Source organism: Prosthecobacter sp. (genome assembly GCF_044222565.1).
Taxonomy (GTDB): Bacteria; Verrucomicrobiota; Verrucomicrobiia; order Verrucomicrobiales; family Verrucomicrobiaceae; genus Prosthecobacter.
Map to the genome: position 1 here is coordinate 1 of NZ_JBGANA010000024.1, position 57,671 is coordinate 57,671.

The following is a 57,671-nucleotide window of genomic DNA, read 5'->3' on the forward strand; positions in this document are numbered from 1 at the left end:
GCGACCTGCAAAACTGGGAGGCCAGCGGTGCCGCACCTCAGATCCTCAGCGACGACGGCACCATGCAGAACCTCAGCACCGAGTTCCCCGTCCTTTCCAACGGCCAGCCCAGCAGGTTCTTCCGCACCCGCCTCCCGTAACAGAGCGTTGCCCGGTCGCGCCTGGACTCGATGACATCATCTTGCGCTTTCCCTCCGGAACATTCGCGGGAAGAGTAGCCTCTCATGTCATCAGGCATTCCATGCCAAATACCGGTGCTTTTCTTGATCCATCGCCGGCTCGGGCCAACCACCCGCGTCATGGCGGCGATAAAGCAGGCACGCCCCGAGGTTCTCCTGGTGGCTGCTGACGGTCCGCGAGAAGATCCCCGCTGCACGCAGGTTCGAGACCATGTGCTGGCCGCCATTGACTGGCCCTGCAGGGTGCAGACACGTTTTCTGGACGAGCTCCAAGGCTGCCGTAAAGCCGTTTCATCTGCGCTGGACTGGGCCTTTGGCCTACATGAACAGTTGATCATCCTCGAGGACGACTGCCTGCCTCATCCGAGTTTCTTCGTATTCTGTGCTGCAATGCTGGACCGGTTTAAAAACAGCCCGGAAGTCATGCAGATCTGTGGCAGCAATCTCACCGGCATGCGGTCTCCCGGGCACAGCTACTGCTTCTCACGGTTCGGCCCCATCTGGGGCTGGGCCTCCTGGCGTCGCGCTTGGCAGGCATACGATGTCGCCATGAAAGAGTGGCCTGCGGTGCGTGATTCCCCGCTTCTCCGTCAGTGCTGTCCCGAACCCTGTGAAGCAGCCTGGCGCCGCGAGGTTCTCGGCGCTGTTTATCGCGGTGAAGTGGATACCTGGGACTACCAGTGGGCCTTTGCCAAATTGCGACTCGGCGGGCTGAACATCGTTCCCTCCGTCAATCTCATTTCAAACATCGGCTTCGGGCCGGATGCCACCCATACCTTGAATTCAGCTGACCCCCGCGCTGGACTCGCCGTTCAGGATCTGCCTTCGCCCTTGCAGCATCCTGCCACCATCACTGCATGGCAGGAGGCGGATCGAGCCTATCTCACTCAGGTGGTGGGGTTGCCTGCAAAAGCCATTTCACTCCAGGGAATGCGCCGCTGGGTGCGATCTCTTTTCAAGCGATGAAGCGGCTTTGTTTCATATCCACCGTGAATCACAATGTCGGGGACGACTTTGTGCGCATCGGGATCATCAGCCTGCTGCAAGCAGTGCTTGGGGAATTCGAAACTACCGTCATCCACAAACATTTCCCGGCAGGCGTGCGCGGCAGGCTTTGGCAGCAAGTGGACCGCATGACCCGCGGCATCTCGAAGCGATTCGACTGGCGCGGCCGATTGGCACGCATGGCGGATTTCCTGCCCCTCAATGCCGCAGAGGACAAGATTCTCAACTGCGATCTGCTGGTGCAGTCGGGTGCTCCCATGTACTGGAAGAATCGTTGGTCCACCTGCGCACAGACAGAATGGTTTGCCCCGCTCGTCGAGAAGCGCTGGCGGCAGATCTCGCAGCGCGTGCCGCTTCTCAATCTCGGTGCTGGCTCCTGTCAGGCTTGGGGCAGTGACGGCGCTGAGATCGTTTCAGATCCAGAATGTCGATCCTTCATTGATCGCTTCACCCGCTGGAGTTCTTTGACCACCGTGCGGGACAAGCTCGCGCAGAACATCGTTCGCGAGTGCGGGCACGAGGTTCCTTTGCTGCCATGTCCCGCCATCTTTTCTCCTGGAGCGTTAAACATTCAAGGTCAGCCCGGTCAGTACATTGCGCTCAATTACATGCCTTATGGCGGCCATTACGATCTCGCTGAGACTGGGGCCGAGGCTCGTCAAAAATGGGAAAATGTCTTTTGCAAAACTGCCCGTGATCTGGCGCGGCGTCAGGCGTGCATGCTGATCTGCCATGACCGCGCGGAATTGCAGCTTGCCGAGTGTTTGCTGCCTGACATCCCTCGGTTCCACAGCGAGGTCTGGCAGGACTATTTGCACGCCTACTCGCGTTGCTCCTCGGCAGTGGTGAATCGCGTGCACGGAGCCGTGGTCGCCGCCGTCATGGGCAAGCAGGTGCTGCTCACCGGAAATGACACCCGGCTGCTCATGGCCGCGGAAATCCCGGGTGTCACTGTGCATCCTGTGCAGGAGGTTTGGGACTCGTTTGAAGAACGTGTGGCCGACATGCTGCGCAGGCCCCTCAAGGAGCAACCGACGGCTTTTCTCGAAACCACCAGGTCGCGTTACATTGAACTCCTGCGCCCCATTCTGTCTGCATGACTCGCTGGTTCCGCCCCCTATGCTACTGGCTGATTCTGGCCCTTCTGCACCTCACGCCGCGGGGCAGGGGGCGATACTATCGACTGGTCGTTCTGAAACTCGACCGCCTTGGAGATGCCGTGCTTTCGCTCGGTGCGGTGCGTCTGCTGGTCAAAGAATTCGGCACCGATAATACCCTGCTCATCGTCTCAACCGTCGCTGAACCCTTTTTTCGACGCGAATTCCCAGCGGTGGACCTGCTGGTGCTGCCGCCCTTTTGTCAGAACTTTTGGCCCGATTTTGTGCAAACCATGGTCCGCCATGCCGCGCAGTTGCGTGCCATCACCGCCGACCATCTCGTCTGCCTCCGCCATCAGCCCTCGGACTATCTTCATGCCATCGCAGCCCTGATGAACGCCCGCCAGATCCATGCATCGGAGTGGATCCTGCCTGGAGAGCGAGTCAGCCTCAACTATCGTCGTGCCCAGCGCGTTGCCTACCCCGTCGAATCCACGGAGGGCTGTCTGGAACTCGAAGCTCACCGTCGCGTGGTTCAAAGCGTCCTGCGACGGCCTGTGGACTTCCACGAAATGCTTCCGGTTCTGCCTTCCAGCCCAGCTGAATCAAACTCCATATTGCTGGTCTGCCCGCTGGCAGGTAATACCATTCGCCAGTATCCAGCCGCCAGCCTTGCCGCCGCCATCGCATCGTTTCTAATGTCCACTCCGGCCGTTCGCGTCACTTTTTGCCTCCCGCCCGGGATCAGTCACACTCTTTACGAGCAGGCCTTGCAGGGCGCAGGCCTCGCCCACGTGGACTGGGTTCACCCGTCTAGTCTGGAAGAACTCATTCAAGCCATCCGTTCTGCGCGCATGGTTCTCGCGCCCGACTCAGCACCCGCGCATCTCGCCACGGCTCTGGACAAACCCGGTGTCTTTTTGCTTGGCGGTGGTCAGCACGGCATGTTTGCTCCCTGGAAGCGCAGCCCGCGCCAAGTCTGGCTGGATCATGCCATGGACTGCTATCACTGCCAGTGGCGCTGCATCCATCCTGAGCCGTACTGCATCACGCACATTCAGGCCTCTGCCGTGGCGGCCGTCCTGAGGTCCGTTCATGCGGCCGCGGGTCTGCCATGATCTTTGACAGCAAAAAAGCAGTCCGCATAGCTCGCATTTGTCGTCAGCATGATCGGCTTTTCATAATGCTCTTCGAGCATCTTCATCACGGCCGTGAAATTTTCATGCCGAACCTCCACGCAGATCGCCCGCGGGACAAACCGCGACAAATCCAGCCCTCGCAGCGCATCGGCTTCAAATCCTTCCACATCCAGGCTTAAAAGGTCAAAATCCCATGGAGTGCCAGTTTCTACCAGAACGTCCGTCAAAGTTCGCACAGGTGCCTCGACGAACTGCTCCAGCGGCGGCAGGCCCTGTCCCTGCAGTCCGCTGCTCGCACGCGCATGCTCCGTGGCATCATCCGCCAGCGCGCCACGCACCATTGTCATAAGGCCTGCGTGGCGCAGTTTCACCGTGCTGCCGGCATTTTCGGGAGCGCCGAGTGCACAGCAGACCACATTCGACTCCCTTCGGCGTTTTTTGCAGCGTTGCGCGAGTGGTGGCAGCGGCTCAACAAGCACTCCGCGCCAGCCCTTCATTTTCGCGAAGTAATACGTGTTGCTCTGTTGAAACCCATCATAGGCTCCCGCCTCCACATACCATCCGCCACGCCTCGGCAGCAGGCGTTCGAGCTGAAGGTCCAGTCCATTCAGCGAAGGCCGCGATAGCCAGCCGATGCGGCACCACTCCAGCATCGGCCGGATCAGATTGAAAAGACGGTCGCGCCGCGAATAGATGGAGCGGTAGGGCAGGGGCTCTTGTTTCACGCCCGTTGCTCCAGGTTGCCATACAGTTCCGCTGCCCAGGGACCGCCGGCATGCGGCACCGCGCACTTCTGCCGCATGAAGACAGACGTGCACCAGGTGTAATCATTGACGGGACCAAAGCCGTGAAAGTCGATCTGCATCATCCCTTGCGCACGCAGCCAGTCACACGTGGGCGCATTCCAGTCCGAGTTGTCCAGCATCAGCAGGCCGTGCTCCACTAGATAGGGCAGCGCCGCCCTGGCGCATTCAGGACGGAGAAAGCCATCGATCACGATCACCTCAAACACGCGCCCCTCTTGCAGCGGTGTCTCCACATAGCTGGGCCCCTCCACCGGACCGATCAGCCGCAGATTTTCCGGAGCGCGGCTGCGGATCATCTCAGCCCACGAAGCCCGGCCTTCCACCGTGGTCACCGTTTTGGCACGGGCCGCCCACCATAGGGAGCTTTGGCCTCCGCCGTACTCCAGCACGTTTGCCTGGGAAAAATCCAGCCGCGAAAGATAATCCAGCGCAGGGAAGGTGATCCATGGCACCGGCTTTCCAAGACCGTCCACAGGCACTCCGGTGCGAATGCTCTGCCACAGAGCCCGTTTTGCAAACAAGGTTCGCACGATGCGAATCGCTTTGCCAGCGCGTGGGAAAAACTTATGGATCGCACGCTCAATGAGGGTCATCTGACTTATTAATCTCTGCTTGCCACACTTCTGGCAAGCTTCTATTTGAAGTTAGAATGGAGTTCGCATCCGACCACGCAGTCACAGCCGCAAATGTGTGGATTGTCCTGCCTGTGCACAACCGTCGCGAAACCACCGCCCGCTGTCTCACACACCTGCGCACCCTGGGTGTCCTCTCCTGGGCGCAGGTGCTGGTGGTGGATGACGGCTCCACCGATGGCACACGCACCATGCTGGAGCAGGACTTTCCAGGCGTGCACACACTCCCCGGAGACGGCCAGCTCTGGTGGTGCGGGGCCATACGCCTTGGCATGCAGGCCGCCATTCAGCAGGGAGCCGGCTGTGTCGTCTGGTTGAACGATGACACTCTGCCCCAGAGCGGAGCCTTGGAGATGCTTGTCGCGCTCGCCATGAAGTGTTCTGCTATTTGCGGCGGCGTCGCGCGCACCACTCCCGAGACCTTTGTATACGCTGGCGGTGTCATGCACAAACGCTGGCCTCAACGGCTGAGAGAGGTGCCCGGTCCCGAAGCCGCACCTGTTTCGCTAGAGTGGTTGCATGGCAATACCGTCGCCATTCCTGCCGCTGTCTGGCGCCGGATCGGACTGCCGGAAGCTCGCTGGATGAAACAGACTTTCTCCGATATCGAGTACACCCTGCGCGCCCATCGCATTGGGATTCCGGTGCTGCTCGTTCCAGCCGCGCAAAGCGTTGCTCAGTTCAATGACTCCGCCACCTACTGGTCCTGGGCGGATGCCCGCCTTTCATGGTGGGACGTCCTCAGCGGCTTTGGCCGTTTGAAGGTCTGGTGGTATCTGCCGGGACTCGTTTACTTTAAACTGACCACAGGGGGTGTTTTGGGCGGTTTTGACTGCATATGGTTATGCGTAAAGGCCCTGCTGCTGGGCATCTACAAATGTAATGCAATCCGCTGGTTGACACAAAACCTCAAAAGGACCAATGGCTTGTTTCGATCTGAATGAGTGACGTGCCAACCAACTGCCGCAACCTCCACCAATGGGTGGTTTTCGGTCCTGATTGGGGCAGACACCCGTCCACCTGCCAGCACCTCTTCAATGAACTGCTCGGAGCCCACTCAGTCATCTGGGTGGAGACCGTGGGCCTTCGCCCGCCCACGCTGACCCTGCGCGACCTTTCTCGCAGCTGGCAGAAACTGGTGGACTACATTTCAGGCAGGCGAAATCGAACCGCTGCCACGCGGCCGGGTCTCACCGTTCTGTGTCCTTTGACACTGCCATTCCCCCAGTCCCGACTCGCACGAAAGTTCAATCAATGGCAGATCCGCCGTAGCGTCACTCGCGCATGCCGCCGCCTGGGTTTTAAAGACCACACCCTCGTTGTTACTGCGCCAAGCCACTGCGATGTTGTCGGCACGCTGGGGGAGGGGATGAGCATCTTCTACTGTCCCGACAACTATGCACTCTGGCCCGGCATGAACGCTCAAATAGTGCGGCAGATGGAGGAGGAACTGACCCGGCGTGTGGATGCCATTGTGGCGGTCTCAGAGCAGCTGGCACAGCGCTTCAAATCCAGTGGCAAACCACTGCAGGTCCTGACTCAGGGCGTGAATGCGGCCCACTTCGCGCGTTCAATGCCCGCCCAAAATGCCGGGCATTTTGAAATCGTTTATTTTGGCATGATCGATCAACGCCTGGACGTGGATCTTTTGGTCCAGCTTGCTAAGCGGCTGCCTCAGGCACGCTTCCGCATGATCGGCCCCGCCTTGATCGACACTCGCAGGCTCCGCTCCCTTCCCAACATGAAACTCGAGCCGCAGATGCCGTTTGCGGACCTTCCTGCAGCATTGGTCTCGGCCAGCCTGTTCATCATGCCGTTTGTCGTGAATGAGCTTTCAAAAAGCTGCAGCCCCTTGAAGATTAAAGAATATCTGGCCTGCGGACGCCCGGTGGTGGCCATGGCTGTTCCCGAAACCGAACGTCTCAAGGCGTTTGTAAATGTGGCCTTCGACCACACTTCATTTGTTGATGCCGTCGTCGCTGCGTTCGAGGGGCGCCTGCCTTTCGATTCTCAAGCCGTGAAAGAGATGATTGCCAGGGAAGGGTGGGCCGATAAGGCGCAGGAGTTCGTCAAGTTTGTAGAATCGCGGTGCCCCGCCCTTTGACTTACTTTCAAGTTCGACTTGTCTTGGATTCAAAACTGAGCAGCAGACGCTGCGGCTTCCATTAGATGTTGCCAGCTCCGCGATTGTTTTTTGACCAATAAGTCTGCTGTCCGGGCTGGACTATGGCATCCCTCGCCCAAGTTCAGAACCGGTCAGAGGGGGACTGCTGTGCCATCACCGGACCGCGGAATATTCTTAGGCTCTTGCAAATCTGCCACCTGCCACTCCCCGCTCAAGGGGCGGTGGCCCTATTTGGGGCCAAACATCTCAAAGATCGCTCTGGAAGCGCGGCCAAGTGAGAATGTCAGCGCAACACCATTGCGCGAGGCGCCGGCTGTGCCCATCGCTGGGCTGCATGGTGCAAGCGAACCAACTCCTCCTGTACGAAGAGAACCCCAACAGCAAGCTAAACAGCTCGTCTGTTGGGGTTCGGAGTGAATTCAGTAAATGAAAGTCAGATTACTTGCCAGAGACAGTCGTCCAAGTCGGAGTGCGGTCGATCTTCGGCTTTGGCACCTTGACCTGTCCAACAGTGATCAACTGGCGGTCCCAAACGGCAGGCTCACCAAACCACTTGGAGATGCCCTTCTTGTTCGAGTCGTCAAGTTCATAGGTGACGATGAACGCTCCGCCAGGATTGGTGGGGCGAACGCCTTCGACAAAGATACGCTCAGGTGGCACAGTGGCAGACCAGAGCCACTCGACGCGGCGACGGGAAGGATCTGCGGAATCCAGCAGCAGCTGCCTGCGAGTGCTGTCCATCCAAACCAAAATACGTCCACACGTGGCAGTCTCCTGCTCGAAGTTCTGGAAGCGGCCCTTCTTGTCTCCAAGATTGACACCCTTGATTTCGAGACCGGTCACCAGTTTGTAGAAGTCCATTCTCACCTTCGGCTCTCCGACCTGGCGCTGACGATAGGCGTTCGGCTGGCAGGTCATGATCAGCTTGGTCATTTCACCAGCTCCCACAGTCAGGCCGTAAGGGTTGCGCTTGGGCTCATTGCCCATGGCGGCATCTGCCTCATTGATCTGCCCGCTGAAGTTGACATCGCCCTCGATTTTCACTCGGCCGATGGGATTGGTTTGCACATTGTATCCAGGTGCACCCCAGCCGCTGTAGCCCCCGTAGCCGCCTACCCAGCTTGATCCCCAGCCACCGCCGGAGAATCCAATCGGACCCATCGGACCCCATTGAGCTGATGCATTTTGGACACCAATACCTGCAACAAGGAATAGAAGGACGTGGAAAAAACGGGATTGTTTCATAATAGGATTTTGCTCTGCTGCTTTACTAAAATCACCTTTATTATGCACTAATACAGACGGGTGCCAATTTATTTTCGCATTTTGTTTGTCAAAATTGCAGGTCTGACTGCATCTCGGGCAGCCACGATTCAGCTAGAAGCTGTCCAAGGCACTAAAAGATTTCGTGCTATACCACGGTTTCCTTGAAAAACACAAAGGATTTCCTCACTTATGTCGCCGATTGGAGAGAGCGGCCTCGAGCCACGCTCACTCCTGCTTCTATGTAAGTAAGACCAACTGGCGCGGGCAGGTAAACCGCGCCTGTCACACCGGCCTTCTTTTGTCGGAGGCGTAAAACGTCAGTATGTCTCTCATAGGGGCTGTGTCGTCGATGGCATTTCCCAGTGACCAATGGGCTTGCTCTAAATGCTTCGCTTTCTATTTGGAGCGCATTTCCGGAACCATTCAGGGCATTCTCCCCGGCCGCGGCTCAAAAGCGGAGATCACTGCATGAAGTTCGTCTGTGCCATCCTTCGGTGCTGAGGTTTGCTGCTCAGTCATGCTTCGAAAAGCATCAAGAACACCACATGATTTTCAACCGAATTGAAATCTACCATAACCCGAAGTTCCCTCGGTTTATATCCCGCCGCCATATTAAAAGTATGGACTGGGTCCCCCGGTTTCGCTGCCCGCATTTCCGAAGAAGGATCGCTGGTTCGCATCCTCTATTCTTCCAAATTAGCAGCTTGCAGATGTTCCGGCACATGTAATAGATCGTTAAATTTTCTCTGAACGATGCCGTCACTCACCACGAAATCCCAACTCAGCGGCGGCATGCTGGATTGGGATCGCGAATTGCGGCGGTTTATTGACGCCGGTGGAAACACCACCCATAGCTTTGGCTTGGGCAGGCTCATCGGACGGATGTTTGCGCTGATTTACCTGCATCCCCGTCCCATCAGCCTGGAGGAGATCGCGGAGCAGTTGCAGATCAGCAAGGCGAGCGCCAGCACCACGGTTCGCCAGCTCGAGAAGTGGCACGCCGTCACCCGGATTGAGATGGAGGGGGACAGACGTGACTTCTATAAAGTTGAAACACGCTTCAGCCTCATCATGAAGAAGGGGCTGCTCCCCAATTTGCAAAAGAAACTCCGCTCGGCCGGAGGGCAGATTGACCGCGTCCTCGCAGCGGAGCCTTCCAAAAAGAAGACTGGTCGCACCAGTGCCGCGCCATCATTCAGTGCGGCGGAAACTCAGGAAATTCACAAAAGACTGATAGCGGCACGCAGCCTGCATCAGAAGCTCGACAGAATACTCTCCAGCAACCTGCTGGACTATTTCTTGTAGGCTTTAAGCAACCACTCACACGCATCACCCGATGGGCGAAGCGACCAATCCTTTAAAAAATGCAAACGGTCCCGCGACCGAGGGCGGCAGCTTGCTCGCAAACGGAGGCGGCAACATCACATGGTCCCATTTGGATGTGTCTCGGGAGGATCGGTGGCGCCTTCTGGGCCAGCGTGGCGGACTCGTCTGGTTCACTGGCCTGTCTGGCTCTGGCAAATCGACTTTGGCGACGAGTCTTGACGTCAGTCTCCACAGGCTGCGCCGTGCCAGTTTTGTTTTGGATGGAGACAACTTGCGCCATGGATTGTGCCGCGATCTCGGCTTCAGCTCCGCTGATCGCACGGAAAACATCCGCCGCGCGGGTGAAGTGGGCTGCCTCATGGCTGAAGCAGGGCTCATTGTCATCTGCTCGCTCATTTCTCCCTTTGCCGCTGACCGGCAGCTTGTTCGTGAAGCTTGTGCCAAACAGGGCGTGAACTTTCTCGAAGTTTTTGTCAATGCGCCGCTCGCGGTTTGCGAAAACCGCGATCCAAAGGGACTCTACCGCAAGGCGAGGGAGGGGAAAATTCAGGGCTTTACCGGAATTGATTCCCCATACGAGCCGCCTCAAAACCCCGATCTCGAATTGCGCACGGATCTGTACTCCTTGGAGGTCTGTCAGGACTCGCTGGCAAAATGCGTCCTCTCCAAAATGTCAGTGACCTAAAAAAATGAAGTCCATTCACTTCACCCGGATGCTCCTACGCGTCGGTCTGGTAAATCTCTCGCTGTGCTAATACGATGAAATCGACAGGCAGCGAAACAGATATTCTCATCCGCGCAGGCCAGCACGAGCTGCACTACTGGCGTGATATCTGGCGATATCGCGAACTCTTGTACTTCCTTGCGTGGAGGGACATCCTCGTGCGCTACAAGCAGACCATTGCCGGCAGTGCGTGGGCGCTTTTACGTCCCTTGTTGAACACGATTGTGTTCACGGTTCTCTTCAGCAGGCTGGGGAAATTTCCCTCCGATGGCGTGCCCTATCCGGTGCTGGTTTTGGCCGGAATGGTGCCATGGCAGTTGTTTAGCGGCGCGGTTCTGGGGGCCACGCAAAGTCTCGTCACCAACTCAAATCTGATCTCGAAGGTTTACTTCCCCCGCCTCATCATTCCATGCAGCACCCTGGGGGTCGCCTTGGTGGATTTCTTGTTCACTTTTGCACTCATGGTTTTGGTGGCGGCATGGTATGGGGTCATGCCCACCGTGCGCCTGCTGGCGCTGCCCCTGCTTGCCCTGTATGCACTTCTGGCCTCCCTTGGGCCGAGCGTCCTCATCGCGGCGTTGATGGTGAAATTCCGCGACTTCAAGCACGTGGTTCCCTTCCTGGTGCAAATTGGCACATTCGTCTGCCCTGTCGGTTACAGCTCCAGTTCCATTCCCGAAGAATGGCGTCTGCTGTATTCCTGCAACCCCATGGTTGGCGTGATCGATGGATTTCGCTGGGCCGTCCATGGCGGCACCCCGCTGCATTTGCCGGGCTTCCTGATTTCCGTGGGCATCACCGTGCTTCTGACTGTTGTGGGATTGTGGTACTTCCGTCGCACTGAGAGAACTTTTGCAGATGTGATATGAGCAACGATGTGGTCATCAGTGTGGAGGGGCTTGGCAAGTGTTACCAGATCGCCCATCTTGAAAAAGGTGCGGCGGGAAGGCCCAACACTCTAAGTGAGCGCATTCAGCATGCGGCCGCCTGGCCTATGCGTGCGTTGAAGCGCAGGCAGGATGTCAAACGCAGCACGGAGGAGTTCTGGGCCTTGAAGGATGTCGGCTTCGAAGTGAAACAAGGCGAAGTCCTTGGCATCATTGGCCGCAACGGCGCGGGTAAAAGCACGCTGCTCAAAGTCCTCTCGCGCATCACCGAACCGACGCGTGGTGAGGTGCGTCTTCGTGGCAGGCTGGCTTCTTTGCTCGAAGTCGGCACGGGCTTTCATCCCGAACTGACCGGTCGCGAGAACATTTTTCTCAATGGGGCGATCCTTGGGATGAGCCGACAGGAGATCCGCGCCAGATTCGATGAAATCGTCGAATTCGCCGCGGTTGCGAAATTCCTTGATACACCGGTGAAACATTACAGCAGCGGAATGTATGTCCGTCTTGCCTTTGCTGTCGCCGCGCACCTCCGCACCGACATCCTCATCATCGATGAGGTGCTGGCCGTCGGTGACATGGAGTTCCAAAAGAAGTGCCTTGGGAAAATGGGCGAGGTGACGAAAGATGGCCGCACGGTGCTGTTTGTAAGCCACAACATGCAGGCTGTCTCCACCCTGACGACTCGCTGCCTCCTGATGCAGAAGGGAAGTTGTGTGTTTCAGGGATCGAGCCGTGAAGCCATATCGGCCTATTTGGAAGGCGGTGCTTCGGCCGGCACTTCGTATTTGCCGGACAAGGAACCCAAGAGCGTGGCCTATGTCAGCAAAGCGGAGGTTCTGACGTCTGAGCCTGGCGGCACGCACGCCTGGGGGCAGCCGCTCCGTTTTATTTTCGAGATCACCGCCAGGGCACCCCTGCAGAACGCATCGTTTTCGTTTCACATTTTGGACCCGCTTCAGCAGCCGGTGGTCCATTCCTGGGTGTTTGATTCGGAGCAGCCCATGCTTCGTTCTCCCGGAGTCTTCCGCCTGGAATGCACACTGCCCGCTCCGCGGCTTTACATGGGGCAGTACACCATCAAAACTTATCTGGCCGACGCTCTTTCCAAATCGATGACCGAATCGGTGGAAGGCATCTGCTCCTTCCAGATCGTGATGCATGGCAAACATCGCGAATGGGCCTGGCAGGAAGGCGCCTGCAAATACTTGGAAGACTGGGATTGGAAAGTGAAAACCCCGACTGCATCATGAAAGAGCTAGCCAGAAACATCATCAAGACACTGCGGAAAAAGCCATCCAAAGATTCAGGGATGGACCCGCGACTGAAAAAAGTTCGCAAGAACACGATGTGTCCCAGGGACGCGTTGGAGTCGATTTTGCGCATCAGTCAGACTGTGCGCGATTCCGGAATCCCCGGCGACATCGTGGAGTGCGGTGTCTGCAACGGAGGCACGGCTGCTCTTTTTGGCAGCGTTATCGGTTTGGGGAATCGCAAGCTCTGGCTCTACGACTCTTTCGAAGGCATGCCTGCGACGACAGAAGCAGACGGCGCCGAAGCCGCGGAGTGGGTTGGCAAGTGCGTCGGTTCGGAGGAGACGGTGAAAAACATCCTTTCCGATTGCAGTGTTCCAAAGGAATCGACCGTCATTCGCAAAGGCTGGTTTGAAGACACCTTCAAGCAGGCATTGCCTGAAAAAGTGGCATTGCTCCATGTCGATGCCGACTGGCATTCCAGCGTCACGCTTTGTCTGGACACCTTCTATGACCGCGTTGTCCCAGGAGGCTACATCATTCTGGACGACTTCGGTTACTGGGAGGGCTGTCGAGAGGCATTCTATGATTTCTGCGCCCGTCGTGGCATCAAACCTTTGCTGGAGCGGTCGGGGATCTATCAGGCTCACTGGATCAAAGGTGAGATGCATCACCGTCCCGCCTCGAACTCATGACCGCATCATCCATCGCTCACCAGTGCCCGCTTACCGGAGTTGCTGGCAAGGCGCTCAGGACGCGCCAGCCAGATGAACTGTTTGGTGCATACTCGACATACTGTCGGTTCCCATTGACCGAGGCACTGCGTGAAAAATACTTTCGGGAGCCAGTCACCGAATATTATGCCGCAGAATCCGGGCTTCGCTGGTACTCGCCCAGCCGGTTGGGAGATTCAGATTTCTACGAACGTCTTTCGACTTTCCCGGACTACTACAATCCTGCTTCCTGGGACAAACTGGAGGCACTTCGCATGGTGCGTGAATCGCGCCCTTCATCGGTTGTCGATGTCGGCTGTGGAGATGGGTGGCTGGTCCGTGAGATTCAGGCCTCCGGAGTCAAGGCAATGGGCACTGATTTGAATGAAGAAGCCATCGCCAAAGGACGGGCGGAAGGATTGGATGTGCATCTCCCCGATTCTCCAGAGATCAAGGGCCGCCACGCAGAAGTGATGATCTCCCTTCAAACCTTGGAACATGTCCATGAACCCGTTGCCTGGCTGCAGGCTCAGGTTCAGCAGTTTCAGCCTAAAACGCTCATCCTCGCCGTTCCTGCTCATGACACCATGCTCGGGCGCAGCACCGAGCCGTTGTGCTGGCCCCCTCACCATTTCACCCTTTGGTCTGCAACGGCCATGAAAGTGCTGGCGCAAAAAATCGGTTATCAGCTCCACAGCGTGGACTACGAGCCAAACTCCTGGCGTCGTTTCAACGGCACGTTGAATCGTGAAGGCCGTCGTAATCTGGATGGCACGATGCGCTTCCCCAAAAGCCGCACCGGGGCGCTCCTCTATGAACTGATGTGCCTCCTCCGGAAGCCGTGGGCTCGCCGTGCACATTCGCTCATCGCAGTTCTCCATCGCTCTTGACCTTCTATGCCAGCCCCAGTTGCCACCCTCATTAGCGCCGATCCCTACCTGCGCGAGCGTTTGGAACCCGCTCCTGGCGACTCGATGTATCTGCATCTGAGCGACCTCAGGCTGGCCATGACATCGGTGGCGGATCATCGGACGCTGGATCTGCTTGATTTCGGCTGCGGTGGATCGCCTTACCGCAGCTTGTTTCCAAACGCCCGGTACAAGCGCGCGGATCTCCCCGGCACCGAAGCCATCGACTACGAGATCAAGCCCGGCAATGCATTTGAACCTCTGCCTGTCGAGTCCGCATCATTCGATCTGGTGCTCTCCAGTCAGGTTCTGGAGCATGTGCCAGATCCCGATTCCTACCTGCGCGAAGCTCGCCGGCTGCTGCGCCCCGGCGGCAGGATGGTGATCACCACCCATGGCATCTTCGAAGACCATGGCTGCCCCTATGATTTCCAGCGGTGGACCGATGCCGGCTTGGCCCGTGACCTTGCCCGAAATCACTTTGAAATAGGCGAAGTCTGGAAACTTACGACGGGCACTCGCGCAGCCATGTTTCTGCTTGAGCAGGCTTTCCCAAAAGTCCGGGCACGCACCTTGTTCGGTGCGTGTCTCTGGCCTCTTCGCTATGCAATGTTAAAGCGTCGCGCCTGGTGGCACCGCGGCTGCGACACCGCCTTCTCCGCCAATCGCTTTGTGAAGACGGATCTGGCAAAGCATCGCCTGTATATCGGTCTGGGGTTTGTCGTTCGCGCAGTCTGACACGGCGCGGTGGAAGACGAATAGACAGCATCATGTCAAAACTTTCACATGTGGGATTCGTTACCCTGCACCGTGCCGGCATCGGCGGCTCGGAAATGCTGTGGAGCCTTGCTGCCCGGCATCTGAAAAAAGCCGGATTGGAGATCACCGTTTTTCATCATGTGAAGCCGGGCGCTGCGCATGGGGAGAAGTTGTGGTCTGACATCGCTGCTTCAGTGAATTGCCTGCCTTCGCCCAAAAGCCAGGTGCGCCGTATTCTCGAAGCCGGCAGACGCATGGTCGCAGGGAACCCTGAGTCTAAATTCCGCGCGGCTCTCCGAGCAAGAAAGCCTGATCTGCTCATCATCAATTGCGGAGGACACCTGTCGGGTCTCGAGTACGCAGAGGCCTGTCGCGAACTCGGACAGCCTTACGGCCTCATCGTCCAGCTCGCCAACGACGTTGAATGGCCCTCCGACTCCGTTCGCGAGAGCTATAAGGGCATGTATTTCGATTCCGCTCTGACCGTCTTTGTTTCACGGCATAACCTCGAAATGGTGGAGACCATGGTCGGGCGGCGGTTGACAAATGCGGTCATCATTCGCAATCCCTGCCTGCTCGCGGAAAATCACCACTCGCTTCCATGGCCCTCATCCATGGCGCCCGTACGCATGGCGTTGCCAGCTCGGTTGGATATCCACGACAAAGGCCATGATGTGCTGCTGAAAGTGCTCGCCCAGCCCGAGTGGCAGGGCAGGGACCTCCAGCTGAATCTCTACGGACAGGGCCGCCACGAGCAGGGAGTTCGCGACCTGGTTCAGCTCCTCGGCTTGCAAAGCCGCGTGAACTTCTGCGGTCACGTTTCAGACCTCTCCGAAATCTGGCGCACCAATCACCTCCTTGTCATGCCTTCGCGGGCAGAAGGACTCCCGCTGGCGCTGATAGAAGCCATGCACGCCGGGAGACCTTCCGTCGTGACTGACGTGGGCGGAAACTGCGAACTCGTCACCGAAGGCGAGACCGGTTTCATCGCCGAGGCTCCGGTGCCCGCAAGTTTTTCAGTGGCCCTGGAGCGAGCCTGGCAGGCGCAGAAGCAATGGCAGGAAATGGGACAGAAGGCCTGCAGCAAAGTCGCAGCCATCTGGCAGCGGGATCCCGCGGAAGAACTCGCTGAAAAGATCGCCGCGGCGTTCGTGGTAATATCGTCGCGTTAAAAAAAAATCGGCATGGCTGTGCATCGAGACTCATGGTTGGATGTCCTTCGCGGGCTGGCCGTGCTGTTCGTGATCCTCGCCCACATCGAGTTTCGAGGAAGTTCCGTTCCGGCCCAGGTCAGCGCCGCATTCGAAGGTTTCGCGATCATCGGCGGTCGTGCGGGGGTTGATCTGTTTTTCGTCCTCAGCGGCTTTTTGGTATCCGGACTCCTGTTCAAAGAATGGGAGCAGACAGGAACTGTCAGACCCGGCAGATTCCTCATTCGCCGCGGCTTCAAAATCTACCCGGCCTTTTGGGTTGCACTGGCATTCATTGTTTCGGTGCGGATTTGGAAGGGCCACGGAGTGCCGGTGGACCGTTTGATCGGAGAACTCTTGTTTCTGCAAAACTACGTCGGCCGGCTGAGCGATCCGCATTGGACGCTGGCGGTGGAGGAGCACTTTTACCTCTTGCTCGCCGCCTTGTTCATGTGGCACTCACGTCATCGGCCCGGAAGGGAGCATGCGGCGGACGGGGCCTGGGTGGTCAAACTTTTCGTGTTTCTTGCAGTCGGCTGTCTTTTGGCTCGGACTCTGGCCTTCTACATGTATCCGGGGTGGAATGAGCCCGTCTTGATGATGACTCACGCTCGCATCGACGGTCTCTTCCTTGGTGTGCTCCTCGCCATGGGATGCAGAAATCACGGCTGGCATGCCCGCTTGCAGGCAAAGCTTGGACTGCCAGCCTGCTTTCTTCTCGCAGTATTCGCATGGTGGCTCGTTTATGCTGGTCTCAAAGCAGATCAGCCATGGGCCTCGTTCGCAGGCATGGACCTCACCGGTGGGGCGGCTGCGCTTCTGCTTCTTGCGGGTGTAGGCCGCCCAGAATTGGGGAGTTTCTTTGCCTTCCGCTGGCTGTCTGGCGTCGGGCGGCACTCTTACAGCATCTATCTCTGGCACATGCCCTGGCTGAGATTTTTGCAGCCATATCTCGAAAAACTAATCCCCGGGCAGAAGCGTTGGTGGATCACGGCTGTGCTGGGTGTCGCTGGCTCTCTGGCTCTGGGCAGGTTGATGGCAGCAGTGGTTGAAGGCCCTGCGCTCAAGCTGCGTGACCGTTGGTTCCCCGCTCCGGCAAAACCGTCACTGACGGTCGCTCCAGCCGTTTGATGTTCTAATTTTACTATGACAACAAAACCTCAGTCCTTCTTCCCAAATTCATGGTGGAGGCGCCTGTTGCAAAGCTTTCGCTGGCAGTCAGGACGAAAATCTGAAACCGCCTTTTGGGACCGCTATCTGAAGACGCGTGGCTTGCGCTGGCAGGCCGAATTTGAGCAGCGCATGAGCCCCGAACTCGAGCTCGATGCAGAGCTTGCCGCATTGTTGTCTCCTGTCCTCGCCGCAGGTGCGCAGCCCAAGATCGTGGATGTCGGCGCAGGGCCCTTGTCAGTCGTTGGCAAGCGTGTGAACGGAACGCCCGTGCAACTCACCGCACTCGATCCTCTCGCCGCTGAATACGATGTGTTGCTGCAAAAGCACGGCTTGCAGCCTCCGGTTCGCACCCAGCCTGGGAAGGGTGAGGAACTGGCGGCACTCTTGCCCCCCGCCTCGTTTGATTTGGCTCACGCACGCAACTGTCTCGACCATGGCCTGGACCCCTATCTCGCCGTCATGCAGATGCTCAGTGTGGTAAAGCCGGGTGGGCATGTTTACCTGAAGCATCGTCCCAACGAAGGCATCAATGAAAACTGGCATGGCTTGCATCAGTGGAATTTTTCCATCTCTGCGGGTGGAGATTTTATCATCAGTTCCCGGACCTCCGAGATGAATGTGAATCAGGCTCTCGCAGGAGTTGCAGACGTTCGTTGCGAACTGCGCAAGGAAGGCGACGACGAATGGCTGGTGGTCATCATTCAAAAGAAAGCGGCATGAGTCCCTTGGGTCAGCGGTAAGAAGTCTCTTTGATCATGTCCACCCCTCGCGTCACCTGGATCATGCCGGTTCTCAACGGCATGCCATTTCTGCCCGCCGCTCTTGAGTCGCTGCGTCAGCAGACCTTTCAGGATCAGCAGGTCTACGTCTGGGACAATGGCTCCACGGATGGCACCCTCGAAGTCTTGCGCGAATGGATTCCTGCGCGCATTCCCGGCAAAGTGTTTGTGGGTCAGCCGCTCTCTTTGGGCATGTCCCTCAAACGCCTGCTGGAAGAGGCGCCTTCATCCCTCGTTGCGCGCATGGACGCAGACGACATCTGCCTGCCACATCGCCTGGCCACTCAGGTCGCCCATTTGGACAAACATCCCGGACTCACAGTCATCGGTTCGGAGAGAATCAGCATCGATTTGCAGGACCGTGAGATTCCCCGGCGTTCGGCTTTCCCGCCAGATTACTTCGACATTCTGCATGCCACCCTGCGTGCGCCCCGAGTTCTTCACCCGTCAGTTTTAATGCGCCGTGACCAAGTGCTGGAGATTGGTGGATATCAGGACCTCTCCACCCCGGACTCCCCCTACTGGTGCGAGGATTACGACCTTTGGCTGCGCATCCTCAGCAAACATAAAGTCGAGGCTCTTCCCGAGCCGCTGATCCGCTACCGCTACAATCCGGACAGCCTGACAGAAACCGAGATGCGCTTGAACCGCTCCGCAAATGCGAAGCGGCGCGCGTGGCTGATCAATTGCAAAGCCTTCGCAGGCATCCACTCCTCTTCCGTGGCGGGGCGCTTGTGGGATCGTCGGCTCTTCCTGTCCATGCCGGTGATTCTCGGCATCGCACGTCACTTTCAGAGCAGGGACGGCCTGAAGGTGAGCGAGAGGCTCAAGATGCCTTCGTTTGTCAGGATCGCCCAGTCTTACCTTCGGCGCGAAGATTTGATCTCACGCATCTGGTTGCGTGGGCTTAGCAAAAAATTCACCGCGACTAACAACGAATGAGCATGATGAGCCGGTTCAAAATTTGGCTGGAGCGGCAGCGCTTTCTGCCCTCACGTGCTGGTATCTTCGTCAATCGTGACTTCATCATCCGGCGTGGCCTCATGCGCGAAGTCGGGCGCTTTGCAAAGCAGTTTAAAGGTCGCATCCTCGATTTCGGTTGCGGTGAAAAACCATACGAAAGTCTTTTCAGTGTGGAGAAGTATGTTGGCGTGGACATTGAGGTGAGCGGCCACTCCTCGGAGAAGAAGAAGGCGGACTTTTACTTTCGCGACACCACGCTTCCCTTTGCCGATGCGGAGTTTGATGGCGCTCTCTCCACGGAAGTTTTTCAGTCGGTGCCTGACCCTGGAGCCATGCTGAGGGAGCTTGCTCGCGTGCTGAAACCCGGGGCCCCCTTGCTGATCACTTATCCCTACGGCTGGGAGGAAGTGGAAATGCCCTACGACATGGCCCGCTACACATCAGTGGGTCTGAACCGTTTCCTCAATGCCGCGGGTTTCGATGTGGAGGAAGTCGTGAAGACGCCCACATACATTGAGACGCTCACTCAGCTTTTCACCCTCTGGCTGAGCCGCACGGTGCTGCCTTGGGGGCGGCGCGCCGTCCGCATCGTTTCCACCACACTCTTTGTCGCCCCGATCAATCTCTTCGGCATCATGCTGGGACGTGTGCTGCCGAATGATCCCCGCTACTTCCACAATGTCATCTTGCTGGCGCGCAAGCGTCAGGTGCTGAACCCGCCATCATGAGGCTGCTCGGAAAGCTTCGGTCGTTGCTCGAGTCTGCACGGCAGAAACGGCTGGAGCACGGCAGTTCATTGAAGGTCGTCTTTTTCCATGCGCTTTATGAAGGATCGCAGTCTCCCGCGGCGCTCGATCCGCTGCTGGCTCATTCCACGGACCAGCTCGCCGCATGCATCGATCGCATAAGGGCTGAGGGCAGGGAGTTTCTGCATCCCGGAGACCTCGGAAAACAGCTGCCAAAAAAAGGACGCTTCGCCCTTCTGACCTTCGACGATGGATATGCCAACAATCGTCTCGCCTTGCCCATCCTCCGCAGCAAAGCAGTCTCTGCGGTCTTTTTCATCACCAGCCGCCCCGTGGAGACCCAGCAAAGCTACTGGTGGGACGTCCTCCACCGCGAGAGCGCCAGACGAAATGTTTCCCCGGAGGAGCTCTCCGCGACCCGAAAACTTTTGAAGCTGAAGACGCCCGATGGCATTCAGCAGGAATTGACCAGCCGCTTTGGTGCTCAGTGCTGGAAACCTCATGGCGATGCAGATCGCCCCTTGGATCTCGCTGAACTCGCGAAGTTCTCCGCCGAGCCTGAAGTGGTCATCGGCAATCATACCAGAGACCACGCTCTTTTGGCCCAGTGCGGAGAGGCCGAACTCGAAGAGCAGCTCGAAAGCTGTCAGGATACCCTTGCGCAAGTCGTCGGCCAAAGACCGACGCTGCTGGCCTATCCGAATGGGCGATGGAACGACGCTGTGCTCCTCGCGGCCCGGCGCGCTGGCATTCAGGCTGCCTTCACCACTCGGAGCGCCCTGGCCCCTCTGCCACTGCCCTCCAGTCAGCATCTGCTCATACCCCGGCTCGCTCCATGAGCCACGTTGATTATGGCCATTAATTCAATCAGTGCCGAGCTTCTCCTCAGTTGCCGCAAACTCCAGCCTCAAGCATCCGATTTCCTGATGCTTGGCAGGCAGTGGTTGCGGCTTTCGGTCAATCAGGCCGCAAGGCTGTCGCTGGAGCATAAGATCAACCTCGAAGATCTGGCCGATCCCAAATTCAGCGACACCGTCTATGCTGAGCCTTTGCTGACCAGAATCGGATTCCAGCGCGTGGAGTCTCTGGACGCCACGGCTTATCAGGGCGCCGGCCTCGTTCATGACCTCAATCTTCCATTGCCCGCTGATAAGCAGGAGCAATGGGACTGGGTCTTTGATGGTGGCTCCCTCGAGCACGTCTTTGATTTTCCCGCCGCCATTCGCAACTGTTCTGCACTGCTGCGTCCGGGCGGTCTCTTCATCACCATGTGCCCGGTGAACAATTGGATGGGCCATGGCTTCTACCAGTTCAGCCCCGAGTTGTTCTTCCGCGCGTTTGCTGCCGAGCATGGTTTCCAGGTGAAGTTTGCCGCACTCGCCTCCCACGGCCCCCCTGAGACTTTTTACTCCTTGCGTGATCCGGCTGAAACCGGAAAGCGTGTTCAGTTCAATCCGCCCGGCCGCCTCAGTCTGCTGTTTGTGGCGCAAAAGAGTGCAGGCGCAAACATCACCGAGGTGCAGCAGAGCGACTATTCCGAACGCTGGGCGCAGAACGATGAAACCGGCAGCGTGAAATCCTCCAGGCAGGGATCACGTCTTGCTGCAGTTGTGCCGGCCCCTCTTCGAAAAATGCTCAGCCAGTGGCGTATCAAACAGCGTCGCCTGCGCGAGAACACCCGCGGCATTGACCAGCATAAAACCTTGGCTGCCGCGTGGGCTGCGAAAAAATGAGTTCCGCCCGCAAGCTCCGCATCCTCTTTTTCAGCAGCCATTATGGCATCGGCGCTGCCGAAAGTCTCTGGCTGCAAACCGCCGCCTGCATGGCGCGTGCTGGCCATGATGTGAGCGCGGCCGTCTGCTGGCGTCGTTGGGATCCCGCCCGGGTGAGCGAGTTGCTTCAGCTCGGCGTCCCAGTTTGGCGGCTCGCCCGTTCGTTTGCCATGCAGCGTTTCGTACGTCCGCTTTTCGCCAGGGGCAGGGCGGAGAGATGGATCGTGCGTCAGCTTACATCCGGCGCTGACCGGCCTGATCTGGTGCTTGTTTCTCAGGGAAATGATCACTCCTGCCTGCCTTGGCTGGAAGCCTTTCAGGAAGCTCGGCTGCCCACCACCGTGGTCACCCATGGCATTATTTCCAGCGACTGGCCCAATGACAGCCAGGCCGAACGCTTGCGTCATGTCTTCAGCCGGGTGGCCGCCAGTTTTTGGGTTTCGAAAGGCAACCAAACAGACTTTGAGGTCCAGATTGGCCAGCATCTTCCCCAGGGCCGTTTGGTGTGGAATCCCATCAAAGTGAAGCGCGGTCCATTGCCCTGGCCTGGCACACAAAAGGGCTGGCGGCTGGCCTGCGTGGCGCGCATTCAGACCCGGCCAAAGGGGCATGATCTGCTCATCCAGGCGCTCGCTGCTCCTCAGTGGCGTGATCGCGATCTGACCCTCTCCATCTTTGGGGAAGGGGAGAACAGGCAGGGCTTGGAGCGGCTTGCCTCCATGCTGGGCATTGCTGACAAGGTTCGATTTCCCGGCCACGTGGAGAACGTCGAGGACATCTGGCGTGATCACCACATGATCGCCCAGCCTTCACGCAATGAGGGCATGCCTCTGTCTCTTGTTGAAGCCTTGATGTGCGCGCGTCCGGCTCTTGCCACCGATGTCGCCGGGCATGCCGAAGTCGTCCGCGATGGTGTGGACGGCTTCATTGCCGAAGCTCCTTCCGTCCGACATATCAATGAGGCGCTGGAACGCGCCTGGCAGCTCCGTCAGCAGTGGCAGCAGATGGGAGAAAGTGCCGCGAAGAATCTTCTTCAAATGATCCCGCAGGATCCCGTCGCTGCTTTTGCCGAAGATCTCTGCAAGCTGGTCAGCCCGCGTGGACCAGACATCGGTACAGCGCCGCGTAGCGATCCAGGGTGAGATTGAGGTCAAAATGCTCACACGCTCTCGCAAGGGCGCTCGCTCCCATGCGGGAGAGGCGGACTTCATCCCCCTGAAATTGCAGCAACTCCTGCTCCAGTCCTTCGACCGACCGTTCAACGATTTGATAGTGCACGCCGTTCTCTCCCAGTTCGTCTTCCGGAAACCCTTGGAACCGTGTCAGCAGGCAGGGCAGTCCGGAGGACATGCCTTCCAGGACCACATTCGGCACACCTTCCTTGGATGAGGGCAGAATCAAAAGGTCCGACGCACGCATCCAAAGTTCAATCTCAGAAGTGTGTTCGTGGTGCATCAGTGTCTCGCTGGCAATCAATGGGGCCATCAAACGACGCAGATTTTCTTGAAAAACTCCAAGTTCTTCACGCTGGTCATTCTTCACCACCGTCGGGCGGTCAAACGCCCCGAGCATGACGAGCACTCCCTGGGTGCCGCTCTTCTGCATGCGGCTCCACGCTTCTACCAGCAGGTGCGCTCCTTTTCGTTCGGTCATGGTTCCCACAAACAGCACCACCCAGGCTGTTTCAGGGAGGTTAAGTCGCCGTCTCAATTCAACCTTTTCGCCAGCGTCCGCGGCAGGACGGAATCGCGAGAGATCCACTCCATGTCCGATCTGATGCACTCTGGAGGTCGCCACACCGGCTTTAACGAGCCATTGCCGCATGGATTCCGAGCCTACGACCGCGGCTGCGAACGGTCGAAAAAGCTGCCGCAAACGCCAGGCGCTCAGCCATCGCCGGAGCATTCCGGCCTTCGTGGATTCCACTTCATTCATCGTGCCCAGGTAAACCACCGGAATGCCCTGGCCCGCCATCCGGCTGATATTTTTGACTGTGTGGGAGCCAAGCAGATTGGTTTGCAGCACCCGCCTCCCGGCAGGCAGTCTACGCAGGCAGGATTCAGCCTGCACGAAAAGACTGACGTCGTCTTCTTGCGGAGTGCCAGTTCTTTCCACACGGGTGATCTCCGTGCCGTCCTCCAGCCGCTCTGTCTTCGGCAGCCCCTCTCGCCAGAAACAGATCACATGCATCCTCACCCCGCGGACTGCCAGGCCCGGAGCGTAACGCCGCATTCGTTCGGCAGCCCCTGCCAGAGTGGGCCAAAATTGGCGCATCAAAAGGCAGACGTGAATAGTTTCTTCTGGCATAGAATCTTCTATCAGGCACCCAACTAAAACCTGCCAGCAAATTTTTGACGCTGCGGTTATCTCAACTATGTCCACCCTTTCTGCATCTGTCGGCCAATGGTATTGGAAAGTCCTTTCCTCCTACAAGGTCAACAAAGTCCGCACCTGGTGTCATGGAGTTTTGCAACCGTGCAAAGATCCTCGCATTGTGTGGGTCTTCGGCTGCCAGCGCTCAGGGACCACGATGCTGCGCAACTTCATCGGTTTTGATCCGCGCGTGAATGATCAGGGGGAAGGGGATCCGCCTTTCTTCCAGCAGCTGCCGGTGGAAAACTTGCAGTACCTTCGTCTGCATCCTGATGCGGAGGTCGCCCGTTTGCTTGCCGCGCAGCGCAGCCAGGTGGTCCTCCTCAAGCCTCTGCATGACAGCCAGCGCGCCTCGTCTCTTCTCAATGCATTTCCGAGGTCCAAGGGGATCTGGATTTTTCGCCACTATCGTGAAGTGATCCTCTCCCACCTCACCTATTACAAAGGGCGTTACGAGGCCTTTCCTTATCTGCGTGATCTGTTTGAGATGAATCAGGAGTCGTGGAAGGCGGAGGGATTGGGGGGCGAAATGCGGAGCTTCATTCTAGAAAACAAGGCCCTGGCCACCACCCCCACTGCGGCCTTTGCCTTGTTTTGGCTGGCCCGCAACTCGCTGCTGTTTGACCAGGACCATCCCGACTTGATCGCCGTCAATTATCATTCCCTCGTCGAGCAGCCCGCCAGATCGCTTGAACTGCTCGGCAGGCACATTGCGCTTGACCTGAATGACGCCTACGCCCGGTTTCCTCAGCGCGTTGACCGTGAAAAGCCTCTGCCCGATGCCATTCCCGATCCAATCTTGGATGCCTGTGAAAAAATGTGGCAACGGTTGAAAAGCCGGTCCGCCATCTAGTGCGTTATGGCGGCTATTTTAAATGGTGCTGCAATATCGAATTGCTGTCGCCTTCAATACATAAGGGAACATTGAATAATTCACCATCTACCTCAGCAGGCCAAAAGCCGCGATTTCAACTGCTTCACTTGCTCCGGGCGCTCGCCACGCTGCTGATCGTCCTGCATCATGTGAACATGATGGCGGGCAAAAACTACGGTGTGACCCTGTTGCCGAAAGTTTTCGACAGGTCAGATTTTCGAGTCGACTTTTTGTTCGTCCTGAGCGGCTTCATCATCACCTGGCTTTATGCGGACAAGTGCGGCGGGGGGGGCGGCGTGCTGTTTCTGCAAAAGCGGCTGACGCGTGTCTATCCCCTTCTTTTCACGCTGACATCCCTCAAGCTCTTGTTTTTGCTGCTGGTGCCCGCAGGGCGCTGGCTGAATGAAACCATCTCCCTGAAATTGGTCCTGACCTCTTATCTCATGCTGCCCACGGACGGCTACCCGCTGATTTTGGGCGCATGGATTTTGCCTTTTGAAGTCTGCTTCTATGTTCTTTTTGCCATCGCCATATCAACGAATGCAAGGGTGGTGCTCATCGTTTGCATGCTGTGGTCTTTGGAGATCATCGGGTTTCATCTCGGCGGATTTGCGGAATCCTATTCGGTTGCCCCATTCTTCATGAGCATGCGCCACGTTCAGATCATGGGAGGGGTTGTCACCGCGCTTTGGTTGCGGCGGCATCCCTCGGGCAGGTGGATGCTTCCCTTCCTGCTGCTGTCCTCCCTGCTTTTCACCCTTGGTTTTGTCTATGGAGAAGAGATGCAGGAATACAGCAAGCTGGTTCGCCGGACTTGGTGGCTCCTCACATTCGGCACTTTGATTGCAGGCTGCGTCCTATTGGAAAAAAAATTCTCAAAGCCCTATCGGTTGTGGGGCTGGTTGAACAGTCTTGGCGATTCGTCGTACTCCATCTTTCTCACCCACAGTCCGTTGTTGCTGCTTGGCCTGCAGGGATTGCATCGCATGCATGTCTTGTCCGGACCGATGCAGAACGCATGGATCCTTGGCGTGGCTTTCTTTGCGACGTTGCTAGGAGTTTTGTGCCATTACTGGCTGGAAAAGCCGCTGATCGAATGGGTGAAACTCGCGGGGCGTCGCGCCCATTGATCCCTTTCGGCAGTAGAACTTCTCTCCCTGCCAGCCTCAGTTGCTGAAGACATAAACACGCTGCACACCGACCATTCATGAGCCAGTCTCCCACCCGTCAAAATATCTCTTTGGGGCGCCTTTTCCTGCCCGCAAGTCTCAGGCAGCGTTTCGAGTTGGAACGCTATCATGTCTGCGAATTCGTGCGGCGCGAAGCCATCCCCGCGTTGCACTCCGGCATGCAGGTGCTGGACGCTGGCTCGGGACGTTTGAAAGAGCAGGTCATGCGCGAGGAACTCCTGGCCTCCGGGGCCACGCTCCACACGCTCGACTTTTGCGCAGGTCCTGGAGTGGATTTCGTTGGAGACGTTTCCGATCTTCCCTTCAAGGAGGGAAGTTACGACGCGGTCATCTGCACCCAGGTCTTGGAGCACGTGAAGTCACCCCCAAAAACCGTCTCGGAGCTTGTTCGTGTTCTGAAGCCGGGCGGCATGCTCTACCTCACCGCGCCTCAGTCCGCGCCGCTGCACAATCTCCCATGGCACTTTTTCAACCCCACAAAACTCGGCATCCAGATGCTCCTCGAAGACTTGGGGATGGAAGTGGTCAAGATCAAGCCGCAAGGGTGCCACTTCAGCCAGCTTGCCACAGTGCTTCATTTCACGGTGCCAGTGCTCCAGCAGTCCAGCCTGCCAAAGATTGTGAAGTTTCCGGCCGAACTGGCGGCACGTTTCCTGTTCGGATTCGTTGCCAAGCTGGTGTTGATCCCCTTGGATAAATTTGACACCCAGTGTAAAAATGCAGGCGGGTGGTGCTTCGCCGCACGCAAACCCCAGAGTTCGCCCAGCACGCCTTCTTCATGAGCCGGTTGCTCAGATTTCTGCCCGAACGACTGCAGGATGACTTGATGCACAGCCGCACATTGCGCGGCGTTTGTGCTCGCGGTGCGGCGGCCGTTGCCGGCATTGTCCTAGGTCCGCAGCGGCAGCTGCGCTGGTTCACCCGCGCTCTGGAAATGAGCGGGTCGCTCGAGTTCCATCAAAAGATCGCCTCGCGTCTCCAGCAGCGTGGCGTCTTTGAGAAACGAACTCCATGGGTGGAAACCGTAAGGTCCAGTGGTCGCTATCGGGAGCATTTTGGGCGGCGCTCAACACTGAATCGCAGTGTCATCCTTAAGGCACCCGGTGCCGATGGCGAAAAAGGATTGCTGCTGATGACCTTCGAGTACAACTGGGCCCGTTTGTGTCTCGGTTTGAACGAAGAAGAACTGGCCTGGATGGCCGCCAACTTTAACTTTGTGTTCTCCGCCAGTTGGTCGCCGACTGACTACGCGGTCTTGGGTTTGGTCGTTGCCTCTTTCCCTGGAACTCTCTTCGTTCAAAGCTGCAACTACGGCGAACGCCAGCTCATCGAAGCTTTCCATCCCCGGCTGCGCTGCCTTGAAACTTTGCCCTGCGATTGGATCAGCCCCGGCTCCCACCTTCCAAAGCCCTTCGCTGAACGGTCCATTGACCTCCTCATGGTGGCCAACTGGGGCCGGTTCAAGCGCCATTGGGAGTTCTTTGAAATCCTCGCGCAGCTGCCCGCGGATCTTAAGGTTCATCTCATCGGACAGCCCGCCGAAGGTCGTGACAGCAATTTCATCCGTCAGCTTGCCAGACAAAAAGGAGTGCCTCAGCAGCTCACCATTCACGAACGTCTTCCCATCCAGGAAGTGGCGGCATTGCAGGCGGATGCACGAGTGTCCGTCATTATGAGCCGAAGGGAGGGCTGCTGCGTGGCCGCGGTCGAATCACTCATGGCAGGCTGCGCCCTTGCCATGCGCGATGACGCGCACGTGGGCCCCGTCGAGTACATCAATCCTCAGACCGGCGCCCGCTTGCGGCCGGGGCATCTCGCCGAAGATCTGCAAAACCTCCTCCAGCGCGCTCAACAGACCGAACCACGCCAGTGGTGCTTGCAGAACGCATCCGGCGACACTTCGTGGCAAAAACTGAACCGCCTCATTCGTGAGCATGAACTCGCCAGTTCTCGTCCTTGGACCCAGGACCTCGCCGTCCCCAGCTGGCGTCCTCACCCGACCTTCCGCCATGCCGAAGAGCAGCAGCGCCTTCGCCCCATCTACCACGAGCTCCACTTGAAATTCCCGAAGGTATTCGCCGAAGACTTGGCGGAGAACAGCTGGAAATAACCCTTTCATCCTCATCGCACATCCATGTCATCCTCTAACATGTCCAACAAACTCGATTTAACACCTGCCACCTGCCCGGTTTGCAGCAACTCCGTCAGTGCAGGATTCTCCGTTGAAGGCGTTGGGACATTTCACCAGTGCGGTAAATGCGGCTTCATTTTCGTCCCCGAAACCAAAAGCGAAGATGCGAACCTGTATGATGAAACCTTCGGCTCCACGAACATTCATCCCACCTATCGCAAGACCGCCAATGGCTACATGATCAAGAATGAGGAGAAACTGAAGGCTCTGCTCAAAAGGTTTCAGCCCTGGCACAAAACAGGGCGCATTCTGGATATTGGCTGCAGCGCGGCCTTCTTCATGCACCTGGCCCAAAAAAATGGCTGGCAGGCCGACGGCGTCGAGATCGCTCCTTGGGCGGCCGAATTCTCAAACAAGGAGCTGGGTGTCCGCGTTTTTTGCGGCATGCTGGAGCAGGCTGCCTTTCCTGATAACACCTTTGATGTCGCCTTCAGCAGTCACGTGCTGGAACACATCTCGGATCCAAAAAGCCTGCTTCTTGAGATGAAGCGCGTGCTGCGTCCTGGCGGCTTGCATGTATCTGTCGTTCCCACTCAGTTCGCCTCTCCAAGCTGGCGCTTGCAAAAACGCTTCATTGGCGATCCTCCGCCAAAGCACGTTTCCTTTTTCGACAAGAGCAGCTTCACCCGCCTCGTTGAGGACGTCGGCATGGAAGTCGTCAGTGTGGAGTACAACGTCGAGCTCACTCGCCTCTATGAACTCACGCTCGACCGTGAGGCCATGAAAAAGCGCTGGCAGGACAAGCTCGCCGTAGCGCAGCAGGCCTCCCCCGCGCGCCCCCAAAGGCTGCCCGGTTGGGCGAAGGCCTTCGCCAAGAGCGGAGTTAATTTCGTCGGAAATGCCTTGGGTGCCGGAGATGAGCTTCTTTGCCTTGCGGTGAAGAAGTAAGAGTTGAACTCGCCGTTTTCTTTCCACGCCAAAATGCCGCCACCTGAGTCCACAGCTTCTCGCTCGCCGATACGCATCCTCGAAGTGGTGGATACCCTGGACGCAGGCGGCATGGAGAAGCAGTTGGTGGCGTTGATGAACAAACTAGGGGCAGGCGAATTCGAATTCGAAGTTTGTTGCCTGAGACATCCCGGAGTCCACGCCTCCAGCCTCGATCCTGCTCACGCCGTTCACTCCATTGGTAAGCCGGAAGGCTTCCGGTTGGACGTGGCGCTAAAGCTTCACAGGCTGATCCGGCGCGGCTTTGATCTGGTGCACACCCACAACATGGGTCCCCTCATCTATGCGTCGATCGCCACCCTCGGCGGAACTCTCTGCCCCATCTTCCACGGCGAGCACGCCCAGTTCACTCCTTCGGACGCAAAACCAGGGAAGGTCTTTCAGCGTCAGTGGTTGTATCGCTCCTGCAGGGCCATTCACACCGTCTCATCGCAGCAGTGCGATGAACTGCGTGCCATGCACATCAAGCATCCCGCCATGTTCCCGCTGATCAATGGCGTGAACATAAAAAACTTCCGGCCCGCTGCGGACGCATCCGAAAAAGCAGCCCTCCGCTCCGCTCACGGCGTTCCTTGGCCAGACGGCAAAGTGCTGGGCATTGTCGGACGTTTCGGTTCTTTCAAACGTCATCTCGAACTGATCGAAGCCTTCGAGCAGATTGCGGAAGCGCATCCTGACTGCCGGCTCGTGGTCGTGGGCGATGGCGGCCCAAACAAATCCCAGGTGTTGGAAAAGATGCGCGCCTCCGCCTTCGCCTCCCGAATGTTTTGGTCCGGTCATCAGCAGGACGTCGCTCCGTTTGTCCGAATGCTTGATCTGCTCGTGGTTGCCTCCAGCAACGAAGGCCTCTCAAACGTCACCCTGGAGGCTTTGGCCTCCGGCGTTCCCGTGCTCAGCAATACAGTTTGCGGTGCCGATGAGCTCATTCAGCACGGCCAGGGCGGCTGGGTGAAGGATCTGTCCACCGTCAGCCGCCTGGCCGGAGCCCTGCGAGATTGTGTCAGCCTTTCAACGAGCGAGCTTTATTCCGTCGGTGTCCGCGGAAGGCTGCGGGCTGAAACCCTGTTCTCTTGGGACGCAATGGCCCAGAGGTATGCCGATCGTTTCCGGCGGCTGACGCACCGAGCGTAGCTCGTGACTGGCTCCTCATCAGTTGGGCTCCACAGTTGCCGGTAAAGCTGGCACCGGGAGCTTCGTTCGGCGTTTGCCAAAAAGCGCTCGAGGCGCTGCGGGAAAACTGGCGGTTGGCACCGGACCGGGAACTTAACGCGGCAGCCGTGCCGTCGTCCGACGGATCCGGCTTTCGGCGGTGAATCCGGCCCGTCTCATTACCCGATGCGGTGACTTCGGTCGGATCCCGGGCCTGAATCTCAGCCCCCGTCAGCTACTCGTGGAAAGGCCCCCGCAACCTCAAAATCCCATCGGGTTTTCCCCCACCTCTCCGGAAAAGTGTCGTGGCAGGGTTCCCCCTCTTCAGTGTGGTGCGGCCACCCTATTGGTGGAAAAGCTAATATGGCACTAGGAACACATCTATGAACATTTTTGCGGTGATCATGTATGAAATTGGCGCAAAAGTAGCTTGCATCGGCTTTGTAGTTTGGCATGTGTGCGGTATGTGCTCTTTTTCCGTTCGGACGCTAACCCAATGTCTTTAGTTCAATTTGTTGACTGCTTATCTAAAGTGACAGAGCCTCGATCCTAAACACGCCATGAAGCGCTTGTTTCTCAATATCCTACACGCATCCCCCCAAAACACCTCTGACTTGGTGCTTTTGTTGGTTGTAGCTGTTTGGGTTGTCATCTGGGTCCTTTTGGCCGCGGATGTCGCCAAACACAGCGAAGGCTTCTTTTGGAAAGTTGGTTGGCTCGTATTTTGCTCCATTCCAATTTTAGGAGGATGCCTATACTCGATTCGTGAACTAGTTAGAGCGGATTGGTCATCGGCATTTTCCATCCGGCGCCATGATGCGGCTGCTAAAACTGCAAAATCTGCAAAAAATCATAAATAAACGATCCTTTCGTTTGGTAACTTTATTTCGCGCGACTAAGCAAAAGTGCCTAAATTATTCTTCAAAGATGAGGCTACAAACATTGATCTATTCTTGGGTTTCGATTACCTGCCTGTCTTTCTCGGTAGCGAGTGCTCAGCAGCAAGCCGGTAAGCCGGGCCCTTTGTACGGTGGAGATTACGATTATACTAGGAACGGCTTCTACCGAAGCAGCACCGATCCTGCTGTAAACGCAATTTTCGACACTCTCGGCACTGTTTCGGGAGCGGTTTACGACACTCAAAACGTCCTCAACCATGCGACTTCCTTCGCCTTGTGGAGGAGTGAGGATTCCAACAATTCAACCGCTGTGTCCGGTGGCATCGGCTTGCAGCTTCGGGGCCCGTTTCAAACCCAGGCTCTCCTTGGCCCCCAGTCGGCTCGCAGCCGGTGGATGTGCTACAAATTCGGTCCCTTCTACATCGACAACATCTCCGCCAATGCAGGGATGATGTACTCTGACTACCAGGGCTTGTCCCCATATGGCGGGTTCAGCGGTGTGCAGGGGTCGGACAATTGGGCGGCTATTGTTGGCCTGAGTGCCCGCGTCTCGTTCAATATCAGCAATCGCTTTGCATTCACTGCAAGCCCCTACGTCTACTGGTTGCCGCTGACGGGGCAGGTGGGCTGGGCCGTTGGTTTTCCTGGTTACGCTTTGTTCGGTGGGCAGATCGCTCCCCGGGCGCTTTTTGAAACCGCTTATCGCCTCCCGATTGAGGACGGGGTTGAGCTTGCTTTCACAGACCGTTTCTCCGCAATCTTCCTGCAGTCCAATCTGCTGAATGAATCGATGCTTTACCAGCTCAATTTCATGGACACCACACCACTTGATCGCGCCGGGCGCTATCAGTTTGGAGTGGGGGCCGTGCCGTTCGATTCGACGGGAAATCCCAATTTCTCGCTCAACAGCAATCCTCTCAGCGCCGACCGCTTCCTCTATCAAAACCAATTCGGGGCCGCATTGCGCGCCAGGCTCGCGGAGAACGTTTACTCAAACACTTATTTCAACCGTTACGACTGGTGGAATAAGAATTTTGAGCACATAAATGCTTGGGACACTATCGGGACCATTCTGTTGAGGCAGGGGCCTTTCATCTCGCCTTACGCGATGTATGAGGCGAACATTCAGGAGCAGACCAAGCTTGAATACCATCAGGCCCTGATTGGCGCGAACGTGAACCTGAACGCGAACACTCTTGTTTATGCTCAGGGCGGGTGGCTCTGGTCGCACAGCGCCGCCGCTGCGGTGAATAAATCCTCGGACACCTGGATTGCTCAGGGTGGCATGAGGCAGCGTATCGGACCTTACACCGTTCATGGGATCGATGCCGGTAAAATGCCCTTCCAGGGTGGCTTTGGCGGCGCCCGTTATGTCAGCACTTTCGTTCGCTACTACGTGAGCCAGCAGCTCGGTGCACGCATCTCGTCAAATTTCTACGTGGAAAAGGCGGATCTCACTGCCATCGGGCAGGACAAGGGAGACAGGCAGTTCCTGACGGCTGGTGTGATGACCCGTGTGGCGCTCTCGGACCGTTCAAATTTGGGACTCCTCGTCACCTATGACGATGTTGACCTTCCTCAGCTCAACCGTGGCTGGAAGATGTGGACCTATCGTGCCATCTACATGCGGCAGTTTTCGGACTCCGTGCAGGGCCAGATCGCATACCAATATCAGCAGGCTGGAGCAGGTCGCTCTCCGTTGGATCATTTCCAGGAGCATTTCCTGTTCATCGGCGCCACAAAGCGCTTCTAACAGGTTGAAAATTAGGACTTGTTCGGCCCGTTCTGCTGTTGCGGACACCCACGTTCGCGTTATTCTAAAAACCACTTTATGATTTCCCCGTACCGTCGCGCGCAGTTGCGTTCTTTGATCCTATGTCGTGCCTCTGTTTTGTTCGCCCTCACTGCTGTTTTTGTCACTTCCTGCAACACGGGCAGAAATGGGCTGCCGAATGATGGGGATCTGCAGGCGACACGTCCTTCACAGGGCATCGGCTCCCGGGGATATCAGACCAGTGTCGGGGACGCCCTTGATGTCTTTATTCTGGAAGATTCATCGTTCAACGGCATGTATGTCGTGCGCCCCAGTGGCGACATCATTCTGCCTAAAGCGGGACGCATCCAGGTGGTCAACATGACCTTGGAGCAGGTCGAAGCCTCGGTTCGCAATGTGTTGCAGAAGAACCAGCTAACCAAGGCGACGGTCATCGTCGATCCCGTCCGCCGCGGTCCTGCGGAAGGGGATAACAGTGCGGGTGTGGCAGGTCTGACCGTGTACCTGTCAGGCAGCGTCATGAAAAAAGGCCGCTGTGTCATTCCCTTCGTTGGCAATGGGCGCGTTACCGCTTATCAGGCCATCACGGATGCAGGCGGCTTTGCTGCTTTTGCCAACAAGCAGAAAAGCTATGTGCTGAGAAGGGATCCCACTGGCATGACCCAGCGCATTCCTGTGAATTTTGTGACCATCGAACGTGGTCAGGACAGGGATGTCATCCTGCAGGATGGTGACACGATTGTTGTCCCTCAGAAGGTGTTCGGCTTCTAAGTCGGTCCCCATGTGTTTGTCATTCTGAAATTAGAATTCCTGCGCGGAGATACTCATGGCAACGACTAAAAAGTTTCTATTCACATTTCAGGACATCGTTCAATACGCGTCCAGGTACGTGAAGTACTGGAAAGTGGCTACCCTGTTGTTTCTTCTCGGACTGGTCGTTTCATTGGTCTATTACACCTACGGTCAGCCGACATTCTACTCCCGTTCGTTGGTGACGTTTACCAACCTCACGCTTCCCGTGAAATCTGAAACTTCAGATGCTCAGGGGCGTGGCCGGTATGCGCAGATTGAGTTTCAGATCATCACGGCCCTGAACTCCCGTTGGCTTTTGGAACGCACCGCTGAGCGCCTGGGCATCGTCAAGACGGCAGGGCAGTACGAATACATTCGCGAGCAGTTTGTCTCCAAGGTCGAAGTAACTTTGCTGCCCGGAGACATGGTGCAGATTGAAATCTACGCCTACCAGCCCAGGTGGGTGCGTGAATGGCCTGAGGCCATGCTCGAAGCCTACCGGGAATCCACGGTGCAGGCCAGGGCTTCCCATCGTGAAGCGGCGTTCAAGGCATATTCGGCGGAAATGGTCAAGATCAAGGAACGCATCAACGCCTCCACAGTGGCACGGTCAAAATTCGAGGAGGATCATCAGTTGATCGAACAGTACGTGGAGCACAACAGCCTCGAAGCCGTGCCCAGCGAGATGCTCACCGCGCGCACCAGGCTGGACAATATGGCCCAGGTGCTGAAGCTCTTGGAAAATCCTTCCATGTCCATCATGGACCGTCTTGCCGTGATCAAGCGTTTTCGTGGCACCCCTGTCCCCGTTGGCAGCATCGTCCGTAGCAGCCCTTTCGGAGACAGCCTTATCGCCAAATCTTCCCCGGATTCAGTGTCGCCGGCCGCTGGTATGACGTCCAACGTTCAACAGCCGAGTGTGGGTTCTGGAAATGACCGCAAGTCTCAGATCATCGTGTTGCCTTCGATGGTTGAGGAGACCGAGCCTTGGGAGGAGTCCGAACGTGAGCTTCGTCACGCACTGCTGGAAAAAGATCAGCTTTCGAAAACTCTGCTTCCTGGCCATGAAAAGATGCGCGCTCTCGATCTGCGCATTCAGAAATTGGAGGACTCCATCGCCGGGGAGTTGAAGACTGCCGTGAACTCATTTCACTTGGAGTATCAGCAGTTGAAAGACCGCTACAGTGAACTCATCACCAAAATGCCGGACTACCGCCGAGTATTAACGGACTTTGATCGCTACAAGCAGGACTTCTCGTTGATGTCGGAAACTCCCAATTTCTGGGAGGCCGCTTACAAGGATCTGCAGCAGAGGCTCTCCACGATGGAGCACACCGGCGTTGACATGAGGGTGGAGTTCGATTTTCAAGGCTTCACCTTGATGCGGGACGATGTGCCTTTCAGTCCTAACAAATACAAGCTTCTCACCTACGCCCTCCTGCTTGGTGTCGGATCTGCTGGGGCAGGATGCATCGGCTTGGAGCGGCTGCGTTCCACCACCTCGCTTGTGGTCGAGACTGAAACCCTGACCGGCCGCAGCGCACTTGGCGTCATTCCGCTCATCAAAGACAGCGAGTATTTGAATCCTTGCAACACTGCGGAGAAGGCGCCGGATTCGTCCATCAATCTTTCCGAGACCTTCCGCATTGTCCGCTGCAGCATTCCCTTGCACGTCTCACGCGACAATCCTTGCAAGGTGATCATGATCACAAGCTCCCGGCCAGGGGAGGGGAAGACTTCGGTGAGTACTCTTCTCGCCAAATCCATTGCGGAAAGCGGCCAGAAAACTTTGCTCATCGACGGCGATTTGCGCCGAGGCCGTATCCATCGGATGTTCGACCTGCCAGCCGACAAGAAGAATCTCGGTTTGGCTGGATTCCTCGTTTCGGATGATTTGGGCACTGATGACATCATTATCAAATCCGTTCTGCCGGATCTCGACCTCATGGTGCGCGGCAGTGGAACCGATTCACGCTTGGACCTCTTGAGCTCCACCAAGCTCGAATCCCTGTTTAACCAGCTGCGGGACAAATACGACAAGATTATTGTCGATACTCCGCCCATTCTTGGTCTGGCAGACTCCATCATGCTTGCTGCTCACGCCGACGGCGTCGTGTTCGTGCTGCGTGCGGACAGCACCTCTCAGAGGGACATCCTCACGGCCTTGGACGTGTTGAATTCCGCGCATGCGACCATCTACGGATTCATTTTGAACGGCGTGGACCTCTCAAAGGTGGAAAACTATTACTATTACGCTTCATACTATCCTAAATATTATGATCCAGCTTACCTCGCTCAGTCTTCAGCGAACTAGCTTTGTGATTGTGTCAACTTCACCGGGTCTGCCTCTGCTGGCAGACTGATCCATTGTGGACCTGTTCGCACTCTGCCTGGCCATCTTGCTGTGGCTCATACGTCCACAGGATTGGATTTCCGCGTTCGCAGGTTTCGGGTTCATGACCTGGGCCATGCTTCTCGCCTTCTTTGGTATCTGGCGTCGCCCCCAAGGCTTTAAAATCAAAGACTGCTTGAAAAGTCCCTCGGACTACCTGGTGCTCGCATACCTGGGGTGGATCATTTGGACTACCGGAGATTACGTCAGCACCACCAAGGCCATGATACCCTTTGCGGGTTTCTACTTCGCCACCGCCCTTAGCCTGTCCTCGCTGAAGAAAATGGGCACTTTCCTGAATTGCTGGGTCGTGGGACTGATTGTGGTGGCCATCTTTGGCATCTCCACTGAGCTGGGATTCGAACTCGCCCCTGGCTCATCCAGACTGACTGAGAGCTTTTTTGGGCGTCTTGCGCTCAATACATGGATTTACAACAACCCCAATGCTCTCGGCCACGGCGTCGTAATTCTTCTGCCCCTTGGCTACTACTGGTTCGTGTGGAAGCGGGGCCTCACCCTGCGTGTCCTGGGCTTCGCGGGCATTTCGGCGGGAGCATATTGTGTTTATCTAACCCAGTCGAAAGGTGCCTACTTGTGCGGAGCCGCCGCTGCCGCAGTGGGGCTTTTGTTCAAGAAGGCACGCTATGTGCAGGTGTTCCTGCTCTCAGTCATGCTGACCGCCGGCATTGGCGCATTGAAGCTTTTGCCCCGAATGGAAAGCCTGAGCGCCAAGGAGGATGGCATCGAGGGCCGGTTGATGATTTGGCAGCTCGCCTACAATGCCATGCAGGGCACATTTTCAGGAGAGGGGTGGAAACGCTTTGAAGCCTGGATTGAAACCGAACAGTATGGGTTGATCAAAAAGGCCACCCACGGTTCCTATGTCAATGTTGGCGCGGACCTCGGGTATCCCGGGCTGTTCCTTTTCGTGGGTATTTTGTATGCCTGTTTTCGCACGGTGTTGCAGGCCCGTCCTTCGGAAGATGATCTCGAAGGTCAGCGCATCCAAAAGGCCCTGTTGACCCTGGTGAGTGGATACGCCGCTTCGGCATGGATGATTGATCGCGCCTATCACACAGATTACTTTTTCATCGCCGGTGCCTGCGCTGCATATCATCGCTTGATGACCGCAGCGGTGGTTCCATCTTCGGAACACATGGAAGTGCCTGCCAGCACAGCAGGGGCTGCCCCGGTCGAATCTAGGGCATTGGTGCCAGTTGGGCCAGGGAACGGACCGCTGGAACTTGCGGTCGGGTCCGAAGCAGGGGGGGAACCCTTCCTTGGTTTGGCCTGGCGCAGGATAGGGCTGGTGGACCTCACCCTCATCACAGTCAGTTTCTACGCGGTGGTCTATTGCTGGCACTATCTGATGACGAACTTCATCCAGATCTAGAGCATGCGGTTTGCTTTTGCACTTTCCGGCAGGCAGGCGCTTCGGTGGCCGAACCTGCGCTAGGGCGGCGCACGGTCACTAAGCAGGCTGGCGACCGATGCAGCCATTGCGGCCGCTCTTCCGCCCGCCGCGCAATCAATACAAGATTTTTGAGCGTAGGTCCCGGTCTGAATCTCGCCGGATCTACGACGTCTGCGTTTCTATAGGCCCCTAGGCTGTAGCGGTGATGGAAATGAAGGTTGACATGAGGATGCCTTGTGAATAAGGGTCTCGGTTTGTGGTTCGTTATAAACGTATGTATTTCAAAACTGGCCTTAGTATAATCGAAGCATTAATTGTACTATCCATTACTATTTTGCTTGGGGTTATTGCGGTTCCGGTGATAATGACTCGCTTAGAAGGGGTGCGTCCTGAAGAACAATACTCCAGGCCCCCGGACACTCCGCCTGAGGACAAGGTGCCTGAAAAAAAAGTCGCCCCTATCGACCTCCCGAAGCCCGAGCGTCCGTCTCTTCCTCCTCTGAAGAATGAGGGCGGCGTTGGGAGCAGCAAAGAGGGAGTGCCTCTGGACGTTCCAACCTCTCCGGGCTCAAGCGCTCCAAAATAACCTCACAAAGCCTCGGCACCGAAGATCAATTGGCGCTGATTCAAAGACATGTCTGACAATGGCGATCGGTCTTCTGACCAGCCTTCCCCCAGCAAAAGGAGGGTAAGGCGGCAGAGGTCGCTATTTGAGAAGATCTTGATTAACAGGATCCGGCTGGACCGGCAGGGAGCCCGTCAGCAGCCCCAGGAAATCGAACCCGTCGAGCTGAAGCTGCCGGCTCCGCAGATCCCCACGGGTCTGTTGCACAAGGTTCTCCACTATCTCAGGCTTGCGGTTCGGGGTTTGATCATCCTGTGCCTGGTCTTTTTCGTTTTGCTGATCGCCGGCTTCCACGCGTGGGGGCAGTCGAACATCACCTTTGCTGCGCTGATGTATCTGCCGCCATGGATCTGGGTGGTCCCCTTGTTTCTGCTTTTGGTTCCCGCGTTGATTCTTGACCGCAAATCTGCTTTCGGCCTGGCTCTGGCCATCGTCCTCTTCTTCGCCTTTCACATTGATATTCGATTGTTTGGACCGGCGGCCCCTGAATTCAACGGAAGCTCCACGACGCTGAAGGTGATCACATGGAATCGCGGGCAGGACAACGGGGTGTCACTGCGTCCCATCAAAGACTCACTGCAGCCCGATTTCATCACACTGCAGGAAACCCGCGGCCGTGGTTATGCGGGCAGTCCCGATTATGCAGAGTTCACTCAGGTCAGCAACATAGGAGAGTTCGTCTTGCTCAGCCGCTGGCCCATTCTGGATGCGTCTCCTGTGCTCTTGCCTGGCTCCAATGCGGTGTCGGCCGTTCGGTACCAGGTTTTGTTCGAGGGTGGGCCCTTGATCATTTATAACGTCCATCTTCCCAGTCCTCGGTCAGTGCTGGATTCCTACAAGCGTGGAGCATTTCTTTGGGGAATCATCGGTTTTCCAGGCTCTCCTTGGGAGTCCAAAAAAAAGCACTACCAGGCGTTTTGGGACCAGCAGATCCTCATCGCTCAAAATATCGCCGACAATGTCGCAAAGGAGAAGGATCCCGTGCTGGTGCTGGGAGATTTTAACACCCCGGCCTTCGGTCCCATCTACCGAGTGTTTTCCAGTCAGTTTCAGGATGCCCACTTGAAAGCAGGGGATGGCACTGGATATACCTTTCCCGGCAACACCCATAATCCTCTCGCATTGTTTCGGCCATGGCTCAGGCTGGACATGATCTTTGCCTCGCAGAGCTTGAATTTATGGGGTTGCAGGACCATGGAAACCCAGTCCCAGCACCGCCCTGTGTTTGCCGAGTTTCAATGGTCGGGTCCGAAGCCGTAAACACCTGATGATGCACGCTCTCCCATGAGAATCCTCTGGATTAAAACAAGTCCTTTGCATCCGCTCACGCGGGGAGGGGACCTGCGCACTTTTCATCTGCTCCGTTGGTTGAACCGGGACCATGAGGTGACGTTTGCCGGGATGGTGGCGGACGAAGGCCAGATAAACGCATCGCAGAAGTCAGGGGAATATTCACGGTCCGCTTCATGGACGCATGTGCCAAGAGCCTCGCTGCAGATGCCTGCGCATCGCTTTCTGCTGGGGGCTGCGTTCAACCTGTTTTCTTCGCTGCCTTATGCATCGGCGCGCTTCGAGTCTGCAAACTGGCGTGAAAAAATCCGCCAGCTGCTCAAAGAGCAGAAATTTGATCTTCTGGTCTGTGACTTCCTTTTTCCTGCGGTAAGTCTGCCTTGGGATGAAAAGGAGCTGTCAGCAATCCCCTGGGTGATTTTTCAGCACAATGTGGAGTCGATGATCTGGCTCAGACGCGCCGAAAACAAGCGTGGTCTGGCATCCTTTTACTGGCGCAACCAGTGGAGTCGGATGAAGCGGCACGAGATGGAGATGTGCTCCCGGTTTGATGGCATCATCACCGTTTCCGAGAAGGATGAATCGATCTTCCGCGGCGACCTCGCGTTGACCAATGTACTGGGCACGGCGCCCACAGGGGTGGATTTGGAATACTTCCAGTCGTTTCCCAGGACTTCCTCCGCCGTTCCCACCGTCATGTTCATGGGCTCCATGGACTGGTATGCCAATGTGGACGGCGTGAACTGGTTTGTCGAAGCTGTCTGGCCTCTCATCCAGCGCGAGATGCCTGAGGCCCGTTTTGTCATCGTGGGACGCAAACCACCTGCCGAAATTCAGGCCCTCGCCACCACTGGCAGAAACATCGAGGTCACCGGCACCGTGCCGGATGTGCGGCCCTACCTGCGCGGCGCGGACGTGATCGTCGTGCCGCTCCGCATCGGTGGCGGCACACGCTTGAAAATCTATGAAGCCATGGCAGCCGAAGTGCCCGTCGTTTCCACCACCATCGGTGCCGAAGGGCTGGACGTCAAAGATGGCCGCCACGTCCTGCTGGCAGACACCGCTGAGGACACTGCTGTAAAAGTCTTGCAGGTGCTTCGTACTCCCGGCTTGGGTGCGGAGCTTGCCTCCCATGCTCTGGAGGAAGTCGCCCGCCCCTGTTCCTGGGAAGCGTCTGCCGGAGTCTTTGAGAATGCCTGTGTAAGTCTCATTCAAAAGCGCAGCCAGTCATGATCGCCACTGCGTGGATCATCGTCATTCTCGGAACCCTGGCAGTGCTGCACTGCTACGTTTTCTACCCTCTCTGGTGGCGTTTCATCGGCGCTCGCCGGCCGTTGCTCCCTGTTCCACCCGAGCAGGACGAGTCCTCCCTCCCAACTGTCTCCGTCATTGTCGTCGGTTACAATGAAGCCAGATGCATCGCCCGTCGTGTCGAGAATCTCCTGCAGTGTGACTATCCCGCTGACAAACTGGAGATCATCATTGCCTCGGATGGCTCTGACGACGGCACCGAGCGCCTCGCCTCGGGCAGTCCTCGCGTGCAGGTCCGCCACTTCACCGAACGTCGCGGCAAGGTCCGCGTCCTCAATGACGTCTGCCCTCAGGCCAAAGGCAGCATCCTGGTGTTGAGCGATGCCAATGTGGACTTCGCTCCTGACACCCTGCGCCGCCTCGTCACTCGCTTCCAGGATCCCAAAGTCGCCTGCGTTTGCGGCAAGCTCTGTTTCCGCACCCGAGAGGGAGAAGCCCACACCGAGTCAGAAGGCGTTTACTGGAAACTGGAAACCTGGCTCAAGCAGCATGAAGGCGGCCGCGGCGTTCTCCTCGGTGCCAATGGCGCCAACTACGCCCTGCGCCGCGATCTATGGACCGGCTGCCCTCCCGAGATCGTGGTGGAGGATCTCTACGTTCCGCTTCGCCTTCTCATGGATGGGTGGCATGTGGTCTTTGAATCCAGCGCGCTCGCCTATGAAGATTTGCCGCCGGCTTTGGCGGATGAATTTGGCCGCCGCATTCGCATCGGGGCAGGGGACTTTCAGATCCTTGCCAACTGCCTGCCATTGCTGAATCCGACACACAACTTGGCTGCCTGGGTCTTCTTTTCGCACAAAGTTCTGCGCTGGATCGCCCCGTTTTTCATGCTCGCCACCTTGCTCGGAGTGCTCTTCCTGTGCCTCCTGAAAGCCCCCGGCTCCATGCTTCTGGGTGCGGCATGCCTCGCCATCATGGCACTCACTGCCACCGGTTTCTCCTCCCTCCGCCTGCCCGGTCCGCTGGGCCGGCTGGCTTCTGTAAGCGCCTACTTCGCCACCATGAACGCCGCCCTCTTCTTCGGCTTCTTCCGCTGGCTCCGGGGCGGCCAGAAAACCACCTGGGCCCGAACCCGTAGAACCTAACTTATTCATGATCAAAGCAATGGACCGCTGGCTGCTGCCTTGGCTCAAGGATTCTTTCCTCAAGCCCAAGGTCCCCATCACGGATGTGATGCTCGCCGTTTGCGATCACTTTGAACCTTTCCACGACTCCGACAAGCGCGGCGCGATGAAGCGTCTGGAGACCTGGCACGACAAATGGCCGCAGATCCAGGCAAGTGGCGTCGATAGCGACGGCCAGACACCCCGGCATACCTTTTTCTACCCGGTTGAGCAGTACGACCAGGACGTCATTCAGTCCCTCACCGAACTGTGCGTCAGCAGTCGCAATGAAGTGGAGATCCACCTCCACCACCACAAGGACACCGCAGAGAACTTTTGCGCCTCCATTGAGAAAGGAAAGGCAGATTTGCGCAGCCACGGGCTGTTGGGGAGCAATGCGGCCGGAGAAGCGGCCTTTGGTTTCATCCATGGCAACTGGGCCTTGGACGACTCCGACCCCACCGGCACAGGTTGCGGAGTCCGTGGAGAACTGGCCATGCTCAAAAAAGCCGGATGCTACGCCGACCTGACCATGCCCTCCGCCCCCCATCGGACCCAGGCCCCCATCGTCAACAGCCTCTACTACTCCAAAAGCACCCTCCAGGGCTGCTCTCATCATCGCGGCATCCCTGCGAGGACCGGGGTCACGCTGCGAGACAAGGGCGATCACCTGCTGCTCGTGCAGGGGCCGCTAATGCTGGACTGGACTCGGCGCAAATGGGGCGTCCTGCCGCGGGTCGAGAATTCAGACCTTGGTCCTGCCAACGCGCCCAATCTCCGCCGCTTTGAACAGTGGCGAAAAGCACGCATCTCGGTGAAAGGCGCGGAAAACTGGTGCTTCATCAAACTGCACACACATGGCGGGCCGGAAAAGAACCACCCTTCGGTGATCGGCGATGCCCGCCGCCGCTTCCATGAAGACCTGCTGAACCTTTCGGCAAAAGAAGGCTTCCGGCTGCATTACGTAAGTTCTCGGGAGTTGGTCAACATCCTGCATGCAGCTGAGGACGGACATGGGGCGGGGGACGCTGGTCCTTGGCGGGATTACCTGCTCAACCCGCCACCATGCCTGCAAAAAACGGCCTCATGAATCTGCTCGTCGCCACCAATCTGTTTCCGGACACAAAGGAACCTTGGCGCGGGCTGGACAATGCCACCCTCGTCCACGCCATGCGGCAGCAGGATCCGGGTCTCAACGTCAGGGTGCTGGCCTTTCGCCCTTCGTTTAAGCGCTGGGGCGCGGCTCCCCTGAAACCCCGTCCTGAGGATGCCAGCCTGCAGCCGCAATATTTCTGGGCGCCCTATGTACCTCGCATGGGTGGGATGAACCATCGTTTGTTCTCCTTCGCTTTTGCGAGGGCGCTCAAGGCTTTGCCGCGTGATTTTACTCCAGAGGCGGTATTAGTTCCCTGGCTCTTTCCGGACGCCTGTGGTGTGGTGCTGCAGGCTGCGGCATGGGGTGTGCCCATGGTGGCGGTGGCGCAGGGGTCGGACGTGCATGGCTACCTCAACATGCCCATGCGGCGTCGTGCGATTATGGCGATGACACGCGGCATCAGCGCCATCGTGACCCGCAGCAACGATTTGGAGAAACGGCTGGCAAAGCAAGGTGCCGACGAGCGCAAAGTGCACACGGTTTACAACGGGGTGGACATCCACACCTTCAAGCCTGCCTCCCGAGCCGCTGCCCGAGATGAACTCCAGGTGCCGCAGGAGGGCAAAGTGCTGCTGTTTGTCGGCAATTTCCTTCCCGTCAAAGGGCTGGATCTGCTGCTTGCCGCCTTTGCGCAGGTTGTGGCGTCTTCGGCGCAGCCGGTGCGGCTGGCCTTGATTGGTGGCGGTCCGCTGGAGGAAGCGCTGCGCGCTCAGGCCGCCCAGCTGAACATCACCGACAAGGTCCATTTTCTGGGCCGCCATGGAGCTTCACAGGTGGCGCGCTGGATGCAGGCGGCGGATGCCGTCTGCCTGACCAGCCACAATGAGGGGGTGCCCAACGTGGTGCTGGAGGCCATCTCCAGCGGACGCGCCCCGGTTTGCACGGATGTGGGGGGCATCTCCGAGGTGGTGGAGCCGGTGCTGGGGAAACGCTTCCTGGTGCCAAAGCGTGAGGCTTCAGCCTACGCCGCAGCTCTTCTGGATGTCCTGGCCAATCCGCCGGACGAAGGGATGCTGCATGAAGCGGCAAGAGGCTACGCATGGGAGAAGTGCGCGCAGCAGTACCTCACGCTGCTGCGGGGAAAGGCCTGATCAAGCCTGGGCCAGTCCCTTGATGGTCGAACCTTTGGCGGAGCTTTGCTCCGGATTGTCTGTGATCAGAGCGGCCTCATTCTCAGCCCCGTCAAGGTCGATGCCCGTGGTGTAGCGCTGCTGTGTGTGAGATTTCAAGCCTCCACCGAGCACGACGCGGACGGTATCCAGCAGGATGAGGCTGTCGAACAGCACGCCAGCGTGCTTCAGGTAGTAGAGGTCGTACTCCAGCTTGCACTTGGCGTCGTTGATGGATGCTCCATAAGGGTAGCAGACCTGCGCCCAGCCGGTGAGCCCTGGCTGGAGCATGTGGCGCTCCTGATAGTGAGGCAGCATGCGGGTCAGCTTGGCCACAAATTCAGGACGCTCCGGCCTCGGTCCCACGAAGGACATTTCTCCGCGGAGCACATTGAGAAGCTGCGGGATCTCGTCGATGCGGTAGCGGCGCAGGAAAGCCCCGCCCGGAAAAACGCGGGAGTCTGCCGACACGGAAGACCACACGGGCCCCGATTTTTCAGCGTCCGTGCGCATGCTGCGAAGCTTGATAATCTGGAACCGCTTGCCAAACCGGCCGACTCGCTCCTGACGGTAAAAAACAGACCCTTCAGGCGAGAAAATCCGGACGATCGCCATCCCGAGAAGGAAGAAGGGCGCCAGCACCACGAGCAGGATCAGGGAAGTGGTGATGTCAAAGAAGCGCTTGAGCTTGCTGAAATAGAAGCTGCGGGACACAGCCTCCGACTGCATCAGCCAGTTCATCGACACCAAATGCAGCGGGACGTAGTTGAGATGCCGTTCACAAATTGAGATCAGGCTGGTGCATGAAAAGCCGAGGTAGCGCAGCCGGCGCAGTTCGTGCCTGGCTTTTTCGTCCAGCACCCGCTGCTCCATGAAGACGATTCGGTCGAGCTTGTGGGTTCGGATCAACCTGCGTGCGTTGCGCAGACGGCCAAGAAAACCTTCCTCGTTCTCCGCATCATCGTCGATGCCGATACGTCCGACCAGGTGCACGCCAGGAGGAGTCATGGTCCGCATGAGCTCATACTCCTTGAGTTCCTCTGGGGTCTCGGCCACCATCGCCACACGCTCGGGAGCGAGCCGGTGCTTGTGATACATCAGCCAGTGGGTGGTGAGCAGCAAGGGATAGGAAAACAGGCAGCCCAGCGCCATGAAACCGCGGCCAATGCGCAGATCAAAGCTCATGTAACCCACAAGGGTGATGATCACGAAGGCGATGACGAACGCAAAAGTCAGGAGGATGCTGTGGATCAGGAAGCTGGACCGTCTCTGCGACTCGACGGAATAAAGGCCCAGAACATAGACTGATGAACTCAGTGCCACGGCACCAGCCAGAATCGGCGGGACATAGTCCTCAATGCGCCACAATTCGGTGAAGCGCACGTAGTTGGCCAGAAGGTAGGCACCAATGAAGACGAAGACATCGCGAAGAGTGCGAATGCCGATCTTTGTCCAGTGGCCTCTGCTTGAACTATGCATGGTGTGCTAACGAAAGAACAATGGCGTTTGAGTTGAACAAGAATTTACTGGACCGAGAAGTTGACCAATTGCAATGCTTTTTGTGTCAGTAAATAGGAAGACTTGTAGGTGATTGTCAGGGCTGCGAAAAAGTTACTTTTGAGCTTTTTTCAGCACATGGAGGCCCAACAACCCAACGCAGAACGAGATGGAGATGGCCAGGGGATGAGACCAGAACAGCAGATCATGGGCCAAGTGCAGGTTTTCAAAACCCGAAAGTGACCACGTGACGCCGATGTAGCCGGCGAGCAAAGCGCAGGACCCCAGTGTTGCAAGCAGGATGAAAAATAGAACACCCTCATCCAGGTTGATGAGCTTCCGGGTGATGCCGAGCGAGCGGTCCTTGCCCTGCAGAAAGAGCATGCAGCTGAACAGGTAAAACTGCGCACCGAAGATGCCGGCGAGCAGCAGCAGGGCCTTGCTGTGCAGATCGAAAATGTGGAACCCTCCCACGCTGACGGGGCCGGTGCAGAAAGCCGTGACCTGCAGCAGGGTGGTGATCAGCACCGTGAAGAATCCCAGCATTTCAAAAAGCTTGGGCTTCTCGGAAAAGATAAATAGCAGATGGCGCATGCCATCGCGCCAGGTGCGCAGGTGGGCGACACGTCCTTCGGGGCCTTTGCGAAGGCCGGAGGGAATTTCCACCGAACGCGCGCCTGCCTTGAGCGCTTTGATGAGCAGTTCGGAAGCGAACTCCATGCCGTTGGAACGAATCTCCCAAGTCGCGAATGCTGACTTGCGGATGCAGCGGAAGCCTGAGTTGCAGTCAGACAACCTGCCATGGAAAAGCAGGTTGATGAGGGTTGTGAGAACCGGGGTTCCCAACCATCGGTGCAAGGGAGGCATGGCGCCGGGCTCGATGCGGCCGATCATGCGGGAAGCGATGGCCATGTCCGCATCATCCTTCTTGGCCGCCTGGTAGAGAGGGGCGGCATCCGCGTAGAGGTAGGTGCTGTCCGAGTCGGCAAACATGACGTACTCGGCCTGGCTGGCCTCGATGCCTCCGCGCAAAGCGGCGCCGTAGCCACGAACCGGCACAGGCACCACGCGGCAGCCCATGCTCTGGGCGATTTCACGCGAACGGTCGGTGCTGCCGTTGTCCGCAATGATGATTTCGTAATCAATGCCGGTGGGTTCCAAAGAGTCCTTAACTTGCTGAATGCAGGTGCCGAGGGTCACCTCCTCATTCAAGCATGGAAAGACAAAACTCAGTGCTGGTGGTGCGGGATTCTCAGACAATCGCATGCTGGCTTTCGAGGATTATTGGGGAAAGAGCTAAGAAAATTCTATTCGCCCCCAAACCTTGGCTTGGCAAAACGTAAATTGAGAAAAACTCCACGGTTGGTTGTTTTTCAGGCCAATATTGCCCGATAACCCGCCTCAGATGGGTGGGGCGGCACCGTGGATTGCTCAAGGCCTGCGCTCCACGATGCCCTCATCCACGGCCAGAAGAAACTTGGCGAGGCGGGTTTTGTAGGCATCGCCTTCCAGGTTTTTTTCCCGTACCAGCGTCACGACGACTTCATTCTCCGGATCGATGCGGAGCACCGCACCCGAAGCCGCACCGTGGCAGAAGGTCTTGCGGCTGAGCAGGGTCTTATCGGCGGGTATTCCGTCGGTGCCGGCACGGGGATCGCGTTCATTGAAGTAAGTTAGGCCCATGCCCCAGGGGATGTCGAACTTTGCAGCAGGCCAGTAGCTCTTGAGCCGCGCCGGCAGCATCTTCTGGAACGTCTCCCGGGAGAAGAAACGGGTGTCTCCATAGGCCCCTTGGTTGAGCAGCATCTGTCCGAACTTTGCCACATCGAGCGCGGTGCACTCGCCTCCGTGGCAGACGTCGGAAGCACGGGAGCGGGTCATGCCCATGGGGATGAAAAGATTCTCTTTGAGCAGACGCAGGACGCTCCGGCCGGTGATCAGTTCCATGGCCTTGCCGGTGAGTTCGGTGTCCATGTTGTTGTACCGGTGCTCCTTGCCGACCGTGAGGCAGGGCAGGAGGTTGACGGCCCAGTTGTCGCTCCAGGCGTTGTGCACTTCACGGCCTGAGCCCGCTTTCATGTGCAGGCCTGCAGTGTGCATGAAGGTAGCGCGCCAGGTCAATGCCTTGGGGCCTTCGACCGGGAAATCGGGCAGAAGTCTGCCGACGGGATCGTCAAGATTCACCAGGCCCTGGTCCATGAATTCGGCGTAGAGGGCGGCGCTCATGGTCTTGGTGATGGATGCCATGTGCTTGGGGGTGTCGAGGGTGGTGGTGCCGGCGATGGGATCGTCAAAAGCCTCGTGGAAAACGATGATGCCATGGGAGGCAACGAGGGCGACGAATGGTTCTTTGGAGCTTTCATACCACTCGCGGCATGCGGCGCGCATGGCGGTGATGGACTCTGGCTTGAATCCCGCCTCGGCCGGAGTGCCGTCATGCAACACCGTGGCGCCCGGTTCTGCTTTTTGCGGGGCTTTGAACGCTGGGAAGTGATGCTCAAGTCCGAGCAGCTTGCGCTTAAGGGCGATCTGCTGCTCGTCCAACAGCCACTGGGACTCGTCGTAGGAGGCGGCATGGGCGGGGTGGGGAAAAGCGGTGAGCGCCTTGCCGCCGGGGCTGGCGGTGACCATGCGGCGGATGCGCTGGCCGTGCTCGCTGCGACCGTCTAGATAGGCCACATAGGGCGCCTTGCCATTGGGCTTGGTGAGCTCATTGAGTTCCTTGTCGAACCAGCGAATGACCAGCGGGCACTGGCCGATGATGGAAAGCACGCGGTCGGGTGACTGCCACACCAGCGGGGGAAAGCGTCCGCTGTCTTTCCAGGTCCCGCCTTCGATTTCGATCTCGAAGGTCACGAACTCGAGCAGGTCTTTTTCGCGAGGATCTTCAGGCGCGTATTCCTTGGCGATGAGGCTGGTGGTGAGCAGCATGCCAAAGGCCAGCAGCATGCGGAAGATGACGGGTGAATGGCGAAGGGGCGGCATGTGGGGAGAGCTAGGAACGTTGAATCAATCGTCCTTGCTACTCATTCGTCCCGATGTGTCATTTTTTGCCTGATGATTTTCAAAACTTTGTTCATGCTGCTGCTGACCCTGCTTCTGCTCCCTGGCTGCAAGGACATGACGAGGGGCAAGGGGATGGCGGAAACGGCGATCGTGGAGTTTCACCAGAAGTTCAATGAGTCGAAGTACCAAGAGCTTTATGCCGCGGCGCATGCGGACTTGAAGGCGGTGGCGACCGAGGAACAGTTCGTGAAGCTGCTGGAGAAGGTCTACACCAAGCTGGGGGCGCAGACAAAGTCCACGAGTGAGGGCTGGCGGGTGTTTAGCGCGAACTCGAAAACGACGGTGCATGTCTCCGTGAGGACCGAGTTTGAGAAGGGGGAGGGAGTGGAGACTTTCAGCTACCTCGTCTCAGGCAAGTCGTGCACGCTGGTAAACTACAATATCAAGTCGAGGGAGATGACGGAGAAGTAGAGGCGGGGGCTTTGGGGCGTGGTGGGTGAAGCGGCGCTTTCCAGAGCGAGCTAAAGCTCGCGAGTACTTTCCGGAACGAGCTGAAGCTCTGGACTACTTTTTTAAAACAGCTCCGACTGTCCGGTATTCGGTGGAATGAGACCGAGCTTGCGGTAAGCGGCGGGCATGGCGACGCGGCCGCGGGGCGTGCGTTTGAGGTAGCCCTGCATGACGAGGTAAGGCTCGTGCACGTCTTCGAGGGTGCTGGTGTCTTCACCGACGGCGACGGCGACGCTGCCCATGCCAACGGGGCCGCCGTCGAATTTGCCGATGATAGCTTCGAGGATGCGGGTGTCCATTTCATCGAGACCGGATTCGTCGATGTCGCGCATGGTGAGCGCCATGCGGGCGACGTCTTCGGTGACGATATTTTGAGCTTTGACCTGGGCGAAATCCCGCACCCAGCGGAGGAGGTGGTTGGCGATGCGCGGCGTGCCACGGGAGCGGCGGGCGATCTCGTGCGCGCCTTCGGGCTCGATGGCCACATTCATCAACCGTGCGGAGCGGATGAGGATGTGCTGGATTTCTTCGGCAGTGTAGTAGTCAAGGCGGTTGGGAATGCCGAAGCGTGAACGCATCGGGGAAGTGAGCATGCCGGCACGGGTGGTGGCGCCTACGAGCGTGAAGGGCGGGAGATCGATGCGGATGGTGCGTGCCTTGGGGCCTTGATCGATGATGATGTCGAGGCGGTAATCCTCAATGGCGGGGTAGAGGTACTCCTCGATGCTGGGATGGAGGCGGTGGATTTCGTCGATGAAGAGGACGTCGCGCTCCTGAAGGTTGGTGAGGATGCCGGCGAGATCGCCCGCGCGATCGATCTGAGGGCCGCTGGTGGTGTGAAGCTTGGTGCCGATGGCGTTGGCGATGAGATTGGCCAGAGTGGTCTTGCCCAAACCAGGAGGGCCGCAGAGCAGGACGTGATCCAGCGACTCCCCGCGCATCTTGGCGGCCTCGACCATGACGAGGAGCTGTTCTTTGACCTTGGTCTGGCCGTGAAACTCGGAAAAATCCGCCGGGCGCAGGGCGAGGTCGAAGGGGGAGTCGGGTTCGTTGAGCGTGGGGTTCACTGCTGGTATAGGAGCGTGGGCGGGGCAGAGTGCAAGGAGGGGCGGGAGAGAAGGAGGTAGAAAGATTAGGGTAGGAAGATTTCAGAGTTTTAGCTGTGAAGGCAGAGAGCGAATGAGCGGGAATAGGGCAAAAAGATTTGGGGGTAAAAAGATTTTTCCAGAGGTTTCCGGAGGTAGGGCGCAAAGCCGGGGCGACACGCCGAGTGAATGCGGAGCTTCCGGAGGCCAGAGCGGCATCGGAGTGCCGCGGTCCCAGGGGAGTGGGGGCGAGGCTGAGTGCAAGGCGGGGGCGCACTAGACTCAAAATCTTGGATCCGTGATTGATGAGGCCGGATGGGGCGAGTGACTGAAGGCAGGGAAGGAGTTTTTACCTAGCGTTCCGGAGGTGCAAAGCGGGAGTGATCGTCGGGATCGGGGGCATTCTCCGGCTGCTGCTGCGGGTGAGCTGTAACAGCAACCCTATCCTCGAAGCCGGGTGGGTTCTCGATGATGGTGATCTTGCGGGGGGCCGTGGCTAGCTCCAGCGCTTTCAACAGGGCGATGACCGGGGCCGCCAAAATGATGCCGGTCAGCATGGGGTAGTATTCGCCATTGAACACACGGGCTTGAAATTCGGACACCCAGGATGCGGGTGGCAGATGGTTAGCCGTGACCACGATCGCGGCGATGATGACGGCGACGTTCAACCAGCGGATGGCATGACTCAAAGCGGGGGCTGCCCGCAGCTGTTCGGCCTTCGCTCGCTGCTGTGCCTGCAACTGCTCCATGGCTTCTTCGATGGCGGCGACACGCTCAGTCACTGGCAGATGCCGCACCTCCCATAATGGGTGCCACCGCAGGATGTCACGCACGGGAGAAAACAGCATCGATGCACGTCTTGCCTGAGCCCACGAAAGCCGAGCTCCGAGTCGCACCCGAGCATGCAGCCACGATGACAGGGGCCGCAAGGCGAACCACCAGACGACTCCCCCTGCCAATAGGCAGAGGACAAAGATCACCAGGCCGACCTTGGCTGGTGGATTCGGGAGACTGAGCAGTAACAACGCAACAGCAAGGGCCATGCCAGCGGACTTGGCCAGAAGATCGAAGATGTGTGTCCAGAAGAGCATGAAGAGTCAAGGATTGGTGATGCCCGATGTTTGTTCTGAATCCACTTTGCTCGCAACAGCCAAGCGGAGGCGAATGCTAGGCAACCGGAGCCAGAGGCACTTGGCAAGTGCCGCTCCTTGGGGGGCACTACTCGCGGCGGATGGAGTCGGTCAGGGTGCCGCGGATGGCGGTGGTGACGGCGATGGCGCAGACGATGAGGCCGAAGGCGAGGACGGCGACGATGAGCTGGAGAAGGAAGCTGAGGGGGAGGCTGCTGCCGCGTTCGATCAACTGGGGAATGACGGCGAGTGCGGCGGTGACGACGCCGAGAAGGACGCCAATGATGAGCAGGACGCTGTGCTCTCCGAGGATCATGGAGCGCAGTGAAGCGGCGGTGAAACCGAGGGCCTGCATGAGGCCGAGTTCGCCACGGCGCTCCAGCACATGGCGGGCGATGAGAACACCGATGCCGGCGGTGCCGAGCAGCACGCCCAGTCCGCCGAGCACGGTGAAGATGCCGATGTAGGTGTTCTGCACGCTGAGGAAGAGTTCGAGACGCTGCTTGGTGGGTTCCAAGGCGAGGCCGCGCTGCTCAAGCTGACGGGTGACGTGGGCGGCGACTTCGGCGGACTGCTCCGGTTTGGCATCGATAAGAAAGAAGCGGTAGCCTGCGGCATCGGGATACTTCGAGAGGAAGTCCTTTTCGCTGATGATCATCTTGCCCTGCAGGACGGAACCGGCGAGGAGGCCGACGATTTTGACCTGGAAGGTTTTTCCAGCGCTGTCCTGATAGTCCAGGGTATCGCCCACGCCTTTGCCGAGGCCCCACATGGCTGTGGCTTGATCGGCGATGGCGGGAAGAGGCTGTAGTGCAGGCGTGTCGCTTGCAGAGGGCAACCGGGACGGTTGCTCTACGGCCGATGGCGCAAGCTTGTCCCACCCACCAGAAGCGAAAGCGAAGGTGCCAGTCAGCTTGGCAGGATCTGCCGCCACGAGGACGGGCTTCTGAGCGCGGTTGAGATTCAGGCAGCTGGCGTCATCGCCTTCGCGCACACGGAAGGGGACCACACGGACCTGTGGCATGAGTTTTTCATCGAGACCGAAGGCGTCCCAGCCCGCTTTGCCATTGAGGTCTTCGTACACGGGCAGGGAGGATTCTCCGATAAGAGCAAAGCCGCCGGTGCCGGAAGCGCGCACGGTGGGATCGCCAGCACTCATGCGGAAGGCATTGACGGCGACGACGAGGAAGATGCCGCCTGCCATCATGCCAATGACGGCGAGACTGCGGGAAGGACGGCGGGAGATGTTGCGGGAGCCGATCTGCCAGAGGCTGCGTGCGAGCGTGTCGCTGTCACGACGCATCCAGTTCCGCAGGGAAAGCAGACCGGCGATCATCATGAGCATGCCGGAGCCAAAGAACATGCCGGCCACGGCCTCGGGGTTTTTCACCACAAAGCCGAGGGCCAGGAGCAGAAGCGCGGTGCCGGCAAAGCCCAGCATGACCTTCCCGCTGCGCTTCTTTTTGACCGGGGCAAAGTCTTCGGTCCAGGAGCCTGCCAGCAGGTCGCGGGCATTGACCTTGAAAAGCTTCCGGCTGGCCCAGGCGAGTGTGAGCAGCACCACGACCATGGTGCCCAGTGCTGCATAAAGGATGGTGGCAAGGCTGGCGCTGAAGATGAGCGGCAGTCCCTGGGTGGCACCGGTCCAGACGGCGGAGAGACCATGCAAGGCTGTTTCGGTGTAAAACATGCCGCCAAACACGCCGAGGATGACCCCTGCCACGGCGATGACCCCAGCCTCCAGCAGCCAGGCACGGCGCACCATGCCACGCGTCCAGCCCATGGCCAGCAGCAGTCCCACCTGCGAGGCACGACGCTCCAGAGTGAAGAGAAACAGCAGCGCCGCGAAGACCAGCGCCGCAGCGATCAAAAACATGCTGAGGCCGATGAACAGGCCGCCGAAGTCCACGCTGCCCTTGGCGGCAGCTCCGGCGTCGTGCTTGAAGTCACGCGGCACCAGGCCGATGTCTGCCAGCTGCACGCGCAGAGCCAGCGCATTCGATTTGGCCTCCAGCGTCTGGCCTTCATTGGGCAGGCGGATGGCCGTGAGACTGCCAAAGCGATTGGTCCAGAGCTTCTGGCCTGCGGCGAGGGTGATGAAGCCTTTGGGCGTGCCTTTGTAGTCGTCCCAGTAGGCCTCGTCTTTGTCGCGGATGGCCTTCATGTCCATGGGAATGCCGGGTTCCCAGTCACGGCAGTTGTCCACGTCTGAAACGCCGGGGAAGTCGGGCGTCCATGCCTTGGTGACACGGGGGTGATCCATCGGCAAAATGGCGGCGACTTTGAACTTGGCGGACTGCTGCTGGAGCTCGCGGCCCAGGCCCACCACAAAGTACTTGAGCTCCAGTTCATCGCCCACGGCGAGCTTTTGATCATCGGCCAGCCATTGCGTGATGGTGATCTCGTCGTCCTTTCCAGTGCCGGTGGCGGTGACCATGGAGTAAGGGGTGCCCCCCTGCTTTGAAGTGATGCCATTGACGAGGTAGGTCAGCACGCCATGGGCTCCTTTGAAGTCCATAAGCTTCTGCGTGAGGGACTGGTCAAGAAATACGCGGCTGGTGCTTATCTCCCACTCCTTGGCCTCTCCCTCGATGCGCTTGAGGCGGAGGGAGAAATCCTCCAGCGTGCGCTGGTCCTCCAAATGGGCGCGCAGGTAGTGGAACTGCGGGTTGAGCAGGGCATTGACGCGGCCGTCCATTTCCAGCTGGGTTTGAAGATCTGCGAGATTCACAAACACGGAATCTGGCGGCACCTGGGAGGCGGCGAGCTGGAAGGCACCGAAGTCCTCCGCACTCAGAACGGCCGAAACCGTGCGGCGCAGGGAGACATCCTGATTGGTGCTGCCGGAGAGGGGGGCATCTCGTGAGATGGCGCTGGGACGCTCCAGGCGCACGAGGATGGTGTCTCCGGCTTTGACGCCGAGCTTGTGCGCCAGGGGTTCGTTGATGGCGACGGCGGATTTGTCGAAGACGATGCTCTTCCCGCTGGTGCTGAGCTTCCAGAAGCTCCCGTCCACGCCGAGCACCTGCGCGCCATTCACCCGCACCTGGCCGTTTACCGCCGTGGCGGAGCCGGTGGCGATGATGAGGGGGGCGGACTTGGTTTTGTGTGCGAGTTTTTCCGTGAACCAATGGTCGCCGCCAAGCACGCCGCCCTCCACCTTGCCAAGGCGCAGGGCTGCCACACGCTGCAGGCTGGCGCGCACGGAGTCACCCACGAGCATGGAACCGGTCAGGATGGTGGCGGCCAGGAAGGTGCCAAACAGCAGGCCCAGGTGGCCGCGCCAGTAATGACGCGCGGATTGGAGGACGTATTCGGAGAGTTTCATTTCAGCCCGCCTTCGTGGATCGTCAGCACACGGCCCATGCGCTCCGCCTGCGCGCGATGATGCGTGACCATGACCAAGGTGACACCGCTGCTCTTTTGAAGCTTGAGAAGCAGGTCGGTCAAACTGGCGGCGTTCGTCTCATCGAGAGCGCCGGTGGGTTCGTCCGCCAGGATGAGCTGGGGCTGGTTGATGAGGGCGCGCACGAAGGCCACGCGCTGGCGCTCGCCACCGGAAAGCTGGGCGGGCTTCCAGTTCATGCGGTCCTTGAGCCCCACCTCTTCGAGCAGAGCCTCCGCGCGCTGCAGGGCGTCCGCCGGCGGAGATTTGAGCGCGAGCGTGGGCAGCAGCACATTCTCCAGCACGGAGCACTGCGGCATGAGGTGATGGAGCTGGAAGATGAATCCGATCTTCTGACTGCGCACGGCGGCAAGCTGCTTCGCCGAAGCTCTGGCCAGCTCCTCGCCATCCAGCGTGAGGCTCCCCTCGTCGGGAACGTCGAGGGTGCCGAGGAGGTTGAGCAGGGTGCTCTTGCCACAGCCGGAGGGGCCGACGATGGCCACGGCCTCGCCAGCATCAATGCTGAGATTGATGCCGCGCAGCACGGGCACGCTCGCTCCGCTGCCTGGATCGGTGTAGGATTTGGAGACGTTGGTCAGTTGGATGAGAGGCATGAGAGGGAGAAGACGAATGCAAAATGACGAATGGCTGCCGAAAGGCCAAGTCCTAAAGGGTGAAAAAGCATGACAGCTTTCGAACTTTATTCGCCGTTCGCCCCTGAGTCTGCCGGGACAATCCGCCAGCGTTTCGCCTTGAACTCGTGGCGGGGCAGGGAGTTGGATTCGGCGAGGCGCACGGGGATGCGCAGGGAAAACGTGTCCTTGAGCTTGGACTCGAGGCGCTTGAGCATCTGCTTCGCTACATTGCCGTCGAGTTCCACGGCCAGCTCGATCTCGTCCATGGCGTCGACTTTGCGCTGTTCGACCATGTACTCCACAACTTCGGGGAACTGCCGCACCACGGCTTCGACGGCGCTGGGGTAGATGTTCACGCCGCGCACCACCACCATGTCGTCCACACGGCTGAGGATGCCGCCATCGAGCACCAGGCGGCCGCGGTGGAGCTTCTTCTTGACCCAGTCTCCGGTGCGGTAGCGGAGCAGGGGGCAGGCGGTGCGGTCCAGGGTGGAGAGAATCAGCTCGCCGAATTCACCGTCGGCCACTTCGACTCCGGTGGCGGGATCGACGATTTCAGCGAGGTAGGCCTCCTCCATGACGACGAGCTGGCGGGGCAGGTCCTCCGTCTCGTAGCTGACCGGTCCGACTTCCGTCATGCCATGGTGGTCAAAGACACGGGCGTCCCAAAGGGACTCGAGGCGTTTGCGCACTTCAGGCACACTGCCGCCGGTTTCTCCTGCGACGATGATTTTCTCGATGCTGAGGCTCTTGCGGTCCACGCCGGAGGGGGCGCCGATCAGCTCGCCGAGGCGCAGGGCGTAGGTGGGGGTACAGCAGAGGACGGTGGCTCCGTAGCGGGCCATGGCCTCCAGTCGGGCCTGGCTGGACATGCCGCCGGTGGGAATGATGAGGTAGTCCTTGGCAGCGGCCTCGTAGGCGGTCCAAAAGCCAAGAAAGGGGCCAAAGGAGAAGGCGAAGAAGATGCGGTCCTTTCCTTTGACCAAGCCGGCGGCGTCGAACACGCGCTGCCAGCATTTGAGCATGGCGTCCCAGCTTTCCGGGGTGTCGATCCAGGCCATGGGGAAGCCGGTGCTGGTGCCGCTGGTCTGGCAGAAGCGGGTGTACTGCTGGATGGCCCGGGTGAGATTGGTGCCAAACGGCGGGTGGGCGGCGCGGTCTGCCTGAATGTCCGCCTTGGTGGTGAAGGGAACCTGGGCGATGAAGTCGTCCACCCGGTTGAGGCGGCTGACCTTCAGCTCCCATTCGCGGATCTTTTTGCCGTAGAAGCTGTCCGTGGTGGCGAGATTGAGCACGATAGAGCGCAGTTTGCGCCACTGGTTGGAACGCAAGCGGACTCGGTCGATCAATGGGGGGCCGTCAGACACGCCGCAAGTCATGGCGAGGCATGCGGCGGGGTCAAGCAATCGGCTAGGTCTTATGCCGCAGTAAAGAATACGGTAGGATCCCGAGAAAGAGCTTCGGTTCGCCGGTACCGGCAAGGGATGGACAGCCTGCGAAATTGTTGAATTTTAGGAGCGATGTGAGTGCAATCTATTCAACATGAGAGTAATAAATAATTATTTAACGAATATTAAATAATTGACGCTACAATGTAAAAAACTGCTCTGAATGCGCCGCCATTGAAGGGGAATTGAGGCAGGAGAGAGGAGGAACAAAGCGTTGCATGGTGGCCTTTCCACTTTTTAGAAACAATTGAGTTTGTGGTAAATTGACACTGCCTAATGGTTCCTTTAACGCAAAGCTGAAGCGTTAAATGGAGAGGTTCCACTCTCAAAATGAGATATTTAATGTCTCTATCCATTTAACACTTGTTAACTATTTTCGAGGTTCTTTCGAGGTCACGGTGGTTCCTACCGCGCCTTGAGATAAGGTCGTGGGAAAGTAAGGGAAGGGGGCACCTAGGCTGCGTGGCAGGGGTACTCTTTACCCTCGGAGGACGGACTCAGCTGCGGAGCCTTGTCTCGCGGGGATAAGTCATCGAGGGCGGTTCCATCTTCTCCACGGTGCAGCCAAGATAGATGAAAAGGAGCTCAGCCGGCAACAGTTGCTTAAGTTTTCCTGAATATCAGGCAAACCTAAGCAACTCAAAGCGAAGGGAATCGACGCCTATTTTACGCCGCTGCTTTTAGTGCAGGAAGTGGCGCACGCCGGTGAAGCACATGGCGAGTTTGTGCTCATTGGCGGCCTTGATGACGTCCTCATCCTTGACGGAACCGCCGGGCTGGATGGCCGCGGTGGCTCCGGCTTCGGCGGCGGCGATGAGGCCGTCCGGGAAGGGGAACATGGCGTCTGAGGCGACGATGCTGCCCTTGAGGCTGAGGCCTGCTTCCTTGGCCTTCCACACCGCGATGCGGCAGGAGTCCACGCGGCTCATTTGGCCGGCGCCGATGG

At 58.0% G+C, this 57,671-nt stretch carries 50 protein-coding genes (1 of these 50 running past the window's edge); 37 read left to right on the top strand and 13 right to left on the bottom strand.

Annotated features, from left to right (window positions below; genetic code table 11):
* The first annotated feature begins 299 nt into the window (after positions 1-299).
* The 3 genes from ACILSR_RS26290 to ACILSR_RS26300 are packed head-to-tail and all read left to right on the top strand — an operon-like array spanning position 300 to position 3,399.
* Positions 300-1,145, top strand: coding sequence for a glycosyltransferase family 2 protein (locus ACILSR_RS26290; RefSeq protein ID WP_395752792.1), 846 nt, complete (start codon positions 300-302; stop codon positions 1,143-1,145).
* A 23-nt stretch (positions 1,146-1,168) separates the two neighbouring features.
* Positions 1,169-2,284, top strand: coding sequence for a polysaccharide pyruvyl transferase family protein (locus ACILSR_RS26295; RefSeq protein WP_395752793.1), 1,116 nt, complete (start codon positions 1,169-1,171; stop codon positions 2,282-2,284).
* Entirely contained in the window at positions 2,281-3,399 is a 1,119-nt protein-coding gene (locus tag ACILSR_RS26300; RefSeq protein WP_395752794.1) for a glycosyltransferase family 9 protein, read from the top strand. Before ACILSR_RS26295 ends, ACILSR_RS26300 begins: the two co-directional genes overlap by 4 nt.
* Here ACILSR_RS26300 and ACILSR_RS26305 read toward each other — a convergent pair.
* Both ACILSR_RS26305 and ACILSR_RS26310 read right to left on the bottom strand, forming a co-directional pair.
* On the bottom strand, positions 3,375-4,145 hold the full coding sequence (locus tag ACILSR_RS26305; RefSeq protein ID WP_395752795.1) for an FkbM family methyltransferase: 771 nt from the start codon (positions 4,143-4,145) through the stop codon (positions 3,375-3,377). The genes ACILSR_RS26300 and ACILSR_RS26305 overlap by 25 nt on opposite strands.
* Complete coding sequence (locus tag ACILSR_RS26310; RefSeq protein WP_395752796.1) at positions 4,142-4,819, bottom strand: hypothetical protein; 678 nt, start codon at positions 4,817-4,819, stop codon at positions 4,142-4,144. Before ACILSR_RS26310 ends, ACILSR_RS26305 begins: the two co-directional genes overlap by 4 nt.
* Positions 4,820-4,875: 56 nt before the next feature.
* On the opposite strand from ACILSR_RS26310, the gene ACILSR_RS26315 reads away from it, so the two are divergent.
* Positions 4,876-5,802 (top strand): glycosyltransferase family 2 protein, encoded by a 927-nt coding sequence (locus tag ACILSR_RS26315; RefSeq protein ID WP_395752797.1) that lies wholly within the window; start codon positions 4,876-4,878, stop codon positions 5,800-5,802.
* A 425-nt stretch (positions 5,803-6,227) separates the two neighbouring features.
* Positions 6,228-6,962 carry a glycosyltransferase gene (locus ACILSR_RS26320; protein WP_395752798.1) on the top strand — a complete coding sequence of 245 codons (735 nt, stop codon included), beginning with the start codon at positions 6,228-6,230 and terminating at the stop codon, positions 6,960-6,962.
* Positions 6,963-7,421: 459 nt separating this feature from the next.
* Here ACILSR_RS26320 and ACILSR_RS26325 read toward each other — a convergent pair whose 3' ends face one another.
* Positions 7,422-8,144 carry a hypothetical protein gene (locus ACILSR_RS26325; protein WP_395752799.1) on the bottom strand — a complete coding sequence of 241 codons (723 nt, stop codon included), beginning with the start codon at positions 8,142-8,144 and terminating at the stop codon, positions 7,422-7,424.
* A gap of 858 nt (positions 8,145-9,002) precedes the next feature.
* Here ACILSR_RS26325 and ACILSR_RS26330 point away from each other — a divergent pair.
* The 15 genes from ACILSR_RS26330 to ACILSR_RS26400 all read left to right on the top strand — a co-directional run bounded on the left by ACILSR_RS26330 (position 9,003) and on the right by ACILSR_RS26400 (position 22,581).
* Positions 9,003-9,554, top strand: a complete 552-nt coding sequence (locus tag ACILSR_RS26330) for a GbsR/MarR family transcriptional regulator (RefSeq protein WP_395752800.1) — start codon at positions 9,003-9,005, stop codon at positions 9,552-9,554.
* A gap of 91 nt (positions 9,555-9,645) precedes the next feature.
* Positions 9,646-10,260, top strand: a complete 615-nt coding sequence (cysC, locus tag ACILSR_RS26335; protein WP_395752801.1) for an adenylyl-sulfate kinase — start codon at positions 9,646-9,648, stop codon at positions 10,258-10,260.
* Positions 10,261-10,334: 74 nt separating this feature from the next.
* Entirely contained in the window at positions 10,335-11,168 is an 834-nt protein-coding gene (locus tag ACILSR_RS26340; protein WP_395752802.1) for an ABC transporter permease, read from the top strand.
* Positions 11,165-12,436 carry an ABC transporter ATP-binding protein gene (locus tag ACILSR_RS26345; protein WP_395752803.1) on the top strand — a complete coding sequence of 424 codons (1,272 nt, stop codon included), beginning with the start codon at positions 11,165-11,167 and terminating at the stop codon, positions 12,434-12,436. The genes ACILSR_RS26340 and ACILSR_RS26345 overlap by 4 nt, the downstream gene beginning before the upstream one ends.
* A complete protein-coding gene (locus ACILSR_RS26350; RefSeq protein WP_395752804.1) occupies positions 12,433-13,131 on the top strand; it encodes a TylF/MycF/NovP-related O-methyltransferase in 699 nt (232 codons plus the stop codon). The genes ACILSR_RS26345 and ACILSR_RS26350 overlap by 4 nt, the downstream gene beginning before the upstream one ends.
* The gene (locus ACILSR_RS26355) at positions 13,128-14,039 is read left to right on the top strand and encodes a class I SAM-dependent methyltransferase (RefSeq protein ID WP_395752805.1); all 912 of its coding nucleotides are present in this window, start codon (positions 13,128-13,130) and stop codon (positions 14,037-14,039) included. The genes ACILSR_RS26350 and ACILSR_RS26355 overlap by 4 nt, the downstream gene beginning before the upstream one ends.
* Positions 14,040-14,045: 6 nt before the next feature.
* Positions 14,046-14,795 carry a class I SAM-dependent methyltransferase gene (locus tag ACILSR_RS26360; protein ID WP_395752806.1) on the top strand — a complete coding sequence of 250 codons (750 nt, stop codon included), beginning with the start codon at positions 14,046-14,048 and terminating at the stop codon, positions 14,793-14,795.
* A 32-nt stretch (positions 14,796-14,827) separates the two neighbouring features.
* The gene (locus tag ACILSR_RS26365) at positions 14,828-15,988 is read left to right on the top strand and encodes a glycosyltransferase family 4 protein (protein WP_395752807.1); all 1,161 of its coding nucleotides are present in this window, start codon (positions 14,828-14,830) and stop codon (positions 15,986-15,988) included.
* A 12-nt stretch (positions 15,989-16,000) separates the two neighbouring features.
* Entirely contained in the window at positions 16,001-17,137 is a 1,137-nt protein-coding gene (locus ACILSR_RS26370) for an acyltransferase family protein (protein WP_395752808.1), read from the top strand.
* Positions 17,138-17,308: 171 nt separating this feature from the next.
* Positions 17,309-17,899 carry a class I SAM-dependent methyltransferase gene (locus ACILSR_RS26375; protein WP_395752809.1) on the top strand — a complete coding sequence of 197 codons (591 nt, stop codon included), beginning with the start codon at positions 17,309-17,311 and terminating at the stop codon, positions 17,897-17,899.
* A 35-nt stretch (positions 17,900-17,934) separates the two neighbouring features.
* Positions 17,935-18,900 carry a glycosyltransferase gene (locus ACILSR_RS26380; protein WP_395752810.1) on the top strand — a complete coding sequence of 322 codons (966 nt, stop codon included), beginning with the start codon at positions 17,935-17,937 and terminating at the stop codon, positions 18,898-18,900.
* Positions 18,901-18,902: 2 nt separating this feature from the next.
* Positions 18,903-19,649 carry a class I SAM-dependent methyltransferase gene (locus ACILSR_RS26385; protein ID WP_395752811.1) on the top strand — a complete coding sequence of 249 codons (747 nt, stop codon included), beginning with the start codon at positions 18,903-18,905 and terminating at the stop codon, positions 19,647-19,649.
* Positions 19,646-20,506 carry a polysaccharide deacetylase family protein gene (locus ACILSR_RS26390; RefSeq protein ID WP_395752812.1) on the top strand — a complete coding sequence of 287 codons (861 nt, stop codon included), beginning with the start codon at positions 19,646-19,648 and terminating at the stop codon, positions 20,504-20,506. The genes ACILSR_RS26385 and ACILSR_RS26390 overlap by 4 nt, the downstream gene beginning before the upstream one ends.
* Before the next feature lie 12 nt (positions 20,507-20,518).
* Entirely contained in the window at positions 20,519-21,400 is an 882-nt protein-coding gene (locus ACILSR_RS26395; protein ID WP_395752813.1) for a hypothetical protein, read from the top strand.
* Positions 21,397-22,581 carry a glycosyltransferase family 4 protein gene (locus ACILSR_RS26400; protein WP_395752814.1) on the top strand — a complete coding sequence of 395 codons (1,185 nt, stop codon included), beginning with the start codon at positions 21,397-21,399 and terminating at the stop codon, positions 22,579-22,581. Before ACILSR_RS26395 ends, ACILSR_RS26400 begins: the two co-directional genes overlap by 4 nt.
* Here ACILSR_RS26400 and ACILSR_RS26405 read toward each other — a convergent pair.
* Positions 22,529-23,821 (bottom strand): glycosyltransferase family 4 protein, encoded by a 1,293-nt coding sequence (locus ACILSR_RS26405; protein ID WP_395752815.1) that lies wholly within the window; start codon positions 23,819-23,821, stop codon positions 22,529-22,531. The two genes, ACILSR_RS26400 and ACILSR_RS26405, sit on opposite strands and share 53 nt — an antisense overlap.
* Here ACILSR_RS26405 and ACILSR_RS26410 point away from each other — a divergent pair.
* From ACILSR_RS26410 to ACILSR_RS26485, 16 genes are all read left to right on the top strand, one after another.
* Complete coding sequence (locus ACILSR_RS26410; RefSeq protein ID WP_395752816.1) at positions 23,814-24,665, top strand: hypothetical protein; 852 nt, start codon at positions 23,814-23,816, stop codon at positions 24,663-24,665. The genes ACILSR_RS26405 and ACILSR_RS26410 overlap by 8 nt on opposite strands.
* Complete coding sequence (locus tag ACILSR_RS26415) at positions 24,632-25,816, top strand: acyltransferase family protein (RefSeq protein ID WP_395752817.1); 1,185 nt, start codon at positions 24,632-24,634, stop codon at positions 25,814-25,816. The genes ACILSR_RS26410 and ACILSR_RS26415 overlap by 34 nt, the downstream gene beginning before the upstream one ends.
* Positions 25,817-25,893: 77 nt before the next feature.
* Positions 25,894-26,658, top strand: a complete 765-nt coding sequence (locus ACILSR_RS26420) for a class I SAM-dependent methyltransferase (protein WP_395752818.1) — start codon at positions 25,894-25,896, stop codon at positions 26,656-26,658.
* On the top strand, positions 26,655-27,986 hold the full coding sequence (locus tag ACILSR_RS26425; protein WP_395752819.1) for a glycosyltransferase: 1,332 nt from the start codon (positions 26,655-26,657) through the stop codon (positions 27,984-27,986). The genes ACILSR_RS26420 and ACILSR_RS26425 overlap by 4 nt, the downstream gene beginning before the upstream one ends.
* A gap of 24 nt (positions 27,987-28,010) precedes the next feature.
* Complete coding sequence (locus tag ACILSR_RS26430) at positions 28,011-28,955, top strand: class I SAM-dependent methyltransferase (RefSeq protein WP_395752820.1); 945 nt, start codon at positions 28,011-28,013, stop codon at positions 28,953-28,955.
* A 33-nt stretch (positions 28,956-28,988) separates the two neighbouring features.
* On the top strand, positions 28,989-30,146 hold the full coding sequence (locus ACILSR_RS26435; protein ID WP_395752821.1) for a glycosyltransferase: 1,158 nt from the start codon (positions 28,989-28,991) through the stop codon (positions 30,144-30,146).
* A gap of 578 nt (positions 30,147-30,724) precedes the next feature.
* Positions 30,725-31,024 (top strand): hypothetical protein, encoded by a 300-nt coding sequence (locus ACILSR_RS26440; protein WP_395752822.1) that lies wholly within the window; start codon positions 30,725-30,727, stop codon positions 31,022-31,024.
* Positions 30,978-32,816 (top strand): hypothetical protein, encoded by a 1,839-nt coding sequence (locus ACILSR_RS26445; protein WP_395752823.1) that lies wholly within the window; start codon positions 30,978-30,980, stop codon positions 32,814-32,816. Before ACILSR_RS26440 ends, ACILSR_RS26445 begins: the two co-directional genes overlap by 47 nt.
* An 18-nt stretch (positions 32,817-32,834) precedes the next feature.
* Entirely contained in the window at positions 32,835-33,608 is a 774-nt protein-coding gene (locus tag ACILSR_RS26450; protein ID WP_395752824.1) for a polysaccharide biosynthesis/export family protein, read from the top strand.
* A gap of 55 nt (positions 33,609-33,663) precedes the next feature.
* Positions 33,664-35,943: a polysaccharide biosynthesis tyrosine autokinase gene (locus tag ACILSR_RS26455; RefSeq protein ID WP_395752825.1), complete on the top strand. Its 2,280-nt coding sequence runs from the start codon at positions 33,664-33,666 to the stop codon at positions 35,941-35,943.
* Between the two features lie 154 nt (positions 35,944-36,097).
* Positions 36,098-37,414, top strand: coding sequence for an O-antigen ligase family protein (locus tag ACILSR_RS26460; RefSeq protein ID WP_395752826.1), 1,317 nt, complete (start codon positions 36,098-36,100; stop codon positions 37,412-37,414).
* Between the two features lie 742 nt (positions 37,415-38,156).
* Positions 38,157-39,320 carry an endonuclease/exonuclease/phosphatase family protein gene (locus ACILSR_RS26465; RefSeq protein WP_395752827.1) on the top strand — a complete coding sequence of 388 codons (1,164 nt, stop codon included), beginning with the start codon at positions 38,157-38,159 and terminating at the stop codon, positions 39,318-39,320.
* A gap of 237 nt (positions 39,321-39,557) precedes the next feature.
* A complete protein-coding gene (locus ACILSR_RS26470; RefSeq protein ID WP_395752828.1) occupies positions 39,558-40,583 on the top strand; it encodes a glycosyltransferase in 1,026 nt (341 codons plus the stop codon).
* Positions 40,580-41,746, top strand: coding sequence for a glycosyltransferase family 2 protein (locus tag ACILSR_RS26475; protein WP_395752829.1), 1,167 nt, complete (start codon positions 40,580-40,582; stop codon positions 41,744-41,746). The genes ACILSR_RS26470 and ACILSR_RS26475 overlap by 4 nt, the downstream gene beginning before the upstream one ends.
* A 7-nt stretch (positions 41,747-41,753) precedes the next feature.
* On the top strand, positions 41,754-42,854 hold the full coding sequence (locus ACILSR_RS26480) for a hypothetical protein (RefSeq protein WP_395752830.1): 1,101 nt from the start codon (positions 41,754-41,756) through the stop codon (positions 42,852-42,854).
* Positions 42,830-44,011, top strand: a complete 1,182-nt coding sequence (locus ACILSR_RS26485) for a glycosyltransferase (RefSeq protein WP_395752831.1) — start codon at positions 42,830-42,832, stop codon at positions 44,009-44,011. The genes ACILSR_RS26480 and ACILSR_RS26485 overlap by 25 nt, the downstream gene beginning before the upstream one ends.
* Here ACILSR_RS26485 and ACILSR_RS26490 read toward each other — a convergent pair whose 3' ends face one another.
* The 3 genes from ACILSR_RS26490 to ACILSR_RS26500 form a co-directional block, all read right to left on the bottom strand.
* Positions 44,012-45,508, bottom strand: coding sequence for an exopolysaccharide biosynthesis polyprenyl glycosylphosphotransferase (locus ACILSR_RS26490; protein WP_395752832.1), 1,497 nt, complete (start codon positions 45,506-45,508; stop codon positions 44,012-44,014).
* A 132-nt stretch (positions 45,509-45,640) separates the two neighbouring features.
* Positions 45,641-46,792, bottom strand: a complete 1,152-nt coding sequence (locus ACILSR_RS26495) for a glycosyltransferase family 2 protein (protein WP_395752833.1) — start codon at positions 46,790-46,792, stop codon at positions 45,641-45,643.
* Positions 46,793-46,957: 165 nt separating this feature from the next.
* Complete coding sequence (locus ACILSR_RS26500) at positions 46,958-48,511, bottom strand: serine hydrolase domain-containing protein (protein ID WP_395752834.1); 1,554 nt, start codon at positions 48,509-48,511, stop codon at positions 46,958-46,960.
* Positions 48,512-48,583: 72 nt separating this feature from the next.
* On the opposite strand from ACILSR_RS26500, the gene ACILSR_RS26505 reads away from it, so the two are divergent.
* Positions 48,584-49,003, top strand: coding sequence for a hypothetical protein (locus ACILSR_RS26505; protein ID WP_395752835.1), 420 nt, complete (start codon positions 48,584-48,586; stop codon positions 49,001-49,003).
* 101 nt (positions 49,004-49,104) lie between these two features.
* Here ACILSR_RS26505 and ruvB read toward each other — a convergent pair whose 3' ends face one another.
* The 6 genes from ruvB to purH form a co-directional block, all read right to left on the bottom strand.
* Positions 49,105-50,109 (bottom strand): Holliday junction branch migration DNA helicase RuvB, encoded by a 1,005-nt coding sequence (gene ruvB / locus ACILSR_RS26510; RefSeq protein ID WP_395752836.1) that lies wholly within the window; start codon positions 50,107-50,109, stop codon positions 49,105-49,107.
* A gap of 371 nt (positions 50,110-50,480) precedes the next feature.
* On the bottom strand, positions 50,481-51,218 hold the full coding sequence (locus tag ACILSR_RS26515; protein WP_395752837.1) for a hypothetical protein: 738 nt from the start codon (positions 51,216-51,218) through the stop codon (positions 50,481-50,483).
* A 127-nt stretch (positions 51,219-51,345) separates the two neighbouring features.
* Positions 51,346-54,585, bottom strand: coding sequence for an FtsX-like permease family protein (locus tag ACILSR_RS26520; RefSeq protein ID WP_395752838.1), 3,240 nt, complete (start codon positions 54,583-54,585; stop codon positions 51,346-51,348).
* Positions 54,582-55,256, bottom strand: coding sequence for an ABC transporter ATP-binding protein (locus tag ACILSR_RS26525; RefSeq protein ID WP_395752839.1), 675 nt, complete (start codon positions 55,254-55,256; stop codon positions 54,582-54,584). Before ACILSR_RS26525 ends, ACILSR_RS26520 begins: the two co-directional genes overlap by 4 nt.
* 86 nt (positions 55,257-55,342) lie before the next feature.
* Positions 55,343-56,644: a phenylacetate--CoA ligase family protein gene (locus ACILSR_RS26530; RefSeq protein WP_395752840.1), complete on the bottom strand. Its 1,302-nt coding sequence runs from the start codon at positions 56,642-56,644 to the stop codon at positions 55,343-55,345.
* A gap of 761 nt (positions 56,645-57,405) precedes the next feature.
* A protein-coding gene (gene purH / locus ACILSR_RS26535) for a bifunctional phosphoribosylaminoimidazolecarboxamide formyltransferase/IMP cyclohydrolase (protein WP_395752841.1) crosses the window boundary here: on the bottom strand, positions 57,406-57,671 show its 3' portion. The gene runs 1,273 nt beyond the window's last position; 266 of the gene's 1,539 nt are visible here — the last part of the coding sequence; its start codon lies off the right edge, out of view — the gene reads right to left on this strand; the stop codon is at positions 57,406-57,408.

Coding starts and splice junctions, on each gene's coding strand:
- ACILSR_RS26290 (WP_395752792.1), top strand. CDS start 300: ATGGCGGCGATAAAGCAGGCACGCCCCGAGGTTCTCCTGGTGGCTGCT.
- ACILSR_RS26300 (WP_395752794.1), top strand. CDS start 2,281: ATGACTCGCTGGTTCCGCCCCCTATGCTACTGGCTGATTCTGGCCCTT.
- ACILSR_RS26310 (WP_395752796.1), bottom strand. CDS start 4,819: ATGACCCTCATTGAGCGTGCGATCCATAAGTTTTTCCCACGCGCTGGC.
- ACILSR_RS26315 (WP_395752797.1), top strand. CDS start 4,876: ATGGAGTTCGCATCCGACCACGCAGTCACAGCCGCAAATGTGTGGATT.
- ACILSR_RS26320 (WP_395752798.1), top strand. CDS start 6,228: ATGAGCATCTTCTACTGTCCCGACAACTATGCACTCTGGCCCGGCATG.
- ACILSR_RS26325 (WP_395752799.1), bottom strand. CDS start 8,144: ATGGGTCCGATTGGATTCTCCGGCGGTGGCTGGGGATCAAGCTGGGTA.
- ACILSR_RS26330 (WP_395752800.1), top strand. CDS start 9,003: ATGCCGTCACTCACCACGAAATCCCAACTCAGCGGCGGCATGCTGGAT.
- ACILSR_RS26340 (WP_395752802.1), top strand. CDS start 10,335: ATGAAATCGACAGGCAGCGAAACAGATATTCTCATCCGCGCAGGCCAG.
- ACILSR_RS26345 (WP_395752803.1), top strand. CDS start 11,165: ATGAGCAACGATGTGGTCATCAGTGTGGAGGGGCTTGGCAAGTGTTAC.
- ACILSR_RS26350 (WP_395752804.1), top strand. CDS start 12,433: ATGAAAGAGCTAGCCAGAAACATCATCAAGACACTGCGGAAAAAGCCA.
- ACILSR_RS26355 (WP_395752805.1), top strand. CDS start 13,128: ATGACCGCATCATCCATCGCTCACCAGTGCCCGCTTACCGGAGTTGCT.
- ACILSR_RS26360 (WP_395752806.1), top strand. CDS start 14,046: ATGCCAGCCCCAGTTGCCACCCTCATTAGCGCCGATCCCTACCTGCGC.
- ACILSR_RS26365 (WP_395752807.1), top strand. CDS start 14,828: ATGTCAAAACTTTCACATGTGGGATTCGTTACCCTGCACCGTGCCGGC.
- ACILSR_RS26370 (WP_395752808.1), top strand. CDS start 16,001: ATGGCTGTGCATCGAGACTCATGGTTGGATGTCCTTCGCGGGCTGGCC.
- ACILSR_RS26375 (WP_395752809.1), top strand. CDS start 17,309: ATGAGCCCCGAACTCGAGCTCGATGCAGAGCTTGCCGCATTGTTGTCT.
- ACILSR_RS26380 (WP_395752810.1), top strand. CDS start 17,935: ATGTCCACCCCTCGCGTCACCTGGATCATGCCGGTTCTCAACGGCATG.
- ACILSR_RS26385 (WP_395752811.1), top strand. CDS start 18,903: ATGATGAGCCGGTTCAAAATTTGGCTGGAGCGGCAGCGCTTTCTGCCC.
- ACILSR_RS26390 (WP_395752812.1), top strand. CDS start 19,646: ATGAGGCTGCTCGGAAAGCTTCGGTCGTTGCTCGAGTCTGCACGGCAG.
- ACILSR_RS26395 (WP_395752813.1), top strand. CDS start 20,519: ATGGCCATTAATTCAATCAGTGCCGAGCTTCTCCTCAGTTGCCGCAAA.
- ACILSR_RS26400 (WP_395752814.1), top strand. CDS start 21,397: ATGAGTTCCGCCCGCAAGCTCCGCATCCTCTTTTTCAGCAGCCATTAT.
- ACILSR_RS26410 (WP_395752816.1), top strand. CDS start 23,814: ATGTCCACCCTTTCTGCATCTGTCGGCCAATGGTATTGGAAAGTCCTT.
- ACILSR_RS26420 (WP_395752818.1), top strand. CDS start 25,894: ATGAGCCAGTCTCCCACCCGTCAAAATATCTCTTTGGGGCGCCTTTTC.
- ACILSR_RS26425 (WP_395752819.1), top strand. CDS start 26,655: ATGAGCCGGTTGCTCAGATTTCTGCCCGAACGACTGCAGGATGACTTG.
- ACILSR_RS26430 (WP_395752820.1), top strand. CDS start 28,011: ATGTCATCCTCTAACATGTCCAACAAACTCGATTTAACACCTGCCACC.
- ACILSR_RS26435 (WP_395752821.1), top strand. CDS start 28,989: ATGCCGCCACCTGAGTCCACAGCTTCTCGCTCGCCGATACGCATCCTC.
- ACILSR_RS26440 (WP_395752822.1), top strand. CDS start 30,725: ATGAAGCGCTTGTTTCTCAATATCCTACACGCATCCCCCCAAAACACC.
- ACILSR_RS26445 (WP_395752823.1), top strand. CDS start 30,978: ATGATGCGGCTGCTAAAACTGCAAAATCTGCAAAAAATCATAAATAAA.
- ACILSR_RS26455 (WP_395752825.1), top strand. CDS start 33,664: ATGGCAACGACTAAAAAGTTTCTATTCACATTTCAGGACATCGTTCAA.
- ACILSR_RS26460 (WP_395752826.1), top strand. CDS start 36,098: ATGCTTCTCGCCTTCTTTGGTATCTGGCGTCGCCCCCAAGGCTTTAAA.
- ACILSR_RS26470 (WP_395752828.1), top strand. CDS start 39,558: ATGCCTGCGCATCGCTTTCTGCTGGGGGCTGCGTTCAACCTGTTTTCT.
- ACILSR_RS26475 (WP_395752829.1), top strand. CDS start 40,580: ATGATCGCCACTGCGTGGATCATCGTCATTCTCGGAACCCTGGCAGTG.
- ACILSR_RS26480 (WP_395752830.1), top strand. CDS start 41,754: ATGATCAAAGCAATGGACCGCTGGCTGCTGCCTTGGCTCAAGGATTCT.
- ACILSR_RS26485 (WP_395752831.1), top strand. CDS start 42,830: ATGCCTGCAAAAAACGGCCTCATGAATCTGCTCGTCGCCACCAATCTG.
- ACILSR_RS26490 (WP_395752832.1), bottom strand. CDS start 45,508: ATGCATAGTTCAAGCAGAGGCCACTGGACAAAGATCGGCATTCGCACT.
- ACILSR_RS26495 (WP_395752833.1), bottom strand. CDS start 46,792: ATGCGATTGTCTGAGAATCCCGCACCACCAGCACTGAGTTTTGTCTTT.
- ACILSR_RS26500 (WP_395752834.1), bottom strand. CDS start 48,511: ATGCCGCCCCTTCGCCATTCACCCGTCATCTTCCGCATGCTGCTGGCC.
- ACILSR_RS26505 (WP_395752835.1), top strand. CDS start 48,584: ATGATTTTCAAAACTTTGTTCATGCTGCTGCTGACCCTGCTTCTGCTC.
- ACILSR_RS26515 (WP_395752837.1), bottom strand. CDS start 51,218: ATGCTCTTCTGGACACACATCTTCGATCTTCTGGCCAAGTCCGCTGGC.
- ACILSR_RS26520 (WP_395752838.1), bottom strand. CDS start 54,585: ATGAAACTCTCCGAATACGTCCTCCAATCCGCGCGTCATTACTGGCGC.
- ACILSR_RS26525 (WP_395752839.1), bottom strand. CDS start 55,256: ATGCCTCTCATCCAACTGACCAACGTCTCCAAATCCTACACCGATCCA.